This is a genomic window from Mycobacterium sp. DL, assembly GCF_039729195.1.
Lineage (GTDB): Bacteria > Actinomycetota > Actinomycetes > Mycobacteriales > Mycobacteriaceae > Mycobacterium > Mycobacterium hippocampi_A.
This window is the reverse complement of sequence record NZ_CP155796.1, coordinates 1,258,371-1,313,877: the sequence shown is the minus strand read 5'-3', so window position 1 is coordinate 1,313,877 and position 55,507 is coordinate 1,258,371. Positions and strand designations below refer to the sequence as shown.

59 protein-coding genes (1 of these 59 running past the window's edge) are annotated in these 55,507 nt (G+C 67.4%); 25 read left to right on the top strand and 34 right to left on the bottom strand.

The features are described from left to right. On the bottom strand, positions 1-600 hold the beginning of the coding sequence (locus ABDC78_RS06405) for a GMC family oxidoreductase (RefSeq protein WP_178358891.1). It extends 1,137 nt beyond the left edge of the window; the window shows 600 of its 1,737 coding nt (coding positions 1-600); it begins with the start codon at positions 598-600; its stop codon lies beyond the left edge, outside the window. Positions 601-747: 147 nt separating this feature from the next. Here ABDC78_RS06405 and ABDC78_RS06400 point away from each other — a divergent pair, with 147 nt between their 5' ends. Then, on the top strand, positions 748-1,281 hold the full coding sequence (locus ABDC78_RS06400) for a TetR family transcriptional regulator (RefSeq protein ID WP_178358994.1): 534 nt from the start codon (positions 748-750) through the stop codon (positions 1,279-1,281). Between the two features lie 6 nt (positions 1,282-1,287). Here ABDC78_RS06400 and ABDC78_RS06395 read toward each other — a convergent pair whose 3' ends face one another. Continuing rightward, positions 1,288-2,415: a GuaB3 family IMP dehydrogenase-related protein gene (locus ABDC78_RS06395; RefSeq protein ID WP_347133480.1), complete on the bottom strand. Its 1,128-nt coding sequence runs from the start codon at positions 2,413-2,415 to the stop codon at positions 1,288-1,290. Positions 2,416-2,453: 38 nt separating this feature from the next. Then, complete coding sequence (gene guaB / locus ABDC78_RS06390; RefSeq protein WP_178358889.1) at positions 2,454-4,019, bottom strand: IMP dehydrogenase; 1,566 nt, start codon at positions 4,017-4,019, stop codon at positions 2,454-2,456. 146 nt (positions 4,020-4,165) lie between these two features. Between guaB and ABDC78_RS06385 the strand changes: the two genes are divergently transcribed. Then, positions 4,166-4,570, top strand: a complete 405-nt coding sequence (locus ABDC78_RS06385) for a DUF5319 domain-containing protein (RefSeq protein ID WP_178358888.1) — start codon at positions 4,166-4,168, stop codon at positions 4,568-4,570. A gap of 22 nt (positions 4,571-4,592) precedes the next feature. Here the strand turns inward: ABDC78_RS06385 and ABDC78_RS06380 are convergent, their stop codons facing one another. The 3 genes from ABDC78_RS06380 to ABDC78_RS06370 all read right to left on the bottom strand — a co-directional run bounded on the left by ABDC78_RS06380 (position 4,593) and on the right by ABDC78_RS06370 (position 7,231). Next, entirely contained in the window at positions 4,593-5,756 is a 1,164-nt protein-coding gene (locus ABDC78_RS06380; RefSeq protein ID WP_178358887.1) for an anti-sigma-D factor RsdA, read from the bottom strand. Beyond that, positions 5,749-6,327 carry a sigma-70 family RNA polymerase sigma factor gene (locus ABDC78_RS06375; RefSeq protein ID WP_178358886.1) on the bottom strand — a complete coding sequence of 193 codons (579 nt, stop codon included), beginning with the start codon at positions 6,325-6,327 and terminating at the stop codon, positions 5,749-5,751. Before ABDC78_RS06375 ends, ABDC78_RS06380 begins: the two co-directional genes overlap by 8 nt. Positions 6,328-6,457: 130 nt before the next feature. Next, entirely contained in the window at positions 6,458-7,231 is a 774-nt protein-coding gene (locus ABDC78_RS06370; RefSeq protein WP_178358885.1) for a hypothetical protein, read from the bottom strand. 394 nt (positions 7,232-7,625) lie between these two features. On the opposite strand from ABDC78_RS06370, the gene ABDC78_RS06365 reads away from it, so the two are divergent. Both ABDC78_RS06365 and ABDC78_RS06360 read left to right on the top strand, forming a co-directional pair. Then, positions 7,626-7,916, top strand: a complete 291-nt coding sequence (locus tag ABDC78_RS06365; RefSeq protein ID WP_178358884.1) for a WhiB family transcriptional regulator — start codon at positions 7,626-7,628, stop codon at positions 7,914-7,916. 209 nt (positions 7,917-8,125) lie between these two features. Then, positions 8,126-9,268 (top strand): M23 family metallopeptidase, encoded by a 1,143-nt coding sequence (locus tag ABDC78_RS06360; protein WP_256736063.1) that lies wholly within the window; start codon positions 8,126-8,128, stop codon positions 9,266-9,268. Positions 9,269-9,303: 35 nt separating this feature from the next. On the opposite strand, the gene ABDC78_RS06355 is transcribed toward ABDC78_RS06360, so the two are convergent. The 3 genes from ABDC78_RS06355 to groES all read right to left on the bottom strand — a co-directional run bounded on the left by ABDC78_RS06355 (position 9,304) and on the right by groES (position 12,885). Next, entirely contained in the window at positions 9,304-10,812 is a 1,509-nt protein-coding gene (locus ABDC78_RS06355; RefSeq protein ID WP_178358882.1) for an adenylate/guanylate cyclase domain-containing protein, read from the bottom strand. A 53-nt stretch (positions 10,813-10,865) separates the two neighbouring features. Further along, positions 10,866-12,494: a chaperonin GroEL gene (gene groL / locus ABDC78_RS06350; protein WP_178358881.1), complete on the bottom strand. Its 1,629-nt coding sequence runs from the start codon at positions 12,492-12,494 to the stop codon at positions 10,866-10,868. A gap of 88 nt (positions 12,495-12,582) precedes the next feature. Continuing rightward, positions 12,583-12,885, bottom strand: a complete 303-nt coding sequence (gene groES, locus ABDC78_RS06345; RefSeq protein WP_048630140.1) for a co-chaperone GroES — start codon at positions 12,883-12,885, stop codon at positions 12,583-12,585. 271 nt (positions 12,886-13,156) lie between these two features. Between groES and ABDC78_RS06340 the strand changes: the two genes are divergently transcribed. Beyond that, complete coding sequence (locus tag ABDC78_RS06340; protein ID WP_178358880.1) at positions 13,157-14,794, top strand: HNH endonuclease signature motif containing protein; 1,638 nt, start codon at positions 13,157-13,159, stop codon at positions 14,792-14,794. Here ABDC78_RS06340 and ABDC78_RS06335 read toward each other — a convergent pair. From ABDC78_RS06335 to ABDC78_RS06295, 9 genes are read right to left on the bottom strand one after another with little or no spacing between them, the layout of a single operon-like run. Next, a complete protein-coding gene (locus tag ABDC78_RS06335) occupies positions 14,772-15,224 on the bottom strand; it encodes a hypothetical protein (protein ID WP_178358879.1) in 453 nt (150 codons plus the stop codon). The two genes, ABDC78_RS06340 and ABDC78_RS06335, sit on opposite strands and share 23 nt — an antisense overlap. Next, on the bottom strand, positions 15,221-16,243 hold the full coding sequence (gene tsaD, locus ABDC78_RS06330; RefSeq protein WP_178358878.1) for a tRNA (adenosine(37)-N6)-threonylcarbamoyltransferase complex transferase subunit TsaD: 1,023 nt from the start codon (positions 16,241-16,243) through the stop codon (positions 15,221-15,223). Before tsaD ends, ABDC78_RS06335 begins: the two co-directional genes overlap by 4 nt. Beyond that, a complete protein-coding gene (rimI, locus tag ABDC78_RS06325; protein ID WP_178358877.1) occupies positions 16,240-16,692 on the bottom strand; it encodes a ribosomal protein S18-alanine N-acetyltransferase in 453 nt (150 codons plus the stop codon). The genes tsaD and rimI overlap by 4 nt, the downstream gene beginning before the upstream one ends. Next, positions 16,689-17,318, bottom strand: a complete 630-nt coding sequence (gene tsaB, locus ABDC78_RS06320) for a tRNA (adenosine(37)-N6)-threonylcarbamoyltransferase complex dimerization subunit type 1 TsaB (RefSeq protein ID WP_178358876.1) — start codon at positions 17,316-17,318, stop codon at positions 16,689-16,691. Before tsaB ends, rimI begins: the two co-directional genes overlap by 4 nt. Continuing rightward, a complete protein-coding gene (gene tsaE / locus ABDC78_RS06315; RefSeq protein ID WP_178358875.1) occupies positions 17,315-17,779 on the bottom strand; it encodes a tRNA (adenosine(37)-N6)-threonylcarbamoyltransferase complex ATPase subunit type 1 TsaE in 465 nt (154 codons plus the stop codon). The genes tsaB and tsaE overlap by 4 nt, the downstream gene beginning before the upstream one ends. Continuing rightward, positions 17,772-18,857, bottom strand: a complete 1,086-nt coding sequence (locus tag ABDC78_RS06310) for an alpha/beta hydrolase (protein ID WP_178358874.1) — start codon at positions 18,855-18,857, stop codon at positions 17,772-17,774. Before ABDC78_RS06310 ends, tsaE begins: the two co-directional genes overlap by 8 nt. Then, positions 18,854-19,984, bottom strand: coding sequence for an alanine racemase (gene alr / locus ABDC78_RS06305; RefSeq protein WP_178358993.1), 1,131 nt, complete (start codon positions 19,982-19,984; stop codon positions 18,854-18,856). The genes ABDC78_RS06310 and alr overlap by 4 nt, the downstream gene beginning before the upstream one ends. 38 nt (positions 19,985-20,022) lie before the next feature. Next, complete coding sequence (locus ABDC78_RS06300) at positions 20,023-21,417, bottom strand: glutamate decarboxylase (RefSeq protein ID WP_178358873.1); 1,395 nt, start codon at positions 21,415-21,417, stop codon at positions 20,023-20,025. A 10-nt stretch (positions 21,418-21,427) separates the two neighbouring features. Then, positions 21,428-22,840, bottom strand: a complete 1,413-nt coding sequence (locus ABDC78_RS06295) for an NAD(P)H-hydrate dehydratase (protein ID WP_178358872.1) — start codon at positions 22,838-22,840, stop codon at positions 21,428-21,430. 85 nt (positions 22,841-22,925) lie between these two features. Between ABDC78_RS06295 and ABDC78_RS06290 the strand changes: the two genes are divergently transcribed. Next, entirely contained in the window at positions 22,926-23,726 is an 801-nt protein-coding gene (locus ABDC78_RS06290) for a DeoR/GlpR family DNA-binding transcription regulator (protein WP_178358871.1), read from the top strand. Positions 23,727-23,735: 9 nt separating this feature from the next. On the opposite strand, the gene ABDC78_RS06285 is transcribed toward ABDC78_RS06290, so the two are convergent. Both ABDC78_RS06285 and ABDC78_RS06280 read right to left on the bottom strand, forming a co-directional pair. Then, positions 23,736-24,485: an inositol monophosphatase family protein gene (locus ABDC78_RS06285; RefSeq protein ID WP_178358870.1), complete on the bottom strand. Its 750-nt coding sequence runs from the start codon at positions 24,483-24,485 to the stop codon at positions 23,736-23,738. Beyond that, positions 24,482-25,297, bottom strand: coding sequence for a BtpA/SgcQ family protein (locus ABDC78_RS06280; protein ID WP_178358869.1), 816 nt, complete (start codon positions 25,295-25,297; stop codon positions 24,482-24,484). Before ABDC78_RS06280 ends, ABDC78_RS06285 begins: the two co-directional genes overlap by 4 nt. A gap of 153 nt (positions 25,298-25,450) precedes the next feature. Here ABDC78_RS06280 and ABDC78_RS06275 point away from each other — a divergent pair, with 153 nt between their 5' ends. The 7 genes from ABDC78_RS06275 (at position 25,451) to ABDC78_RS06245 (ending at position 32,272) form a co-directional block, all read left to right on the top strand. Then, positions 25,451-26,938: an FGGY family carbohydrate kinase gene (locus tag ABDC78_RS06275; RefSeq protein ID WP_178358868.1), complete on the top strand. Its 1,488-nt coding sequence runs from the start codon at positions 25,451-25,453 to the stop codon at positions 26,936-26,938. After that, a complete protein-coding gene (locus ABDC78_RS06270) occupies positions 26,935-27,726 on the top strand; it encodes an SDR family NAD(P)-dependent oxidoreductase (RefSeq protein WP_178358867.1) in 792 nt (263 codons plus the stop codon). The genes ABDC78_RS06275 and ABDC78_RS06270 overlap by 4 nt, the downstream gene beginning before the upstream one ends. Before the next feature lie 61 nt (positions 27,727-27,787). Continuing rightward, a complete protein-coding gene (locus ABDC78_RS06265) occupies positions 27,788-29,080 on the top strand; it encodes a sugar ABC transporter substrate-binding protein (RefSeq protein WP_178358866.1) in 1,293 nt (430 codons plus the stop codon). A 40-nt stretch (positions 29,081-29,120) separates the two neighbouring features. Next, complete coding sequence (locus ABDC78_RS06260) at positions 29,121-29,972, top strand: sugar ABC transporter permease (RefSeq protein ID WP_178358865.1); 852 nt, start codon at positions 29,121-29,123, stop codon at positions 29,970-29,972. Continuing rightward, entirely contained in the window at positions 29,969-30,784 is an 816-nt protein-coding gene (locus ABDC78_RS06255; RefSeq protein WP_178358864.1) for a carbohydrate ABC transporter permease, read from the top strand. Before ABDC78_RS06260 ends, ABDC78_RS06255 begins: the two co-directional genes overlap by 4 nt. Before the next feature lie 19 nt (positions 30,785-30,803). Further along, entirely contained in the window at positions 30,804-31,856 is a 1,053-nt protein-coding gene (locus tag ABDC78_RS06250; RefSeq protein ID WP_178358863.1) for an ABC transporter ATP-binding protein, read from the top strand. Positions 31,857-31,897: 41 nt separating this feature from the next. After that, positions 31,898-32,272 carry a nuclear transport factor 2 family protein gene (locus tag ABDC78_RS06245; protein ID WP_178358992.1) on the top strand — a complete coding sequence of 125 codons (375 nt, stop codon included), beginning with the start codon at positions 31,898-31,900 and terminating at the stop codon, positions 32,270-32,272. A 2-nt stretch (positions 32,273-32,274) separates the two neighbouring features. Here the strand turns inward: ABDC78_RS06245 and ABDC78_RS06240 are convergent, their stop codons facing one another. Beyond that, the gene (locus tag ABDC78_RS06240) at positions 32,275-33,474 is read right to left on the bottom strand and encodes a thiolase family protein (RefSeq protein ID WP_178358862.1); all 1,200 of its coding nucleotides are present in this window, start codon (positions 33,472-33,474) and stop codon (positions 32,275-32,277) included. A gap of 19 nt (positions 33,475-33,493) precedes the next feature. Between ABDC78_RS06240 and ABDC78_RS06235 the strand changes: the two genes are divergently transcribed. After that, positions 33,494-33,805: an OB-fold domain-containing protein gene (locus ABDC78_RS06235; protein WP_178358861.1), complete on the top strand. Its 312-nt coding sequence runs from the start codon at positions 33,494-33,496 to the stop codon at positions 33,803-33,805. Here ABDC78_RS06235 and ABDC78_RS06230 read toward each other — a convergent pair. The 3 genes from ABDC78_RS06230 to glmS form a co-directional block, all read right to left on the bottom strand. Further along, positions 33,802-34,173 carry an STAS domain-containing protein gene (locus ABDC78_RS06230; protein WP_178358860.1) on the bottom strand — a complete coding sequence of 124 codons (372 nt, stop codon included), beginning with the start codon at positions 34,171-34,173 and terminating at the stop codon, positions 33,802-33,804. The genes ABDC78_RS06235 and ABDC78_RS06230 overlap by 4 nt on opposite strands. Before the next feature lie 178 nt (positions 34,174-34,351). Then, positions 34,352-35,260: an alpha/beta hydrolase gene (locus ABDC78_RS06225; protein WP_347133343.1), complete on the bottom strand. Its 909-nt coding sequence runs from the start codon at positions 35,258-35,260 to the stop codon at positions 34,352-34,354. 5 nt (positions 35,261-35,265) lie between these two features. Further along, a complete protein-coding gene (glmS, locus tag ABDC78_RS06220; protein ID WP_178358859.1) occupies positions 35,266-37,143 on the bottom strand; it encodes a glutamine--fructose-6-phosphate transaminase (isomerizing) in 1,878 nt (625 codons plus the stop codon). Positions 37,144-37,198: 55 nt separating this feature from the next. Between glmS and ABDC78_RS06215 the strand changes: the two genes are divergently transcribed. From ABDC78_RS06215 to ABDC78_RS06205, 3 genes are read left to right on the top strand one after another with little or no spacing between them, the layout of a single operon-like run. After that, entirely contained in the window at positions 37,199-38,044 is an 846-nt protein-coding gene (locus ABDC78_RS06215) for a hypothetical protein (RefSeq protein WP_178358858.1), read from the top strand. A gap of 42 nt (positions 38,045-38,086) precedes the next feature. Next, positions 38,087-39,124 carry an LLM class F420-dependent oxidoreductase gene (locus ABDC78_RS06210; RefSeq protein ID WP_178358857.1) on the top strand — a complete coding sequence of 346 codons (1,038 nt, stop codon included), beginning with the start codon at positions 38,087-38,089 and terminating at the stop codon, positions 39,122-39,124. Next, positions 39,121-39,543: a PPOX class F420-dependent oxidoreductase gene (locus ABDC78_RS06205; protein WP_178358856.1), complete on the top strand. Its 423-nt coding sequence runs from the start codon at positions 39,121-39,123 to the stop codon at positions 39,541-39,543. Before ABDC78_RS06210 ends, ABDC78_RS06205 begins: the two co-directional genes overlap by 4 nt. Here ABDC78_RS06205 and ABDC78_RS06200 read toward each other — a convergent pair. After that, a complete protein-coding gene (locus ABDC78_RS06200; protein WP_178358855.1) occupies positions 39,527-39,922 on the bottom strand; it encodes a DUF6632 domain-containing protein in 396 nt (131 codons plus the stop codon). The two genes, ABDC78_RS06205 and ABDC78_RS06200, sit on opposite strands and share 17 nt — an antisense overlap. Positions 39,923-40,085: 163 nt before the next feature. Here ABDC78_RS06200 and ABDC78_RS06195 point away from each other — a divergent pair, with 163 nt between their 5' ends. From ABDC78_RS06195 to ABDC78_RS06165, 7 genes are read left to right on the top strand one after another with little or no spacing between them, the layout of a single operon-like run. Continuing rightward, positions 40,086-40,826: a GntR family transcriptional regulator gene (locus tag ABDC78_RS06195; protein ID WP_178358854.1), complete on the top strand. Its 741-nt coding sequence runs from the start codon at positions 40,086-40,088 to the stop codon at positions 40,824-40,826. Beyond that, complete coding sequence (locus tag ABDC78_RS06190; protein ID WP_178358853.1) at positions 40,823-41,863, top strand: ABC transporter substrate-binding protein; 1,041 nt, start codon at positions 40,823-40,825, stop codon at positions 41,861-41,863. The genes ABDC78_RS06195 and ABDC78_RS06190 overlap by 4 nt, the downstream gene beginning before the upstream one ends. Then, positions 41,860-42,693, top strand: coding sequence for an ABC transporter permease (locus tag ABDC78_RS06185; protein WP_178358852.1), 834 nt, complete (start codon positions 41,860-41,862; stop codon positions 42,691-42,693). The genes ABDC78_RS06190 and ABDC78_RS06185 overlap by 4 nt, the downstream gene beginning before the upstream one ends. A 1-nt stretch (position 42,694) precedes the next feature. Then, positions 42,695-43,510 (top strand): ABC transporter permease, encoded by an 816-nt coding sequence (locus ABDC78_RS06180; RefSeq protein WP_178358851.1) that lies wholly within the window; start codon positions 42,695-42,697, stop codon positions 43,508-43,510. Positions 43,511-43,534: 24 nt separating this feature from the next. Further along, on the top strand, positions 43,535-44,299 hold the full coding sequence (locus ABDC78_RS06175; protein ID WP_178358850.1) for an ABC transporter ATP-binding protein: 765 nt from the start codon (positions 43,535-43,537) through the stop codon (positions 44,297-44,299). Positions 44,300-44,324: 25 nt separating this feature from the next. Then, entirely contained in the window at positions 44,325-45,866 is a 1,542-nt protein-coding gene (locus ABDC78_RS06170) for an aldehyde dehydrogenase (RefSeq protein WP_178358849.1), read from the top strand. After that, complete coding sequence (locus ABDC78_RS06165; protein WP_178358848.1) at positions 45,866-46,597, top strand: enoyl-CoA hydratase/isomerase family protein; 732 nt, start codon at positions 45,866-45,868, stop codon at positions 46,595-46,597. The genes ABDC78_RS06170 and ABDC78_RS06165 overlap by 1 nt, the downstream gene beginning before the upstream one ends. A gap of 4 nt (positions 46,598-46,601) precedes the next feature. Here the strand turns inward: ABDC78_RS06165 and ABDC78_RS06160 are convergent, their stop codons facing one another. Next, complete coding sequence (locus ABDC78_RS06160; protein ID WP_178358847.1) at positions 46,602-47,177, bottom strand: TetR/AcrR family transcriptional regulator; 576 nt, start codon at positions 47,175-47,177, stop codon at positions 46,602-46,604. Between the two features lie 44 nt (positions 47,178-47,221). Between ABDC78_RS06160 and ABDC78_RS06155 the strand changes: the two genes are divergently transcribed. Continuing rightward, positions 47,222-48,364 (top strand): acyl-CoA dehydrogenase family protein, encoded by a 1,143-nt coding sequence (locus tag ABDC78_RS06155; RefSeq protein ID WP_178358846.1) that lies wholly within the window; start codon positions 47,222-47,224, stop codon positions 48,362-48,364. Here the strand turns inward: ABDC78_RS06155 and ABDC78_RS06150 are convergent. From ABDC78_RS06150 to ABDC78_RS06115, 8 genes are all read right to left on the bottom strand, one after another. Continuing rightward, complete coding sequence (locus ABDC78_RS06150; protein WP_178358845.1) at positions 48,339-49,790, bottom strand: hypothetical protein; 1,452 nt, start codon at positions 49,788-49,790, stop codon at positions 48,339-48,341. The two genes, ABDC78_RS06155 and ABDC78_RS06150, sit on opposite strands and share 26 nt — an antisense overlap. Positions 49,791-49,799: 9 nt before the next feature. Further along, positions 49,800-50,105, bottom strand: a complete 306-nt coding sequence (locus tag ABDC78_RS06145; RefSeq protein WP_178358990.1) for a type VII secretion target — start codon at positions 50,103-50,105, stop codon at positions 49,800-49,802. 54 nt (positions 50,106-50,159) lie between these two features. Further along, the gene (gene glmM / locus ABDC78_RS06140) at positions 50,160-51,497 is read right to left on the bottom strand and encodes a phosphoglucosamine mutase (protein ID WP_178358844.1); all 1,338 of its coding nucleotides are present in this window, start codon (positions 51,495-51,497) and stop codon (positions 50,160-50,162) included. Between the two features lie 103 nt (positions 51,498-51,600). Then, entirely contained in the window at positions 51,601-52,062 is a 462-nt protein-coding gene (locus ABDC78_RS06135) for a hypothetical protein (RefSeq protein ID WP_178358843.1), read from the bottom strand. A gap of 104 nt (positions 52,063-52,166) precedes the next feature. Beyond that, positions 52,167-52,583 carry a hypothetical protein gene (locus tag ABDC78_RS06130; RefSeq protein ID WP_178358842.1) on the bottom strand — a complete coding sequence of 139 codons (417 nt, stop codon included), beginning with the start codon at positions 52,581-52,583 and terminating at the stop codon, positions 52,167-52,169. 328 nt (positions 52,584-52,911) lie between these two features. After that, positions 52,912-53,397, bottom strand: a complete 486-nt coding sequence (rpsI, locus tag ABDC78_RS06125; protein ID WP_306172915.1) for a 30S ribosomal protein S9 — start codon at positions 53,395-53,397, stop codon at positions 52,912-52,914. Positions 53,398-53,411: 14 nt separating this feature from the next. After that, the gene (rplM, locus tag ABDC78_RS06120) at positions 53,412-53,855 is read right to left on the bottom strand and encodes a 50S ribosomal protein L13 (RefSeq protein WP_178358841.1); all 444 of its coding nucleotides are present in this window, start codon (positions 53,853-53,855) and stop codon (positions 53,412-53,414) included. Positions 53,856-54,018: 163 nt separating this feature from the next. Next, positions 54,019-55,278, bottom strand: a complete 1,260-nt coding sequence (locus ABDC78_RS06115) for a GAF domain-containing protein (RefSeq protein WP_178358988.1) — start codon at positions 55,276-55,278, stop codon at positions 54,019-54,021. Positions 55,279-55,507: the final 229 nt, after the last annotated feature.

The following is a 55,507-nucleotide window of genomic DNA, read 5'->3' as shown; positions in this document are numbered from 1 at the left end:
CCCGGTCATACAGGATCCGCACTCGATGCACCCGGTGCGCGCCGGCCCGGCACCACCGAAGTAGGGATCTGCGACGCGCTTGCCCGGCGTCTTCTGCCCGTCGGCGCCGAAGAACACCCCGACCGGCGTGGCGACGAAGGTGTCGCCGACTCCCATGTCCTCGGCAACCTCCTTCATGATCCGGTCCGCGTCGGTGAAGGTCGGGTTGGTCACCACGCCGAGCATCCGTTGGGCCTGCTCGTAGTGCGGCATCAACTCGGCGCGCCAGTCGGTGATGTCCTTCCACTGGGGGTCGTTGAAGAACGGCTCCGGCGGCACGTACAGCGTGTTGGCGTAGTTCAGCGATCCCCCGCCGACGCCTGCGCCGGCCAGGATCATGACGTTGCGCAGCAGGTGGATGCGCTGGATGCCGTACATCCCGAGTTGCGGCATCCACAGGAACTTGCGCAGGTTCCACGAGGTCTTGGCGAATTCGTCGTCGGCAAACCGGCGGCCGGCTTCCAGCACGCCGACCCGGTAGCCCTTTTCGGTGAGCCGCAGTGCGCTGACACTGCCACCGAACCCCGAACCGATGATGACGACGTCGTAGTCAGGCTCCATCCAGACATTATGAACTTACCCACCGGTAACTTGCTAGAGAGGCGACCCTAACCGGTGCGGGCGATACTGTCGGTGGCTGTGGCGAACCGGACGACAGAGGGCATCACTGCCCGCGAGGCGAAACGCCTGCAGACCCGAGAGCGGCTGATGGGTGCGGCCATCGCGGAGTTCAAGCGGACCGGGATGGCCGATGCCGACGTCGGCGCCATCGTGGCAGCGGCCGGCGTCGCCCATGGCACGTTCTTCTTCCACTTCCCCACCAAGGAACACGTGCTACTCGAACTCGAGTTGCGCGAGGAGAGCCGGATCGCCAAGCGGTTCGCACAGTTCACCAAGTCGAAGGTGGACCTGGCGTCGTCACTGCGCGAAGCGGTGGATCTCGTGATGGGCCTCGAACGCCGCCTCGGGGTGCTGCTGTTCAAGGACTTCCTGGCGCTGCACTTCTCACCGACCCGACCGGCGACCGAGGAGGGCCACGACCACCCCCTGATCGTCCTGGTCGCCGACCAGATCGAGGCGGCCCGGCAGCGCGGCGACACCGGCTCCGACGTCACGCCGATGAACAGCGCGATCTATTTCCTGCTCGGGCTCTACGCACTGTTGATCACGACCGACGATTCGCCCGCGCGAACGAGCCTGATCGACGACTACCTGGTCCGCACGCTGCGCAGCATGGGATGAGCCGGATCAACTCCCGACGGTCAGCCCGACCTTCTGGAACTCCTTGAGGTCGCAGTAGCCGGCCTTGGCCATCGACCTACGCAGACCACCGACGAGGTTCAACGAGCCGAACGGGTCGTCCGAGGGTCCGTTGAGCACCTGCTCCAGCGACGGTCGCTCGTCGGCGGCCACCTCCAGCAGGGCGCCGCGCGGCAGTGACGGGTGCGCCGCTGCTGCGGGCCAGAACCAGCCTCCCCCAAGCGCTTCGGCGGCCGAGGCCAACGGGGTGCCGAGCACTGCGGCGTCCGCACCGCAGGCGATCGCCTTCGCGAGGTCTCCGGAGGTGTGGATGTCGCCGTCGGCGAGCACGTGCACGTACCGCCCGCCGGTCTCGTCGAGGTACTCGCGCCGTGCCGCCGCGGCGTCGGCGATGGCCGTGGCCATCGGCACGCTGATACCCAGAACCTCGTCCGAGGTCGTCACCCCGGAGGTCGAGCCGTAGCCGACGATGACGCCGGCGGCGCCGGTGCGCATCAGGTGCAGTGCGGTGCGGTGGTCGAGCACGCCTCCGGCGACCACGGGGACGTCCAACTCGGAGATGAAGGTCTTCAGATTGAGCGGTTCGGAGTCCTGCGCGACGCGCTCGGCGGAGATGATCGTGCCCTGGATGACCAACAGGTCGATGCCCGCCGCCACCAATGTGGGCGTCAGCGCCTGCGCGTTCTGCGGGCTGATGCGCACCGCGGTGGTCACCCCGGCCTCGCGGATTCGCGCGACGGCGGCCCCGAGGAGCTCGGGATCTATTGGCGCCGAATGTAATTGCTGAAGCAGCCGGATCGACTCCGACGGATAGGGCTCTTTGTGCGCGGCCTCGAGGACTTCGGTGATGCGCGCACCGACATCGGCGTGCCGCCCGATCAGTCCTTCCCCGTTGAGCACACCGAGGCCGCCGAGGCGTCCGAGCTCGATCGCGAACTCCACCGAGACCAGGGCGTCGGTGGGATGCGCGATGACCGGGATCTCGAACCGGTACGCATCCAGCTGCCAGGACGTCGAGACGTCCTTCGAGGAGCGGGTGCGCCGCGACGGGACGATGTTGATGTCACCGAGTTCGTAGGTTCGACGCGCGGTCCGGCCCATGCCGATTTCGACCATGTCTCGCATGTTGATCAGTCCTTGATCGGGCCGGGGCCCTAGCGGTTGGAGTAGTTCGGGGCTTCCACGGTCATGGTGATGTCGTGAGGGTGGCTCTCCTTGAGCCCGGCCGCGGTGATCTGGACGAACTGGGCCTGCTGCAGTTGCTCGATCGTCGCCGAGCCGGTGTAACCCATCGCCGCCCGCAGTCCACCTGTGAGCTGGTGGATGACGGTCGACAGCGGTCCCCGGTAGGGCACCCGCCCCTCGATGCCCTCGGGCACCAGCTTGTCCTCGGAGAGCACGTCGTCCTGGAAGTACCGGTCCTTGGAGTACGAGCCGCGAGACGGACCGGACGCATCCCCACCGCTGGCCCGGCCCTGCATGGCACCCAGTGAGCCCATCCCGCGATAGCCCTTGAACTGCTTGCCGTTGACCAGGATCAGATCGCCCGGGGACTCGGCGGTGCCGGCGAGCAGGGATCCCAGCATCGTGGTGGATGCGCCTGCGGCCAGCGCCTTGGCGATGTCGCCGGAGTACTGCAGCCCGCCATCGGCGATCACCGGCACTCCGTAGGGCTTGCAGGCCGCCACCGCCTCCATGATCGCGGTGATCTGCGGGGCACCGACACCGGCGACCACCCGGGTGGTGCAGATCGACCCGGGGCCGACACCGACCTTCACCGCGTCGGCGCCGGCGTCGACGAGTGCGGCGGCCGCGGCCCGGGTGGCGACGTTTCCGCCGACCACCTCCACGCGGTCACCGACAGCAGCCTTCAGCCGGTGCACCATGTCGAGCACGCCACGGTTGTGGGCGTGGGCGGTGTCCACGATCAGCACGTCGACGCCTGCGTCGGCGAGCGTCATCGCCCGCGTCCACGCGTCGTTGCCGACGCCCACCGCCGCGCCGACCAGCAGTCGGCCGTCGCTGTCCTTGGTGGCCAACGGGAACTGCTCGGTCTTGACGAAGTCCTTGACGGTGATCAGCCCGGTGAGCTTGCCGCTGCCGTCGACGATCGGAAGCTTCTCGATCTTGTACCGGCGCAACAGCCCGAGGGCCGCCTCAGCGGACACCCCCGCCTGCGCGGTGATCAGCGGCGACTTGGTCATCACCTCGGAGACCGGCTTGGACTGGTCGACCTCGAAGCGCATGTCGCGGTTGGTGATGATCCCGACCAGCGCGCCGGCCTCGTCGACCACCGGCAGGCCCGAGATGCGGAACCGCGCACACATGGCGTCGACCTCGGCCAGCGTGTTGTGGGGCGAGCAGGTCACGGGGTCGGTGACCATCCCGGCCTCGGAGCGCTTGACGGTCTCGACCTGCCCGGCCTGCTCGGCCATCGGGAGATTGCGGTGCAGCACCCCCATGCCCCCGGCCCGCGCCATCGCGATCGCCATGCGCGATTCGGTGACGGTGTCCATCGCAGAACTCACCAGCGGGACCTTCAGCCGGATCCGACGGGTCAGCTGGCTCGAGGTGTTGGCTGTGGCGGGAATCACATCGGAGGCGGCCGGCAGCAGCAGCACGTCGTCAAAAGTGAGCCCCAGCATCGCGACCTTGGTGGGGTCGTCACCGCCGGTGGGCACCGGAACGGCGATGGGGATGCTGCTTTCGGCGATCGACATGGGGTGGGCCTCCAGTAACAGTGCAGCCAGGCACAGACGCGACCTGAATGCCACATCTTATCGGCAACCAGCGTGCGGTTTCGGTTCCCTCGACGTGCCCCGGGAGTGCTGGCGCGATGCCTGGGGGGCTGCGTACTCTTGGTGTCGTGCGAGATCACTTGCCACCAGGACTGCCACCCGACCCGTTCGCCGACGACCCGTGCGACCCGTCGGCTGCGCTCGACGCCCTGGAGCCGGGCCAGCCGCTGGATCCGCAGGAGCGCACCGCGGTCGAAGCCGACCTCGCTGATCTGGCGGTATACGAGGCATTGCTGGCCCACAAGGGAATTCGCGGGCTCGTGGTCTGCTGTGACGAATGCCAGCAGGACCACTATCACGACTGGGACATGCTGCGCGCCAACCTGCTGCAGCTGCTCGTCGACGGCACCGTCCGTCCGCACGAACCTGCTTTTGATCCCGAGCCCGATGCCTACGTCACGTGGGACTACTGCCGCGGGTACGCCGACGCCTCCCTCAATGAAGCGGCGTCAGAGCCCGACGGCTATCGCTGAGGGCTGAATCCCCAGGCTCGCGTCAGCTCGGCCCCTCGGGCGTCTGCGCGGGTACGACCAGGGTCGTGGTGGGCAACGGCGCCGCCGGTGTCGGTGACGGTGACGGTTCGACCGTCGGCGTCGGAATCGGAGTCGCCGTCGTCCGCGGGCGTGGCGTCGGAATCGGCGTCGCTGTCGTCTGCGGGCTCGGCGTCGGAATCGGCGTCGCTGTCGTCTGCTGAGTCGCCGTGGATGACGGCGCCGAGCTCGGTGCCGTCTCTGCGGCCGTCGACGACGTCGCCGACGCGGACGACTGGGAGATCACCGACGACGACGTGGTGGTCGGCGCCGAAGTCGACGGACTCGTCGTCGAACTCGGTGCCGTCGTCTCAGTCGTGGTCGAGGTCGTCGGCGAAGCGCTCGTCTCCGACGTCGACGGCGTGGTCGTCTCCGAGGATGACGGCGTCGTCGTCTCCGAGGACGTCGTGGAGGGCGACGACGTGGCCGGCTCCGAGGTCACCGACGTATCGGTGATCAGCGTGCCCGGGTCCAGGTTCACCACCGGAACCTCCGGGAAGGTGGGCAGCGGAGCCCCCGGCGGCGGCGTCGCAGCTGCATCCTGAGCCTCGACCTTGACCGTCAGCTCCTGCCACTGCGTGACCAGTTCCTGTTTGCTCGCAACGTCATCCACCGTCGCGACGGTGGTCGTGATCGTTTCCAGCTTGGCCTGCGCGGCCTGCCAGTCGCCCTGATCGATGAGCTGCTGGACCTCGGCCATCTCGGTCTGAGCGGCCAGGATCACCGCGTCGTCCCGCAGCGTCGCCTCCTCACCGAAGAGCATCGAGCGCAGCCCGTACAGCGCATCCCCGGGGCCCGCCCCCGCCACCACCGCGCCGAAGCCGCCCAGGCACAGCACCGCGGCGGCCGCCGAACCCACCACCGCGAGGGACAGCCGTCGCCGGCGTCCCGGCGACGTGGCGCCGTCCAGTACCCGCGCGGCCTCATTGACCGTCACCAACTCGGCCATCGGGGTCTCGCGAACGTCGTCGCGCCAGCCCGCCAGCAGGTTCGCCAGCTCAGCCTCGCCATGGTCGGTCGAGTACACCGGTTGCTGCGAGGCCAACGCGTCGAGGAACTGATCGCTGCGATTGATCTCGTTGATCGAGGGGTCGCCGCCGTTGGCGGTCCACCGTCCGAAGTCAGGCATAGTCACGACCCGTCGACACGATCTCGGTCTTGAGCCGCGCCAGAGCGCGGTGCTGCGCCACCCGCACCGCACCCGCGGTGCTGCCGACGGCCTCCGCGGTCTCCTCGGCGCTCATTCCGACGACAACCCGCAGGATCAGGATCTCGCGTTGCTTCTCGGGGAGGATCTGCAGCAGTTCGTTCATCCGGGCAGACTGCGCGGAGTCGATCGCCAGCTGCTCGGGCCCCGGCTCATGCGAGAGACGTTCCGGGACGACATCCATCGGATCGGCCCGGTTGCGCCCGGCTGCCCGGTGCGCGTCAGCAACCTTGTGTGCAGCGATGCCGTAGACAAAGGCCAGGAACGGTCGTCCCTGATCCCTGTAACGCGGCAGCGCCGTGATGGCAGCCAAGCACACCTCCTGAGCAACGTCGTCTGCTGAGAGACCACTGCGTTCCGTGGTCCCCACCCTGGCCCGGCAATACCGGACGATGATGGGGCGGATGGTCGCCAGCACGTCCCGGAGTGCATCTCGATCGCCTGCCACTGCCTCAGCAACGACAGCGTCGAGATGTTCTCCCGAAATTGTCATCGTGGGCGATATCTCCAGCGTTACGTCGAGGACACATCCCGTTGGGGAGGTGATGCTGCCGGCAGGCAGGCGGCCCCACCACGCGGTGCGGCTCAGCTAAACAATAACGACCGGATAGGCCACAACCCGGTTACCACGAGCGCCACACGCCGCCCCGTCGGATCACGGTTTGGGCAGACTCGTCGCGGATGGTGGTGACCTCGGCGTGTGAATGGTCGTCGCTGCCGATGTCGGCGAGCAGACACGACACCGCCCACCGCAGCGGCACGAGGCCGAACGATCCCGCCTCCCGGAGCGCTCGGTCCGCCTCCCGCCGCGACGACTCGATGTCACCACTGCTGCACCGGGCGGCGGCCAGAACCACGCGGGACTTCACGGTGTGCCGTGCCGACGTCAGGCTCGCTGCGAGCCGCAGACCACGCTCAGCGTGGTCGACCGCGGCCGCGCCGTCACCGCTGACCATCGCGAGTTCGGCCGACACCCAGGCCAACCGCACGGGTAGGCGCGACGCCGTCGACTCATCGATCAGATCCGCGGCTCGTCGAAGAGCCCGTGCCGATGCGGCGAACCGACCGACGCCCAGCGCGTCGGCGGCCAGCCCGATGAGCGCGTCGGCGGCCGGCGTCGCTGCGCCGTCGGCGCGGGCCAGCGCCTGCCCGTCCAGGGAGCGGGCCCGGTCATGCCAGCCGAGCTGCCGCAGGAACGACGCCCGGGTGCTGAGGGCCAACGACGCGTAGGCGCCGCGCCCTGCCGGCCGGCACAGCGTGTCCAGGTCGGTCAGAGCGCTCGCGTAGCGGCCCTGTCCGCCCGCGGCCACCGCGCGCAGCCACAGGTCGTGTGGAGTCATCGCGAGCGGCATCGGCCAGTGGCCCGGATTTCCACCGAACGCAATGTCTTCCAGCATCGGAGGGCGAGGCTACCAATAAGGATAGGTTTCTGAAATCGCCCGAGTTAACAATTTGTGGTCGCCGTGTTAATTCCATGTCAACCGCCTCCTCGGCACGGCTAATTGATCAGCCGACACAGCGGGAACTGATCAGCCAAAACAGCCATTTGAGTCGCGCGGCGGCAAAAGCCTGTAGCACCGAACTCGTTGCCCGCAAGTCGGATCGATGAACGCGATGTAAATTCTCTGGCTGCGGTTATGCGGTTACGCACAGTGCCAGCCTATTGACGGCAATTCCAAAGCCCTTCTACGTTGTGTGCACGAGAGGTCACCGGCGACTGAGCTCGGATCTGTTTCAACACTCACGCATTCGATGCGTACGCGAATCGGATGTGCAGAGAGGGGTTTTCCAATGCCACAGCCGCAACAGTTGCCTGGTCCGAACGCCGATATCTGGGATTGGCAGATGGCAGGACTCTGCCGGGGAGTCGATTCCTCGATGTTCTTCCACCCCGACGGCGAGCGTGGCCGCGCTCGCGCACAGCGTGAGATGCGGGCCAAGGAGATGTGCCGCCGCTGCCCCGTCATCACCCAGTGCCGCACCCACGCGTTGGGTGTCGGCGAGCCCTACGGCATCTGGGGTGGACTCAGCGAGTCCGAACGCGAACTGCTCCTCAAGCGTGGGATCCGCCGCACGGCCTGAGGGATCAGCCAGCGACGAATCCGGCGGGGCGGATCAGCCGGAAGCGACCGCAGCCGAAACGCACCGGCTAGCATCGACCCACGCGGTCACCAACAGCGGTCGCATTGTGAAAGTGGGTGGTTCCCACTATGTCGACCCGGGGCACTCGCCGGCGTCTCATCATCACCCTGAGCATCGGACTGGTGTTGAGCGCATGCTCCCCGTCGCCCATGTCCGAGCCACCGCCGGACGAATGGGGCACCGACGGCGAGGTCACAGTGTTGCTGGCCGACACACTGTCCACCCCCCGCTGGTTTACCGGCACCGACGGTAAGACGCACCTGGTCTACGAGTTGGTGCTGACCAATGTCGCACCTGCGGCGGTCGATCTCAGCGCCGTCGAAGTGCACGATGCCATTTCGGGCGCTTCGCTGATCCGCCTGACAGACGATTCGTTGCGTGAAGCGACATCTTTGGCGGCATCCGTCGAGACGGCCACGGTGACGTTGCCTCCGTCGTCGGTCGGCGTGGTGTGGATGGACATTCCCCTCGACAGTCCCGCCGTCCCGTCAGCGATCACCCACCGAGTGGCCGTTCATCCCATTGCGGATACTCCGGATTCCGGCATCGCGTGGGCATTCACAACGCCTGCGATGGAGGTTGATCAAAAGGCACCTCTCGTCATCGGCCCGCCGCTGACCGGACCGAACTGGGCGGCCCTGGGCAGCTGTTGCGACGGTCCGCATCGCCGTGCCCCGTATCCCATCGGCGGCCGGTGGTATCTCGCTCAGCGGTTCGCCGTCGACTTCAATCAGTTGGACTCGCAGAACCGTCCTGGTATCGGCGACCCGTTGTCGCCCAGTAGTTTTCCGACTTTCGGCCAATCGGTGCTCGCAGTCGCCGACGGCACCGTGGTCGCCGCCGTAGACGGCAATCCGGACTTACGAGTCAACGAGGCTCGCGAGGAGCCCACCCCGGAGAATGCGGGCGGTAATCGAGTGATCATCGACATCGGTGAGGGGCGCTTCGCCGTCTATGCCCACCTACACATGGACAGCGTTTCCGTACAGGAGGGTGACGTCGTGTCACGCGGGCACCGAATCGCCGCTGTAGGCAGTTCAGGCACGACCGGCGGACCACACCTGCATTTTCAGATCAGCGACCGCCCCTCGGTCGTGCTCGCTGACGGCATGCCCTACGCCTTCGACGCCTTCGACCTCACCGGGCAGACTCCACCGCTGGCCGTAGTGCTGAAGCACTACGACACGCTGCAGCCAATTCCTCTCAGCACCAACAACACTGGAACCCGCCACGACCAATTGCCACTTGGGCGCGATGTCATGACATTTCCGGCGATCAACGGGGGCGGGTAGCCGATTGTCTTCTCGGTAGTGGCAAATATGAGCCACTAGTGACCCTCCGCTGGGTTGAGGCCGAAGACCACAGTGGGGGCTGACTTTCCCTTCAGAGCGTGTGCCCCTCGGTCAACGAGTCCCTGCGGTCGAGAAACCAGGGCGTCTACGGTGTGGCCAGAGAGAAGGATGGCGTCGCCGGTGGCCTTGGTGAGCTGCTCGACACGGGCGGCCACGTTCGTCGTGTCGCCGATGAGGCCGAACTCGAGATGAGGTCCGCTGCCGATGGTGCCGGCGATCACCACACCGGTGTTGATCCCGATGCCGATCCGAAGCTCATCCTCGAATCGCTCGGCGACCAAGCGGTGAATCAGCACGGCAGCGCTCACCGCGGCGTCGGCGTGATCCGCAAGATCGTTGGGGGCGCCGAAGACGGCCATCGCGCCGTCGCCGAGAAACTTGTTGATGTGCCCTCGGGCGTCGACGACGGTGGGCACCACGATGTCGAACAGCGCGTTGAGCCGGGCGACGGCCTCCTCCGCGGTGTGCGCCTCGGCGTACGGGGTGAAGTCGCGGATGTCGACGAACATCACCGTTACCTCGCGGCGCTCACCGGTGAACACGTCATCACCCTGTGCAAGTAGCCGAGCCGCGAGCGCTGGATCGACGTAGGCGCCGAATGCTGCCTGAAGTCGTTGCCGCTCAGCCAATCCCGCCTGCATGCGGTTGAACGAGGCAGCCAGCGCGCCCAGGTCGTCGTCCTGCACCACCGGCAGTCGACGACTGTAATGACCGAGCGCGACACGTTCTGTTCCTTCAGCGAGGTCGCGGATGGGCTGCAAATACGGTGAGGTCGTCACGACTGCCAACTGCCCGGAGACGAGCATCAACGCGCCCCCGATCACGACGGAAATGGCCGGATCCTCTGGGGCGCGGTCGATCAGCGCTGCCACGATCGCACCCGCGGTGCCGAAAGCGAACGCCACGGCGAGTGTGTACACCTTGGACCACATGGCAAAGGTCGGGCGAGAGCGGGGTAGAGAGTCGCCGATTCCGGTGTTGCCGGCGATGGCGCCCCTTGCCGGTCGCAGCGCTCCTTCGACGAAACTGTGCACACTGATGACCGCGATGGCCCCGCCGTACGCGGCACCGACGATCCCGTATTGGACCAGGCGCGATCCGGTCGCCCCTGCCATCGCACCGACAACAACCCCAAGCAGAGCAGCCCAGACGACATCGGTCGCAATCGCTCGGGCAGTCAGCCTGCGTGTGTACGTGAAGGTGGCGATCAGTGCCGTCATCGGATCGATCTGGTCGCCCGCTGCCCACCGTTGGAACGGGCTCACTCCTTTCGAGCCGGGAAGAACCCACACGAAGACGCGTACCACGAGGGCGACAGCGGTGATGACGACCGCTTCGACGTAGCGGCCAGACCCTTCGAACGCGACGATGATCAAGGTGTAGCTGAGATAGACCACCAGACCCGGTGGATAAACGAGGACGCAGATCGCCCACGAATAACTCGGCCCGTACCGATCCCACACCCACTGGAAAATGCGGTCCATGCAGAAACAAAACACCCCCGGCCAGATGGCCGGGGGTGTTTCGTTGGCACTACCTAGTGCGAGTGACCGTGGCCGTGCGAATGGCCGTGGCCGTCGTCCTCAGCCTCCGCCGGCTTGTCGACGATTGCCGTTTCGGTGGTCAGGATCATCCGGGCAACAGACGCCGCGTTGACAACCGCAGAGCGGGTGACCTTCACGGGGTCGATGACACCGTCGGCGAGAAGGTCGCCGTATTCCAGCGTGGCGGCGTTGAAGCCATGCCCGGCCGGAAGCTCCGAGACCTTGTTCACCACGACCGAGCCGTCGAGCCCGGCGTTGGTGGCGATCCAGTACAGCGGCGACGACAACGCCGAGGAGAACACGTCGACACCGAGCGCTTCGTCACCGGACAGTGATTCGCGCAGCTTCGCGAGACCGGCGCGAGCCTGGACCAGCGCCGCACCGCCACCGACGACGATGCCCTCCTCCACAGCGGCCTTCGCTGCGGAGACGGCGTCCTCGACGGCTTCCTTACGCTTCTTCAGATCGGTCTCGGTGGCCGCGCCGACCTTGATGACGGCGACGCCGCCGGCCAACTTGGCCAGCCGCTCTTCGAGCTTCTCGCGATCCCAATCGGAGTCGCTCGCCTCGATCTCGGCCCGCAGCTGCGCCGCACGGCCGTCGATGGCTTCCTTGGTGCCGCCACCGTCGACGAGCGTGGTGCTGTCCTTGTCGACGACGACGCGCCGCGCCGTACCCAGGACTTCGAGGCCGGCCTCACGCAGCACCAGACCCACGTCGGGGTTGACGACCTGGCCACCGGTCACGACCGCGAGGTCATCGAGGAACGCCTTGCGGCGATCACCGAAGAACGGCGCCTTGACCGCAACGGCCTTCAGCGTCTTGCGGATTGCGTTGACCACCAGAGTGGACAGCGCCTCACCCTCGACGTCCTCGGCGACGATGAGCAGCGGCTTGCCACTCTCGGCGACCTTCTCCAGCAGTGGCAGCAGGTCCGGCAGCGAGCTGATCTTCTCGCGGTGCAGCAGCACCAGCGCGTCCTCGAGGATGGCCTGCTGGGCGTCGAAGTCGGTGACGAAGTACGCCGACAGGTAACCCTTGTCGAACCCGACGCCGTCGGTGATCTCCAGCTCGGTCAGCAGTGTCGAGGATTCCTCGACGGAGACCACGCCGTCGTGGCCGACCTTGGTCATCGCCTCGCCGACGAGCTCGCCGACCTCGGCGTCGCGCGAGGACACCGTGGCGACCTGGGCGATCGACTTCTTGTCGGTGACGGGGGTGGCACCGGCCAGCAGCGCCTCGGAAACCGCATCGGCGGCCTTCGCGATGCCGGCACCGAGTGCGATCGGGTTGGCGCCGGCGGCGACGTTGCGCAGACCGGCCTTGACCAGTGCCTGAGCCAGTACGGTCGCGGTGGTGGTGCCGTCACCGGCGACGTCGTTGGTCTTGGTGGCCACCGACTTCACCAGCTGTGCGCCGAGGTTCTCGAACGGATCCTCGAGGTCGATCTCCCGGGCGATGGTCACGCCGTCGTTGGTGACGGTCGGCCCACCGAATGCCTTGGCGAGCACCACGTGCCGGCCACGCGGGCCGAGGGTCACCTTGACCGCGTCGGCGAGCTTGTCGACGCCGGCCTCCATGGCGCGACGCGCTGTTTCGTTGAATTCAATCTGCTTGCTCATAAGTTTCTTTCCCTAAAGGCGGGTATGACGCGCACCGCCCCGGACATCACCCGTATGCGGGAACGTCCGGGGCGGAGCACGATATTGCTTACTTGGAAACGACAGCCAGCACGTCGCGCGCCGACAGGATCAGGTACTCCTCGTTGTTGTACTTGATCTCGGTGCCGCCGTACTTGCTGTAGATCACCACGTCGCCCTCAGACACGTCCAGGGGAATCCGCTTCTCGCCATCCTCATCCCAGCGGCCGGGGCCTACTGCGACGACGGTGCCTTCCTGCGGCTTCTCCTTGGCGGTGTCGGGGATGACCAGACCGGATGCGGTCGTGGTCTCGGCCTCGTTGGCCTGAACGAGGATCTTGTCCTCGAGTGGCTTGATGTTCACGCTCGCCACGATGGAGCCCCTTCACTCATGTTGGTGTATGTATTCGGCGGCCGGTGACCGCCCTCGCGCCGTCGTCGCGGGTGCCGACACAGGGGTTGAACCGACTGCCGCCTAGCACTCTATACACGCGAGTGCTAACACTCAAGGGTCGGGTCTGCTGCCACGGGCGTCGGTCGCGACCGAGCCGTATCCACAACCTCTCACCAGAGGGCCGCGGTTATCCACAAGCGGCGACCCTGACAGAAAGTTTGAGTCAGTGGAGCCGGGTAGAATCGAACACATGTTCGAGTCGATGTTCGCCGGCGTGGCTGAGGATGCGTTGGTGGGTGTGATCGAGGCTGCCGCGCGGGAGGAGGCGGCGGCCGGCGCGCGGCGGTTGGCGGCGATCGCGGAGTTGGTGGACCGCTGTGTCGATGAGGACGATGAGCGTGGTGGGTGGGCTGTTGATCCGTGGGATCACACCGCGGCGCGGGTGGCGGCGGCGTTGACGGTAGGCCATCGCCGCGCGTCGGGTCAGATGCGGATCGCGGTGGCGTTGCGGTACCGATTGCCGAAGGTGGCGGCACTGTTCAGTGCGGGGGCGCTCAGTGCGCGGGTGATTTCGGAGTTGACGTGGCGCACCCAGTTGGTGCAGGACCCTGCGTTGATCACCCTCATCGATGCCGAACTGGCGGACAAAGCGGTGCGGTGGGGGCCGTTGTCGGTGGTGGTGTTGGGTCGGGCGATCGACGCGGTGATCGAGCGGTATGACCCCGAGGCGGTGCGCCGTGCCCGGGAGGTGATCCGGACCCGGGATTTCCATATCGGGGCGTGTGAGGACACCAATGAGTTCACCGTGGTGTGGGGGCGGTTGTCACCCACGGATGCGGCGGCGTTGCGGGCGCGGATCACCGCGATGGTGGCCGGGGTGTGTCCGGATGATCCGCGCACCGCCGGTGAGCGCTGGGCCGATGCGGTGGGCGCGTTGGGCCACGGCAACACCGTGCTGGACTGCCGGTGCGGCGGCGAACACTGCCCAGCCACACCAGCGCCGTCCTCGTCGGTGGTGATCCGGGTGATCGCCGACCAGGCCGCCGTGGACGCGGCCCGCAAACTGATCGCCGCCCAGAACGCCGAACACGCCCGCACCACGACCACGGAAACGACACCCGCCGAGACTGAGCCCGCTGAGCCGACGCCGGCCGAGAACGCCCGGCCCGCCGAGCCGACGCCAGCCGAGAACGCCCAGCCCGCTGAGTCGATGCCCACAGAGGAGCCCGAGGCGACGCCCCCGGAGGAGCCCGAGCCGACGCCACCAGACGATGTTGAGTCCGAGTGCGCGCCGTCGCGGTTGACCGATTCGGGGCTGGCGGTGTTGCCCGGGCGTGGGGTGATCCCCACCGCGGTGCTGGCCGAAGCGCTGCGCGGCGGGGCGAAAGTCGCCCCGCTGTGGCTGCCCGGCCCCGATCCCGAACCGCACTACCGGCCCTCAGCACGGCTGGCGGAGTTCATCCGCGTCCGCGACATGTTCTGCCGCTTCCCGGGCTGCGACGTGCCCGCTGATCGCTGCGACATCGACCACGTCGAGCCGTGGCCGCTGGGTCTGACTCATCCGTCGAACCTGAACTGCAAGTGCAGAAGTCATCATTTGATGAAGACTTTCTGGGGCGGACCCGACGGCTGGCGCGACGCCCAGCTACCCGATGCCACAGTCATCTGGACCGCCCCCGACGGACGGACCTACACCACCAAACCCGGCAGCCGACTGTTCTTCCCGTCCTACACCCTGGCCACCGCCGAGCTGCCCCCACCGGCCTGCGGCCCACCAATCAATCCGGCCCGCACCGCAATGATGCCGCGCCGACGACGCACCCGCGCCGCCGACAACGCCGCACGCATCAAAGCCGAACGCGCACTCAACAGCCGCGGCGACTTCTGAAGTACCTGTTCGCCGCAGGTCGATACATCAGCACCAGTGCGACGAGCACCGCGACAACATGGGCGACGCGCAACACGATCACGGCGATCGTCGGAGCGTCTGCCTCGGCGACGAACGCCCCCGCTGATCCGCCGGCAACCAACCATGAAATCGGCTCTGCGACAAGCGAGAAAAGCCCCAGACCACCGAGCGCCACGGTCAGGAAGATCCGAGCCCAACCACGACCACGCCTCAGCTGCACGATCACCACCGTGACAAGCCCGTAAATCACAACCCGAACCGGCAACTGCACAGCCGCGTCGTACTGCTCGCTCGTCAGCGCGTGGATCGCCGTCTCGACCACACCGGCGGCAACCGCGATCAACCAACTACACACCGACCACCGCACCGCCGACGGCAACACTGTGGTGTCCGCTGGCACCACTGTCACGCAACCTGGCCCTGCACCACCGGTAGTCCCGGGTCGCTGGCCACGTCCAACGGCGACGCCGAGGCTCCGGCCGCGATCAAGTGCGCGGCGAACGACGCGATCATCGCGCCGTTGTCGGTGCACAGCCGCGGCCTCGGAATACGCAGGATCAGTCCCGCATCGGCGCACCGCTGCGCCGCCAGCTCGCGCAGCCGCGAATTCGCCGCCACTCCCCCGGCGATCAGCAACGTCGACACCTCGAGTTCCTGCGCTGCGCGAACAGCTTTCGCAGTCAGCACATCGGCGACGGCCTCCTGGAACCCCGCAGCCACGTCGGCCTGCGACGCCTCGGGATGACGCTCGACATAGCGCGCCACCGCAGTTTTCAACCCCGAGAAGCTGAACGAATACGCCGCGTCACGCGGACCGGTCATGCCGCGGGGAAAGGTGATCGCGTTCGGATCGCCGGTGCGGGCAAGCTCGTCGAGGACCCTGCCCCCGGGATAGCCCAGACCGAGCAGACGGGCGATCTTGTCGTAGGCCTCACCGGCGGCATCGTCGACTGTGGAGCCCAATTCCACGATCGGCTCCCCCAGCGACCGCACGTGCAGCAGATTGGTGTGACCCCCGGACACCAGCAGGCCGATGCTCTCCGGCAGCGGACCGTGGTCGAAGACATCGGCGGCCAAGTGTCCACCGAGATGGTTGACGGCGTAGAACGGAACCTGCCACGCAGCCGAATACGCCTTGGCCGCAGCCACTCCCACCAACAGTGCGCCGGCCAATCCCGGTCCGATGGTGGCGGCGACGACGTCGGGCCTGCCGATGCCCGCGGCCTGGAGGGCCCGACGCATGGTCGGGCCCAACGCCTCCAGATGCGCGCGCGACGCGATCTCGGGGACCACACCGCCGAAGCGGGCGTGCTCGTCGACGCTGGACGCCACCTCGTCGGCGAGCAGCGTGACCGTGCCGTCGTCGCCGAGTTCGGCGATGCCCACACCGGTTTCGTCACAGGAACTCTCGATGGCCAGGACGATCATTGCCGCTCCCGTTTCATGGTGTAGGCATCGGCTCCACTGACGCGGTAGTAGCGCTTACGCACACCCACCCGCGTGAAGCCGTGGTTCTCGTACAGTGCGATCGCCGCCACATTGTCGGTTCGGACCTCAAGGAAAATCGTTGCCCCCTCGGCGTATTCGAACAACCGAAGCAGCAGTTCCCTGCCGATGCCCTGCCCCTGGTAGGCGGGATCAACACCGATGGTGTGAATCTCGTACTCGAACGGCCGGGTCCGGCCGAGTCGGGCGATGCCCGCATAGCCGACCAGTTTGTCATCGATCCGGGCCGCCTCGTAGTGGTTGTGTTTGGCCGCGAGCTCGGCCAGGAACGCGCGTTCGGGCCACGGGTCGTCGCCGTCGAACAGCTGGGCTTCCAGTTCGGCACATCGGACAGCGTCAGCGGGCGTCAGTGGGCCGTAGATCGCGGTCATCGCGGCGCCGCCTGCGGCTTGGCGTCGGGTCTACGCAGATACATCGGGATCAGCGGCTCGGGCTCTGAGTCCCAATCCGCGACGGCAGCAACCAATCCCGCCGCAGTCGGGTAGACCGGCGCCAGCAGCGGGAGGTCGAACATGGCCGCGTGCTCGGGCGACCCGGCGACCGCCTCGGCCCCACCGGGCACGTCGGCGGCCGCGTTCACGGCCGGTCCGTCCACCCGCACCCCGTCGCGGTAGCGCGCCCAGTACACCTCACGGCGCCTCGCGTCGGTGACCACCAGCACCTCACCGACGGTGCCGACGGCGATCGCGTCCAGACTGCACACTCCACGCACCGGGGCGCCGAGAGCGTGGCCGAACGCGGCCGCAGTGGCCATCCCCACCCGAAGCCCCGTGAACGGGCCCGGGCCGCACCCGACGACGACGGCATCGAGCTGATCGACAACGACCTCGGCGTCTCTCAGCGCGCCGACGATGTTGGGGGTCAACCGTTCCGCGTGTGCGCGCGCATCAACGGTCACCTGCTCGGCGAGCACTTCGACGACGTCACCGTCGAGTCGGACGACGCCCGCCGTGACCGCGGGCGTCGCGGTGTCGACTGCCAGCACCAGCCTGCTCACGGCCGACTCCACTGCCACATCGCGGTGCGCACATCGGTCTCGGGGGCACGCTCCAGCCGGATGTCGAGGTGGCTGTCCGACAGCCGCTCGGCGACGCCTTCACCCCATTCGACCACCACCACCGCGTCGTCGAGGTCGGTGTCGAGGTCCAGTGAATCCAGTTCCGCGAGCAGGTCGACCGATGCCTCGTCGAGCAGTCGATACAGGTCGACGTGCACCATCGCCGGGGCACCCGCGCGGCGCGGCCGGTGCACCCGCGCCAGCACGAATGTCGGCGAGACCACGGGTCCGTCGACGTCCATCGCCTGCGCAATCCCCTTGGCGAACACTGTTTTCCCGGCACCCAGCGGTCCGGACAGCACCACCACGTCTCCTGCGCGGAGGTCCCGACCGAGCCTGGCCCCCAGCGCAATGGTGTCGTCTGCGGTGAGCAGTTCGCAGGTACCCGACCGCTCATCCATGGGAGCGCACCCGCTCACGCATCCGTCGGGTCAGTGCCACGAGCTTTGACGGGGTGGCCCGTTCGACCAGCCGAATCAGCGCATCGTTGATGACGTCCGGACGTTCGAGCTGCACCAGATGCCCTGCGTCACAGATGATCACGAGCTCCGACTTCGCCAGTTCGCCGGCCATCTCCTGGGAGTACTCCATCGGCGTGAGCAGGTCGCGGTCACCGCACGCCACCAGCGTCGGCACCTTGCTCAGCGTCTTGAGCCCGTCGGTCTCGTCGTGCACCTCGAGGGCGTGCAAGAACTCCACCAGCGTGGCGATCGGCGTGTCGTGCATCATCCGTTCGGAGAACGCGACGACGCTGGGGCTGATCTTCTCGTCGCCGAACGACGCTGCGCGCAGGATCGGACCGATCACCTTGCGCGCGGCACCTCGACCCCGATGCACCAGCTTGGGCGCGTAGCGCGCGGTGAAACGCACCGCCTCCAGCGCCGGGTTCCTGAGGATCTCGCCCAGCGGGGAGCGTGAAACTCCCTCTGCGGCAGAGGCGATCAGCGCAGCGCCGACGATGCGGGTCGGATAGCGCTGCGGGTACTGGCGGGCGTGCGACAACACCGTCATGCCGCCCATGGAGTGACCGACCAGGACCACGGGCCCGCGCGGCGCCATGACCGCCAGCACGCTCTCCAGGTCCTGGCCCAACTGTTCGACCGTGTAGGTGTCCGGCGACGATTCCCCGGACTGCCCGTGCCCGCGCTGGTCGTAGAACACCATGCGGACCTGCGGTCCCCACTGCTCCGAGAGCCGGGCGCGCTGGAAGTGGAACGAACCCATGCGCAGACAGAAGCCGTGGGCGAACACGACGGTCAGAGGCGCGTCCTGGGGACCTACCTCGCGTACCGCGAGCGGCACCCCGTCGGGGGTGGTGACCACACAGCTGCGGTCGGCGTCGAGCAGTTCGAAGTCCTCGTCGAGGTGCGGGTCTTCGCCTTTGAAGCGACGTCGCAGCGACCGTGCTGCCGTCACGCCAGCAGCCGTGCCGACGGCGGAGATCCCGGCCGCACCGGCCAACCAGCCACGTCCGCTCACTGCGACTCACCCCCGCGGTAGCTCCTGACGATCCGGCCCCGGGGACTGGTGACGACCTCGTAGTTGATGGTGCCCAGCAGGTCCGCCCAATCCTGGGCGGTCGGTTCGCCGTCGACGCCGGGTCCGAAGAGGATCGCGTCGTCGCCGACCGCGACCCCGGTCGGATCCGGGCCGAGATCCACCACGAACTGGTCCATGCAGATCCGGCCGACGCCCGGATACCGTCGCCCGTTGATGGACACCTCGAGGCGATTGCTCAGCGTTCGGAAGACGCCGTCGGCGTATCCGGCAGGGATCAGCGCGACGGTGGTGTCCCGCGGGGTGACCCAGGTGTGTCCGTAGGACACGCCGTCACCGGCCTTCAACGAGCGGATCAGCACAACCGGACAGGTCACGGTCATCGCCGGGTGCAGTCCCATGTCGCCACGCTCCGGGACCGGGCTCAGGCCGTACACCGCGATGCCGGGGCGCACCATGTCGAACGCCAGGTCGGGGCGGGTCAACGCCGCCGGCGAGTTGCTCAGGTGCACGACGTCGAAGCGCAACCCGTGGTCGCGAGCCGTCGTCGCCATGTCGGTGAGCCGTCGCGCCTGCAGATCGTTGATCGGGTTGTCCGGGTCGTCCCCGTGCGCCAGGTGCGACATGAGGCCGCGCATCCGCACCGCGTCGTCGGTCTGCGCCCGGTGCAGCGCGGCCAGCACTCCCGGATAGTCGGCCGGTGCGACGCCGTTGCGGCTCAGCCCGGTGTCCACCTTCACGGTGACCGTGGCCGTACGGCCGGTGCGCCGGACGGCGTCGACGACGTCGTCGACCTGCCGTTGCGAGGACACCGCCACCTGGACATCGGCCACCAGCGCGGGCGCGAAGTCGGTGCCCGGGGTGTGCAGCCAGGCCAGGACGGGTGCGGTGATGCCGTCACGGCGCAGTGCCAGCGCCTCGTCGATCGTCGCGACGCCCAGCTCGGCGGCCCCCGCGGCCAACGCGGCGCGGGCCACCGGCGCGGCGCCGTGGCCGTAGCCGTCGGCTTTGACCACCGCCATCACCGCAGCCGAACCTGCGTGTTGGCGCAGGGTGGCCACGTTGTGGGCGATGGCGTCGAGGTCGACGACGGCGCGGGGACTGTTCATGGTTGCGATCACTGCGCCCGATTGTCCCAGGCGCGGTTTCAGTGGGCGAAGTGCGCCTCGTCGGCGAAGCCGCCGATGTTGACCTTGTTCAGCTTGGCCAGCACCTCGACCAGGTCGTCACGAAGGGCGCGGGCCAGGTTCGCCGAGAAGCCTTCGCGCACGACCACCCGAAGCACCGCGATGTCGCTGGCGTCGTCGGGCATCGTGTACGCGGGAACCTGCCAGCCGTAGCTGCGCAGCAGCGCCGATACGTCGAACACGGTGTAGGTCGTGCCCTCGACGAGCTTGAACGCCACCACCGGGATCGCCGACCCGTCGGAGATCACGTCGAACACCCGTTTGTTGCCGGGGCCGGTCATGGCGTTGAGTTCGCGGGCGAACCACTGCGCGTTGTCGGACAACGCCCTCATCACCTGCGTGTAGCCCTCGCGGCCGAGCCGCAGGAAGTTGTAGTACTGACCCACCACCTGGTTGCCGGGCCGAGAGAAGTTCAATGTGAACGTCGGCATGTTGCCGCCGAGGTAGTTGACCCGGAACACCAGGTCCTCCGGAAGGTGCGCGGCGTTGCGCCACACCACGAAGCCGATGCCGGGATAGGTCAGCCCGTACTTGTGTCCGCTGACGTTGATCGACACCACCCGGGGCAGCCGGAAGTCCCACACCACGTCGGGATGCAGGAACGGCACCACGAACCCACCGGAGGCGGCGTCGACGTGCACCGGGATGTCGGGCTTGCCGTCGGCGGCCAGCTTGTCCAGCGCCGCACAGATCTCGCCGACGGGCTCGAGCTCACCGGTGAACGTGGTGCCCAGGATCGCCACGACGCCGATCGTGTCCTCGTCGACCGCGTCGATCACCTGCTCGGGAGTGATGACATAACGGCCCTCCTCCATCGGCAGGTAGCGCGCCTCGACGTCGAAGTACCGGCAGAACTTCTCCCACACCACCTGCACGTTCGAGCCCATCACCAGATTCGGGGTTCGTCCCTTCCATCCGTCACCCACCCGCTCGCGCCACTGCCATTTCAGCGCCAGACCCGCCAGCATCACGGCCTCGCTGGAACCCACGGTGGACACGCCGATCGCGGTGGACGGGTCGTCGTCGCGCAGGTCCTCGGCGTGGAAGAGATCGGCGACCATGCACACGCAACGCTGCTCGATCGCCGCGGTGACCGGGTATTCGTCCTTGTCGATCATGTTCTTGTCGAACGTCTCCGACATCAACAGTCCGGCCTCGGGATCCATCCACGTCGTCACGAACGTGGCCAGGTTGAGCCGCGAGCTGCCGTCGAGCATCAGCTCGTCGTGGATGAAGCGGTACGTCTGATCCGGATCCATCGACTCGTCCGGGAGACGCAGGGCCGGAATCGGGTTGGTGGACAACCTTCCGGTGTAGGCGGGCGACAACGACGAATGATGAGAAACGTTGGGCATGAGGTTCTTTCTAGAGCATGGAGCCCAGTGCTGTTCGCAGATGGGCAAGTATTCGCGAGGCCGATGTCGGCACCGGCGCCGGTCCGGGGTCCCGCGCCGCCATGTCGGCGGCGCGCGCGTGGACGAATGCTGCCGCAGCCGCCGCCTCACCCGGCGGCAGACCCGACGCCAGAAGTGCACCCACGATCCCGGAGAGCACGTCACCGGATCCGGCGGTGGCCGCCCAGGATTGACCGGCGACATTGAGATATGCCGTGCCGTGGGGCTCGGCGATGACGGTGACGTTGCCCTTGAGCAGGACGGTGACACCCAGTTGATCGGCGAGCCGCCGGGTGGCTCCCACACGGTCCTCACCGGGCGCTGACCCGGCCAGTCGGGCGTACTCGCCGGCATGCGGGGTCAGAACGGTCGGGGCGCTGCGGCCTGCGACGAGCTCGGGATGGGCGGCCAGGATCGTCAGCCCGTCGGCGTCGACGATGACCGGCACGTCGGATTCCAGCGCAAAACACAATGCTGCCGCCGCTGTCTCGTCGGTGCCCAGACCGGGACCGACGACCCAGGCCTGCACTCGGCCCGCTGACGCGTGACCGGGTGTCGCGATCACCTCCGGCCAGTGCGAAACCACCTCTGCCGCAGCAGTTCCCGCGTACCGAACCATGCCGGACGTGGCGGCCACCGCAGCGCCGGTGCACAGGATCGCCGCGCCGGGGTAGGTTTCCGAACCGGCCATCACACCGGTGACGCCCTGGGTGTACTTGTCGTCGTGGGGTCCGGGGACCGGCCAGCGGGCGGCCACGTCGTCGGCCTCGAAACCCACCATGGCACTCGCCGGCAGATCCAGCCCGATGTCGATGAGTTCGACACGCCCGCAGTCCCGCAGTGCGTGGACCGGCTTGAGCCCGCCGAACGTGACCGTCACCGCGGGTGTGACGTGCGGGCCGTCGGCCGCACCGGTGTGGACGTCGACGCCGCTGGGCATGTCGACGGCGACGACCGGGACGCCGGCTGCCTGTACGGCGTCGAACACCGCCGCCGCATTCGGTCGAAGCGGTCCGGAGCCGGAGATGCCGACGACGCCGTCGATCACCAGATCCGTTGACAGAGGCAACTTCTGGACGATCCGACCGCCCGCCCTTGTGAACGCCGCGAGGGCTTTGGGGTGGGCCTTCTCCGGGTTGAGCAGGATCGCTGTCGCGCGGGCGCCGCGGCGGCGAAGATAGGTCGCAGCCCAGAGGGCGTCGCCGCCGTTGTCGCCGGAGCCGACGACCGCGCAGACGCAGCGGCCGCTGACGGTGCCGAGTTCACCGGCGATCGAGGTGGCCAATCCGTAAGCGGCCCGGCGCATCAGTGCGCCGTCGGGAAGGGATGCCAACAGCGGTGCTTCGGCCTCACGGATCTCGTCGGCCGAGTAGTAGTACCGCATGACTCCACGCTAGTCGCCGCACCTCTGTGGCGGGCTCACATGATTAATGTGAATTACTCACAGGTCCAGCGATAGGCTGTCTGTCGTGCCCACGCTGGATGCCCACACGCGTCGCGCCGCGATCGCCGCGCGCATCCAGTCCGACCGCGAAGTGGACTTCACCTCACTGGCCAAGGAGTACGACGTCTCGGCGATGACGATCCGCCGCGATATCGAGCGGCTCGAAGAGCAGGGCATTGCGCGACGAGTCCTCGGCGGCGCAATCGCGTTCGGCGGGAAGGCCACCGAGCCGTCGTTCGACGCCCGCGCGGCGGTCGCGGCCGGCGGGAAGACCCACATCGCCCAAGCCGTGGCCGATCTGCTGGCTCCCGAGGAAACCGTGATTCTGGACAGCGGCAGCACGGTGCTCGCGGTCGCGCGCGCGCTGAAGGGCCGAGCGCTCGGCCTGACCGTGATCACCCCGAGCGTCCTGGTCGCGGTGGAACTCGCCGGCGAACCGGACACCACGGTCCTGCTCACCGGCGGCAAGGTCCGCCCCGGCGAGCTGAGCCTGATCGGCGCCGAGGCCGAGGACTTCTATCTGCGCTACAACAGCGACACCTACGTGATGGGCATCGCCGGGGTGCACGGGCGCCGCGGAGCATCGGAGTACCACCGCGAGGAAGGCAACGTCAAGCAGGCGGCGATGCGCTCGGCGGACCGGGTGATCGTGGCAGCCGACGCGTCCAAACTCGGTCGGGTGCAACTGATCAACGTCGCGCCGGTGTCCTCGATCGCGGTGTTGGTGACCGATGGGTCGCCGCACCATCCCACCGTGGCGCAGCTACGCGCAGCAGGCGTGGATGTGCGCTGCGTGGCCGCCGATCCCGAGTCGGCGACGCGGTGAGATCCCGACTCAACGCCACCGGGCCGACATCGTGGCGTCACGAGCGGTCGGGCGGCGGACCTGCGCGCCGGCCTCCTCCGCGATGAGCGCACCGGCCGCCCAGTCGTGCACGGCCAGATCATCTTCGACAAAGGCATCCAGGCTTCCCTGCGCCACCAGGCACAGGTCGATGGCCGCTGCCCCGAATCGACGCATATCGGTGTAGTCGACCAGCAGCCCGCTCAGTTCGCGGACCTGGCGGCGCCGGTGATGGGCGTCGTAGGACAGCCCCGTGCCCAGCAACCGAGCCGAGGACGCCGGCAGGTGGACCGGTAATTCCTCACGGCCCGAGTCGGTTTCGACATGTGCTCCAGCTCCACGCGCCGCGCTCCAGGTGGTTCTCAGTACCGGTGCGCTGACCGCCGCCGCGAGCCAGGTCCCGTCGTCGCGGCGCACCGCGATCGACGTCGCGTAGAACGGGATGCGGCGGGTGAAGTTGGTGGTGCCGTCGAGCGGGTCGATCACCCACTGCAGGCCCGAGCTACCCGTGTGCGACGGAAGTTCCTCACCGAGAAGCGAATCGTCCGGCCGCGCACTCAGCACCACCTGGCGCACCGCCTCCTCGGCGGCGCGGTCCACCGCGGTGACGAGGTCTCCGACCGCACCTTTGGTGACCACGTCGTCGTGTTCGCTCAACGGCCGCAGACAGACGCCGGCTCCGCGCTGAGCCGCAGCCACGGCGAGCGTGCGCAGCTCATCAGAGTCGGCGTCGGCGCTCACAGCGTGCTGCGGAACTCTTTGACCGCGCCCATCAGTTCGGTGACGCGCGATGCGACAGCGCGGTTCTCGAATACCCCGTCCTGCTTGAAATAGGTCCCGACGATGGCGCCGTCGGCGACCGCGAGCTGTTCGGCCGCGTTGTGCGCACGCACCCCGGTGTTGACGAACACCGGCACCACACCGGCCGAGTCCTTGACCACCTTCAGCGCTTGGGCGTCGGTGGACGCTCCGGCGGTCAGGCCGGAGACGCAGATGGCGTCGGGTTTGGTGGCGAACACCGTCGTGGCGGTGACCGAGGCCAGATCGCGGTCGGCCAGGTAGACCGCTGATTCGGGCACGATGTTGAACAGCAGCTTGACGTCGGACCCACCGACGCGCTGGCGGTGGCGTGCCGCCTCGCCGACGTTGGTGTTCCACAGCCCGAAATCGCTGGCGTACACCCCGGTGAAGATCTCGCGCACCCACTGCGCGCCGGTTGCGACGGCGAGGTCGATGGAGGCCCGACCGTCCCACAGCACATTGACCCCGTAGGGCAGCGTCAGTTCCGGCAGCAGCTCTCCGATCACCCGTGCCATCGTGATGGCCGTGATCGGCTCGGTCTGGGTCAGGTACGGCAGGCTGAACTCATTCGAGATCATCACGCCGTCCACGCCGCCTTCGCGCAGCTCGGCGAGTTCGGCCCTGGCCCGGTCGACGACCGCCCGAACGCCGCCGGCGGAGTCGAAGCCCGGATCGCCCGGTAGGGCAAGAAGGTGCAGCATCGCAATCACGGGTTTGCGAACGCCGAATACGTCGTCCAGCCAGGTGGTCATCGGAGCCTCTCGGATTGTCGTCGCGTCCTCTGGTGTTATTTGATAACAGCATGCGGGGCAGAATCCGCCCCTCTAACGTGATTGTTACACAGAACGTGTGAGAATCTAACAGCATGGTTGGTATCGTCTAGACAACCGAGCGGAGGAGACGGCATGCCGGAGTTCACGATCGGTGTCGATGTCGGCACCACGGGAACCAAGACGGTGCTCGTCGACGTCACCGCGGGCCGCATCGTGGCCCAGGCCTCACGCGACAGCAGACTTTTCGCCGACAGATCTGGTCAGGCCGAGGCCGATCCCGCGCAGTGGATCGACAACGTGCACAGCACTGTTCGCGAAGTGTTGACCGAATCGAGGGTTTCCGCAGCCGATGTCGGCGCACTGGCGACCACCGGGATGGTTCCCGCCGTGGTGGTGCTCGATCAGGCCGGAGCCCCGGTGCGCCGCGCCATCCTGCAGAACGACTCCCGCGCCACCGCCGAGATCGACTCCATGCGCGAACTGCTGCCGCCCGGTGATGTGCTGGCCGCGACCGGGTCGGCGATCACCCAGCAGTCGGTGGCCCCGACGGCGATGTGGCTGCGCGCCAACGAACCCGACACGTGGCGACGCACCGCGCGCCTGGTGGGGTCCTACGACTGGGTCCTGATGGCGCTGGGCGCCGCTCCCCACGTCGAGTTGAACTGGTCCATCGAATCCGGGCTGGGCACCCTCGCAGGCAAGCCCTACCAACCGATGTTCGCCGCGGCCGACCTGCTCGACGACATCCAGCCTGACATCCTCGCACCCGGCCAGCAGGCCGGGGTGCTGAGTTCGGCCGCGGCGGCAGCCACAGGTCTGCGCGCCGGTCTGCCCCTGATCGTCGGCGGCGCCGACCACGTGCTGTCCGCCTACGCGGCCGGGGTCGACACCGCGGGCGACTGGCTGGTCAAGCTCGGCGGCGCGGGCGATGTGCTGGTGGCCAGCGACGAACCGGTGCCCGACGCCAGGCTCTACCTCGACGCGCACCCGGTACCGGGTCGCTGGCTGCCCAACGGCTGCATGGCCACCAGCGGCAGCCTGATCCGCTGGTTCCAGACACTGGCGGGCGGCATCGACCTGCTCGACCTCGACGCGGAGGCAGAGCATCGGGATCCCGCTGAAATCCTCTGTCTACCTTACTTCCTCGGCGAGAAGAGCCCCCTTCACGATCCGGATCTGCGCGGCGCCTTCGTGGGCCTGGACCTCGCGCACACCCGCGCGGACATGTACCGGTCGGTTCTCGAAGCCGTGGCGTTCGGCTTCAAGCACCACACCGAGGTGTTCGCCGACCTCGGTGTGCCGCTGGGGCGCGCGATGGTCACCAACGGCGGCAGCAAGTCGACGCTGTGGAAGCAGATTCTCGCCGACGTCCTCGACACCGAACTGTGGCCGATCATCGGGCACCCCGGCGCGTCACTGGGCGCGGCGGTCATCGCCGGGGTCGGTGTCGGCATGATCGACGACTGGGGCCACACGGACCGCTTCCGCACGCTGGGCGAGCCCGTCGTCCCTGAGCAACGCCACGTCGAGCGGTACGCCGAGGCCTACCCCGAATGGCGCGCGGTCGGCGACACGCTCGCCCCCGTTTCACACCGACTCGCACGAAGGGACCGGCCATGACCGCAGACAACACCTCCATCCGTACCGCCGTCGTCACCGGCGCCGGCTCCGGCATCGGCCGCTCGATCGCCGTCACCCTGGCCGAGCGCGGCTGGCGCGTCATCGTCACCGACATCAACCCCGAGGGCGCAACACAGACCGCTGCCGGCCTGGCCGGTGGTGACGAGCGGGGACATGAGCACCTGCGGTTCGACGTCACCGACCGGGAGGCGGCGGTCGCGCTGGCCGACGACGTCGCTGACCGACTGGGCCTCGACGCCTGGATCAACAACGCCGGGATCTCGGCGATGCAGAGGTTCGTCGACGTCTCCCCCGAACAGTACGACCGGTCACTGGAGATCAACCTCAAGGCGGTGTTCTTCTGCGGGCAGGCCGCCGCACGCGCCATGATCCGCACCGGCACGCAGGGCAGCATCGTCAACACCGCGTCGATGGCGGCCAAACAGGGCAGGGTGCCGTTTCTCGCCGACTATGTCGCATCGAAGTTCGGCGTGCTGGGCCTGACCCAGGCGATGGCCTTCGAACTGGCAGAGCACCGCATCACCGTCAACTGCGTGTGCCCCGGATTCGTTGCAACCCCCATGCAATCCCGCGAATTGGAATGGGAGGCCTCGCTTTCCGGCTCGACCCCGGAAGCGGTCCGGCAGTCGTGGATCGACGCCACGCCGCTCGCGCGACTGCAGACTCCCGAGGACGTCGCCCGCGCAGTGGCATTCCTGGTCTCAGATGATGCCGGGTTCATCACCGGCGAAGCCCTGTCGATCAACGGTGGTGCCTACATGGATTGAGCTCTCCACCACTGCACCGACGGTCCTGAAATCATCACCAGAACAACGGAAGTGAGAACGCATGAAGATCCCCAAGGCGTGGCCGGCGCTGCTGCTGGCAGCGGGCCTGACCCTCTCCGGGTGTGCCGGCAGTGGCGGTTCGGGCGAACAGGAGTCCTCCGGGCTCGGCGACGTCCCCACCGATACCTCGGGCACCGTCCGAGTGCTGATGGAGAACGTGCCCGACACCGATATCGTCCAGGGTCTGGTCGGCAAGTTCAACGAGACCTACCCGGACATCGAGATCAACATCGAGACGATGACTTTCGACCAGATGCGTGATCGCCTGGTGTCGTCGTTCCAGTCGGCGGAGCCGGCCTACGACCTGATCGTGGTGGACAACCCCTGGATGGACGACTTCGCCGACGCCGGCTTCCTCGAGCCGCTCAACGAACGGATCGACTCGACACCCGATTACGATCCCGGCGACTTCTTCTCGTCTCTCACCGACATCACCGATGTCGACGGCACCACCTACGGCGTTCCGTTCTACAACTATGCGCTGGGCTACATCTACAACACCGTCGACATGACGGGGTCCGGCCAGACGGTGCCCACCGACCTCGATGCGCTGGTGCGCACGTCACAACAGCTCAGGACCGACACCCGCGCCGGCATCGCGATGCAGCCGCAGCGTGGCTACAAGATCTTCGAAGAATGGGCCAACTGGCTGTTCGCCGCAGGCGGATCGATCTATGACTCCGACGGCCGGCCGACTCTGAACACCGAGCAGGCGGCCCGCGCCCTGGATGCCTACATCGAGACCTACAACACGGCCGCACCGCCCAACAGCCTCAACTGGGCCTTCGACGAGGCGTTCCGTTCGGTGTCGAGCGGCCAGGCCGCCTCGATGGTCGGCTACAACTGGAACCTGCCCGCCCTCAACGACCCGGCGGGCGCCTCCGGTGACCGCGCCGGACAGTTCGCGCTGGCACCCATCCCCGGCGGTAAATCCGCACTGGGGTCGTGGAGTTGGGCCATTCCGGCCAACTCCGCCACATCCGACGCTGCATGGGCGTTCATCTCCTGGGTCACCTCCCCCGAGATCGACGTTCAGCGTGTTGCCGAAGGTGGCGCGGTGATCCGCGAGAGTTCGCTGACCAATGAGACGGTGCTGGCCGACGGCTTCGGAGCCGACTACTACCAGGCGGTCGGAGAGATCCTGGCCGACGCCTCGCCGCTGTCCCAGGGGCGCGGCGGTGAAGAGATGATCCAGGCCGTGGGAACCGAACTCAACGAGGCGGTGGCCGGCAGCAAGAGCGTCGCCGACGCGTTGCGGGACGCCCAGGCGGCGGTGGAGCGGATCCAGCAGTGAGCAAGGGGAATCCGGCGGCCATGCCGCAAGGTAGCCACATATGAGGTTCAAGTACGGCATGCTGACGCCGTTGCTGACCCTGTTCGGCGTGGCCGTCGGATTCCCGCTCTGTTATGCGCTGTATCTGTCGGTCACCGACTACCGGCTGACCGACCGGGGTGCGCCGAATTTCGTCGGTGGCGCGAACTTCGCTTCGGCGCTGTCCAATTCGGCGTTCTGGGACGCCTTCGCAACCACCGCGATCTACGTCGTCATCGCGGTCAGCCTGGAACTGGTCCTGGGCTTCGCGGTGGCGCTGGCACTGTACCGGCAACGCTGGGCCAAAGATCTGGCGCGGGCAATCGTGTTGGCGCCCATGTTCATCACGCCGATCGCGGTCGGACTGATCTTCAGGTTCCTGCTCAACGACCAGATCGGCGCCGTCCCGGCCCTGTTGCACGCCGTCGGCGCCGACTACGACTTCTTCGGTCCCGGCCGGGCACTGCTGACCTTGGCGTTCATCGACGTCTGGCAGTGGACGCCGTTCATGGTGCTGCTGATCCTCGCCGGCCTCGAGTCGATGCCCAAACAACCTCTGGAAGCGGCGCGGGTGGACGGCGCCGGACCGGTCTACCAACTGCGTCGGGTGCTCATCCCGATGTTGGCGCCGGTGCTGACCGTCGCCGTGCTGCTGCGCGGCCTGGATGCACTGCGGGTGTTCGAGTACGTGTACGCCACCACCCGCGGCGGACCCGGCACCGAAACCGAGACCCTGCAGTACTTCATGTACCTGGAGGGCATCCAGTTCTTCCGGCTCGCGGCGGCCAGTGCGATGGCGTTCATCGTGCTGGTCCTGGTTCTGGCCGTGATCGTGGTGGCCTTCCGCACGATGGAGAGAAGCAAGGCCCGATGACCCGACCGCGCTGGCTGGAGATCATCCGGATCGCCGTGCTGACGGCGACCTTCCTGTTTGTGCTGTTCCCGATCATCTGGGTGGCCCTGGCGAGTTTCAAGACGTCGGGCCAGATGGCCGAACCGTTCCTGGTGGCGTTCAGTCCGACGCTGGAGAACTGGCGGTCGGTGCTGGATTCGGGGATCTTCGCCGCCGCGGGACGCAGCCTCATCGTCGGTGTCATCACGGTGTCGGTGAGTCTGGTCGTCGGGTGCATGGGCGCCTACGTGATCGCCAAGTACCGCGCCGGTGGCTCGCTGACCCGCTTCGGGATGCTCGCCGCCCAGGTCGTGCCACCGGCGGTCATGGTGTTTCCGTTCCTGACGATGGCGCAGGCGTTGCGGATGACCGACACGCTGCTGCCGGTGATCTTCGCGCATCTGAGTTTTGTTCTGCCGCTGGTGACGTGGTTCCTGATCGGCTTCTTCGAGGCCGTGCCGTCCTCTCTCGAGGAGCAGGCCCGCGTCGACGGGTTCACCCGCTGGCAGGCGTTCAGGCTGGTGGTGCTTCCGCAGGTGTTCCCCGGCATCGGTGCGGCCGGGATCTTCGGCTTCACGCTGTCGTGGAACGACATGTTCTACGGACTGATCCTCGCCCCCGGCAACGCGGCGATTCTGCCCGTGGCGATCTCGAGCTTCAACACGTTCCGCGGCGTGCAGATCGGTGCGATGAGCGCCGCGATCATGATCGCCATCATCCCGGTGGTGGTGGCCAGCTTCTTCATTCAGCGACGCTTGGTGCAGGGCATCAGCGGCGGCGCGGTCAAGTACTAGCAAGCGAGGTTTTGCTCAGATGGCAGCAGTCAGCTTCTCCGGGGTCAGCAAGTCCTACGGTGACATGGCAGTGGTGTCCGACCTGGACCTGGAACTCACCGACGGCAGCATGACGGTGCTCGTCGGCCCCTCGGGCTGCGGCAAGACCACCTCGCTGCGCATGCTGGCGGGCCTGGAGGAGGTCACCTCAGGCACCATCCGCATCGACGGCCGCGACGTCACCCGTCTCGAACCCAAGCAGCGCGACATCGCGATGGTGTTCCAGAACTACGCCCTCTACCCCCATCTGACGGTTCGGGAGAACATCGCTTTCCCATTGCGCGCCAAGCGGATTCCGCGTTCGGACGCACTGCGTCAGGCCGACGACATCGCCGACTCGCTGGGGCTCGGCCACCTGGTGGCCCGCAAGCCCAAGGACCTCTCGGGCGGTCAGCAGCAGCGGGTCGCGATCGGCCGCGCGATCATCCGCGAGCCGGCGGTGTTCCTGTTCGACGAGCCACTGAGCAATCTCGACGCCAAACTGCGGGTGGAGACCCGGACCGAGCTGCTCAGACTGCAGCGTCGGCTGGGCGTGACGTCTCTGTACGTCACCCACGATCAGGAAGAGGCGATGACGCTGTCGGACCGTATCGTGGTGATGCGTGACGGGCGCATCGCACAGGCCGGCCCGCCCGAAGAGGTATACCGTTGCCCGGCTGACACATTCGTCGCGGCCTTTGTCGGCAGCCCGAAGATGAACCTGATCGACGGCGCGGTGACCGGAGGCGAACTACGCACCCCGTCAGGACTTGTGGTCACGGTAGGTGGCCCTGAGGCTTCGTCGGTGACGATCGGCATCCGCCCGGACGACCTCACCCTCGCGCCTGATCCCGAGGGCCCGGCGACCGTGGAGCTCATCGAGCTGCTGGGACCGCGCGCGATCGTCACCGTTCGCGCCGGGGAACACGTCCTCACCAGCGTCGTCACCGCCGGGTCCCTGCCCGAGATCCCGGTCGGCGCCCAGGTGGCTCTGTCCGCCGCCCCATCTGAAGTGCACCGCTTCGACGTCGCAAGTGGTGTGCGCCTTCGGTAGTGACCGATTCGACCTCCCTGCCGGTGGGTAACCACGCGGCCATGGCGAATCGTGAACTCACTGACGAGCTGCTCGAACTCGAACACGCAGGCTGGAAGTCACTGTGCGAGGGCACCGGCGACCAGTTCTACGGCGGCGTGATGGCCGACGACGCCGTGATGGTGTTGGCCAACGGCATGGTGATGGATCGTGCCACGGTCACCGCGGCGCTCGGCGAGTCACCGCCCTGGGCGCGCTACGAGATCAGCGACGTCCGGTTGATCGAGGTCACGCCCGACACCGCCGCGCTCGTCTACACCGGCACCGGGTTTCGGGACGGGCAGGACGAGCCGTTTGTCGGCGCGATGTCCTCGGTGTACCACCGCGCCGGCGACGGCTGGAAGCTCGTTCTCTACCAGCAGTCCGCCAAGAACTGACCTCACCTGCAGGTCAGCACCATGCAGCCGGCGATGGGCCCGCCGCCCGCGGCTGCCAGCGCCACCTGCGGCCGTTGCATCACCTGGCGGTCGCCGGCCTGACCACGCAGCTGCAGACAGGCCTCGTGCAGCAGCCAGTAGCCGTGCAGGCGCCCTGCCGACAGTTGGCCGCCATAGGTGTTCAGTGGCAGTTCGCCGTCGAGCGCGATGCGCCGGCCTCCTTCGACGAACGGCCCGGCCTCACCGTCGCCGCAGAGCCCGAGCGCCTCCAGCCACGCGAACGTCAGAAACGTGAAGCCGTCGTACAATTCGGCGATCTGCACGTCCGCGGGTGTCAGATCGGTCCGCGACCACAGCTGCGCGGCCGCCTCGACAGAGGCCATCTTCGGATAATCGGCGCGGTGCACCCAGCCCCCGGACCCGTAGGCGCCGCCGATCGCCTCGACCGCCACCGGCGGTTGCGGGCAATCCGCCGCGTGATCGGCGCGTGAGATCACCAGCGCCACCGACCCGTCGATAGGGGCGTCACAGTCGAACAACCCCAGCGGGGTCGACACGGGCCGCGCCGACAGGTAGTCCTCCATCGTCATCGGGTCCCGGTAGACCGCCCTGGGATTCAGCGCCGCATTGCGACGGCTGTTGATCGCCAGCCAGCCCAACTGCTCGTTGGTGGTTCCGTAGAGCTCCATGTGACGACGGCAGTGCATCGCGGTCCAGTTGGCCGCCGAGTAGGCGTGCGCGCCCAGCAGTTCGCCGATGTCGTCGATCGCACCGATCTGGCGACGGGTCCCGGGGGTTCTCGGCTCGACCGGCGGCGACGTCAGCACGTTCGGTCGCGAGGGGGCGGTGGGGTTGCCGGTGAGTGCACCGCCGAGCATCTGCACGGTGCGATACACCAACACGTGCCGGGCGCCACCTTCCCCGACGGCGCGCATCGCCGCGATCACCGGGTTGATCACCCCGCCGGTGAGGAAGTCCGACCCACGGTCGATCGCATCGATTCCCAGCGCAGGCAGCAACTCCCCCGCCGTGACGTCTCCCAGCGTGGCGACTCCGTCGATGTCCGACGGGGCCAGCCCGGCATCGGCGATCGCTTCGCGGCCGGCCTCCAGAGTCAGCTCCAACCCGGGAATGCCGGTGCGGCGCCCGATCCTCGAGATGCCGATGCCGCTGATGATCGCGTTCTTCTCGAAGTGCGTCACCCGAGGTACGTTAGCCGTCATGCGCGTGCCGAGGTGCGTCCGATGTTCGCTGTGGGTGTCGCCGCCCGCCCCCGACTGCCCGGACTGCGGCGGTGAGTTGACACCTGAGCCCGTCAGCGGCCGCGGCAGCGTGTTCACCTACACCGTGAACCACCATGCGTTCGACCCGACGATTCCGGTCCCGTACATCATCGCGGTCATCGGGCTCGACGAACAGCACGACCTACGGATCGTGGCGAATATCGTTGACTGTCAAACTGATTCGGTCTCCATCGGCATGCGGGTCGCGGCGAGGGGTACCGCTGATACCCCAGTCTTCGTACCGGCCTAGGGATTTTGCCCGCGGATGGCCGCCGTCAACGTCGGATACAGATCGATGACCTCGTCGATGCGCATCATCCGAATGGGTCGGCTGGTCGCGGGCCCGTCCGCCACCACGCGCAGCGACATATGGGCGCGCTCCGTGAGCCGGTGAGTCTCGACGAGCACACTGATGCCGGCTGAGGACAGGAACTCCACGTCGGTGATGTCGACGATCAGAACAGACGGACAGTCCGCCAGCGCAATGTCGAGGTGCGTCCCGAGGGTGGGTGCGGTGAGGACGTCCAAGTCGCCTTTCACGTGCAGCACCACCGTCTCGCCGTCACGTCGCGGGCTGATGCTGAACCTGCCACTTCGATTGTGCTCGCTCACATTCATTCATCGCCCCCGGGGCCTCGGCAGACACCACCGCCGCACTCGGTGTCTGCTGCAGCTCACGCGGCCGTAAAAAGGGCGGCGACCATCGCTGCACTACGAATCGTTAACAGGTATATCGGCGGGAGGGTGCCCGGCGTTAACCGATTCGGCGAACTTTTTCCCAATTCTGGGAGAGCCGTCACGAAAACGCAGTTCGGCCGGCAGTTTCACCGTCCACCCTGTTCCAAAAACGGTGTGCCCGTCCACCGATCTCGTCGGCATACTCGCCGCTGATCGCGTGTGACGCATGGGGCCAGAGTTCAACCTCTGCGCGCGGCAACAACTTCGCCGCTGTTTCAGTGGCCCGACGACCATCGTGGATCACACTGCGCCCTGCGATCAACGCGAGCACCGGGACGTCAAGCGCTTTTAGCTGGTCAGCGGTGAATCGTGTCGGAAGAGGTTGCCGCAGCACAAAATCGCGCGCGCCCGCTGCGATCAGCGATGCCACCGCAACGGATTCGTCGAGATCAGCGCCTCCCGAGATCCACTTCAGTACCTTCTTCCGGAGGAACCCGGGCGCACCGGGCATACCCATCGGCATCACGGCGAGCATCGTTCGAATGGGAATGCGCGCAAACGTCATCGCCGGATCCAGCAGCGTCAACGACGTCACACGCCCGCGTCTGCGGACCGCATGGTTGGCAGACGACCACCCGCCGAAGGACACCCCCATCAGATGCGGGGATCTCAGACCCAGGCCTGTCAGCAGCTCGTCGAACCATGACGCCTGATCCTCGGATCCGGTGATCGGTCGCTTTTGGATCGACATCCCAGGCTCGCCGAGGAGGTCGACGGAGTACACCGTGCGATGCGCCAGCAGGCCGGCCAGATTCGCCCCCCACATCGGCGTCGAGGCGTTGCGGCCCGGCAGCAGCACGACCGGACGTCCGGGACCTCCCGCGAATCGGTAGACCCGCACCTGGCCGAAACGTGTTGGCACGTCCAGCGACTCGTCGTATGGCGGAAGCTCGGCCATCGCGGCGCGGTAGGCGGCGACGAAGTGGTCGTGAGCGGCGTCGCTGCGGAAGTGCCCGACCGTGCTCACGCGGGCTACTCGACGGTGACGGACTTCGCCAGGTTCCGCGGCTTGTCGACGTCGTACCCCCGCGCCTGAGCCACGCCCGCGGCGAACACCTGGAGCGGAATCGAGGACAGCAGAGGCTGCAGAAGTGTTGGTACCGCGGGCATCTCGATGAGATGATCGGCGTAGGGCCGCACCGTGTCATCACCTTCCTCGGCGATCACGATCGTCACGGCACCCCGGGCCTGGATCTCCCGGATGTTCGACAGCAGCTTCGAGTGCAACGTGGCCGCGTTCTTCGGCGACGGCATCACGATGATGACGGGCAGGTCGTCCTCGATGAGGGCGATCGGGCCGTGCTTGAGCTCACCCGCGGCGAACCCCTCGGCGTGCATGTACGCCAATTCCTTGAGCTTGAGCGCGCCTTCGAGCGCCACCGGATATCCCACGTGGCGGCCCAGGAACAGCACCGTCTGCGACGACGCGAAGCGGGTGGCGAGTTTCGCGACGGGATCGGCGGCGGTGGCCAGCACACGCGCGATCAGGTCGGGCATCGCTTCGAGATCGTGGTACTCGCGGGCCACCTCGTCGGGGTACTTGGTGCCGCGGGCCTGCGCAAGTGCCAGTCCGACAAGGTAACTCGCGGCGATCTGGGCCAGGAACGTCTTGGTCGACGCGACCCCGATCTCGGGTCCGGCGCGGGTGTAGAGCACCGCATCACATTCCCGGGGGATCTGGCTGCCGTTGGTGTTGCAGATGGCCAGCACCTTGGCCTTCTGCTCCTTGGCGTGCCGCACCGCCTCCAGCGTGTCGGCGGTCTCACCGGACTGCGAGATCGCCACCACCAGGGTGTGGCTGTCGAGAACCGGGTCGCGGTACCGGAATTCGCTGGCCAGTTCGACCTCGACGGGCAGCCGGGTCCAGTGCTCGATCGCATACTTGGCCAGCAGCCCGGAGTGGAACGCGGTCCCGCAGGCGACGATGAAGACCTTGTCGATATCGCGTAGTTCCTGGTCGGCGAGGCGTTGCTCGTCGAGCACGATGCGGTTGTCGATGAAGTGACCCAGCAGGGTGTCGGAGACGGCGGCAGGCTGCTCGGCGATCTCCTTGAGCATGAAGTACTCGTAGCCGCCCTTTTCGGCGGCCGAGGTGTCCCAGTCGATGTGGAACACGCGGTAGTCCGTCGTGGGATCTGCGAGATTTCCCGCGAAGTCGGTGATGCGATAACCGTCGGCGGTGACCACCACCGCCTGGTCCTGACCGAGTTCGACGGCCTCGCGGGTGTGCTCGATGAATGCGGAGACGTCGGAGCCGACGAACATCTCACCGTCACCGATGCCGAGCACCAGCGGAGTGGAGCGGCGGGCGGCGACGATCATGTCCGGCTGGTCGGCGTGCGCGAAGACCAGCGTGAAGTGACCCTCGAGCCGCCGCAGAACCGCCAGCACCGCGGCAGAGAAGTCGCCGGCGTTCGTACCGTGCGCGTACTCGCGCGCCACCAGGTGGACTGCCACCTCGGTGTCGGTGTCGCTGGCGAACTCGACCCCGGCGACCTCGAGTTCGGCGCGCAGCGCGGCGAAGTTCTCGATGATGCCGTTGTGGACGACCGCGACCTTGCCGGTGGCGTCCTGATGCGGGTGGGCGTTGCGGTCGGTGGGCCTGCCGTGTGTCGCCCACCGGGTGTGTCCGAGACCTGTCGCTCCGACGAGATGGTCTGCTCCGGTCTCCCCCAGAGCGGCTTCGAGATTGGCCAACCGACCTGCCTTACGGCGAACGGTCAGCCCGCCCTGGCCGTCGAGCAGCACCACACCCGCCGAGTCATAGCCTCGGTACTCCATCCGGCGCAGCGCGTCGACGACGATCCCGCAGGCAGGACGCTGCCCGACGTAGCCGACGATTCCGCACATAGCCATACAGGGTAGTGCAGGAACGCGTCTGCTCCGGGTGGGCTACGGTCATCGGGTGGCCAGCACGAAGAAGCTCTTCAACGCGTTGACCCGCCGTGGCCCACACCGTGTGATGCGCGGTGACCTGGCCTTTGCCGGGCTCCCAGGCGTCGTCTACACCCCCGCTGCGGGTAAGAATCTGCCGGGCGTCGCCTTCGCTCACGACTGGATCACATCGGCCGATCGCTACCACGGAACGCTGGAGCATCTGGCGTCCTGGGGCATCGTCGCGGCCGCCCCCAACACCGAGACCGGACTGGCCCCGTCGGCGCTCACTCTGGCCTACGACCTCGGCACGACGCTGGACATCATCGCGGGCGTGCGACTGGGCACCGGGGACATCAGCGTGCACCCGGGCAAGCTGGGCCTGGCAGGGCATGGATTCGGTGCGTCGACGACGGTCTTCGCAGCGGCGGGGATGGCGGTGAAGCCGAAGGCGGTGTTCGCGGCGTACCCGACGATCACCAAGCCGTCCGCCGAGCAGCCTGCGGCAACACTGCGCGTTCCCGGCCTGGTGCTTGCCGACCCCGGTGATCCGATGACGCTGAGGTCCAACACCGTCGAGCTGGCTCGCGCGTGGAAGACGGCCACGCTGCGCGCCACGTCGAACACCAAGTCCGGAGGTCTGGTCGAGGGGCGCAGACTGGCTCCGGTCGTCGGGCTTCCGGGCGCCGACAAGAGCACCCAGAAGATCGTGCGGGCCCTGATGACCGGGTACTTCTTGCACATGCTGACCGGCGACAAGGTCTACAAGGACTTCGCCGACGCCGAGGTCGAACTCCCGAAGGCGCCGGTGATGGACCCCTTCGCCGACGACCCGGTGGACCTGGAGAACAAGGTCGTCGCGCTCCTCAAGCCCTAGCCGGAGCTAGCCCAACCAACTGGTTGGGTGTATATCTTGCTGATGCGAACAGGCATCTTCCTCAGCTACGCCGGCGGGTTCCTCGATGCGGTCGAGGAGGTGGTCGAACTCGAGAAGATCGGTGTCGACATCGCACTGGTCGCCGAGGCCTACTCCTACGACGCGATCAGCCAACTCGGTTTTCTGGCGGCCCGGACGTCGCGGATCGAGTTGGGCACCGGCGTCGTCCCGATCTACACCCGCACACCCGCACTGATGGCGATGACGGCCGCGGGCCTCGACTACGTCTCCGACGGCCGGTTCCGACTCGGCCTGGGCACCTCGGGTCCGCAGGTGGTCGAGGGCTTCCACGGTGTGCCCTTCGACGCGCCCCTGGGGCGCACCCGCGAGGTCGTCGAGATCTGCCGTCAGGTGTGGCGGCGCGAACGGCTCAGCCATGACGGCAAGCACTACCAGGTGCCACTGCCGGCCGACCGCGGCACCGGACTGGGAAAACCTCTCAAGCTGATCAATCACCCTGTGCGGGAACAGATTCCGATCACCATCGCCGCGCTCGGCCCGAAGAACGTCGAGCTGACCGCCGAGATCGCCGAAGGCTGGCAGCCGGTGTTCTTCTACCCGGAGAAAGCCGACGAGGTCTGGGGCGATGCGCTGCGCGCGGGCGCCGCCAAACGCGATCCGGCCCTCGGTCCTCTCGACGTCATGGTGAGCGCCAGCCTGGCGATCGGCGACGACGTCGATGAGCGATTGTCCTGGGCCAAGCCGCAATTGGCGCTCTACATCGGCGGCATGGGTGCCCGGGGGCGCAATTTCTACCACAACCTGGCAACGCGCTACGGCTTCGGCGAGGTCGCCGACCACATCCAGGATCTCTACCTGGCCGGCAAGAAGGCCGAAGCCATCGACGCAGTGCCCGATGAACTCGTGCGCCAGGTGTCCCTGGTGGGTTCGCGCGGCTTCGTCAAGGAACGGGTGGCAGCCTTCGCCGAGGCCGGCGTGACGACACTGCTCGTGCATCCGCTGACTAGTGACCGACGCGAAACCGTGGCGTTCGTGGAGGAATTACAGTCACTGTTGTGACCGAACTCCCCGACGACGTGATCAGCTTCCTCTCCGAAGGCACCCGCACCGCAAAACTCGGATTCGTCGCGGCGGACGGCCGACCGTTGGTGGCGCCCGTCTGGTTCATCGTCGACGGACAACAGTTGGTGTTCAACACCGGAAAGACCACCGCCAAGGGGCGGGCGCTCTATCGCGACCCCCGCGTGGTGCTGTGCATCGACGACGACCGACCTCCCTTCTCGTTCGTGCAGGTTCAGGGAACGGCAGCCATCGGTGAGGACCCTGCCGAGGTTCTGGCCACTGCAACCCGCATCGGCGGTCGCTACATGGGCGAGGATCGGGCCGAGGAGTTCGGGCGCCGCAACGGCGTCCCGGGCGAGTTGGTGGTGCGGGTCACGCCCACCAAGGTCCTCAAGGCGTTCAACCTCGCCGACTGAGGGCAGAAGACCGAGCGAGCACCGCCAGCACAACAGCCACCAGGAGCAGCGCCGGAACGTCCCCCCACAGGTGTCCCCTGTGGTGGCCGCTGCCGACAGACTGAACAGCCATGATCGCTGCGTGCACGACACTTGACCACACGGTGAACCAGATCAGGCTGACGTTGGCCTCCGGACGGCGGGCAGCCATCGCGAGGAATACCCCCAGCGTGGCATACAGTCCGACGATCATGATGAAGTAATCGGACTGATGCGGGGCACCGGTATGCCACGCCCATCCCGACGGCCAGACGACCGCCAGCGGATAGAGCAGGATCATCACCGCGCCGAAGGCGACGAGCGCGATCTGCAGAAGTCTGTAGCTGTGAGGGATTGCCATCGCGTGCTCCCGCGTCCTCGCATCGATCGTGGGGTCACAGTACGCCCGGCGCACCCCTGGGGGCCGCTCGATATGTGACCGCCACCTCCCCGGTTCGGCCATGTGATTGACGCCACAGCTTTAGCTGTATACAGTTTAGTCATTCGGTAGACAAGGAGAGAAGATGGCATACCAAAATGCCGCGGGTCGAGTCGCCTCTGAACTGCGCAGCGGGATCCTTCACGGTGAGATCGCTCCCGGTTCGCGGCTGTCCCAGTTGCGTCTCGCGGAGCGCTTCGGTGTCAGCCGGATCCCCGTCCGCGATGCCCTTCAGTTGCTCGCGGGCGAAGGGCTGGTGCACCCGGCGTCGAATGCCACCGCGGTCGTCACCGGCATGTCGGTGCCCGAACTGCAGGAACTCTACGAACTGCGGGAAGCCGTCGAACCGATCGCCACCCAGATCGCAGTGCCCAATGTCGGCCGCGCCGACATCCTCACCATGCGCAAGCAACTCGTCATCATGGAAGAGAACGTCGACGCCCGCGCCTGGCTGGCGGCCAACGCGGACTTCCACGCCGCGGTGTACATGCGGGCGAACCGACCACGGATGGTCGAGTTGGTAGAGCAGCTCCGCCGGCTCACCGACCGCTACCTGTACGTGCACCTCGAGGTCATCGGCCGGACCGAGCACCTCCATGCCGAGCACCTGGCCATCATGGCCGCCGTCGAGAGTGGCGACGCCGCACTCGCTGCCCGGCTCACCCGCGAACACCTCGCGACCTCGCACGACTACATCCTCACCTATCTTCTCGAAAACCCCACTGCCACAGGCGGAGACGATCTCGTCAGCCTGCATGAGGCAGCACCAGTAGCCGCGTCAGAGGCATCGTCGCCTCACGCTCAGTTGAAGGGAACAAACAAGTGAACGGTCTCGCACGACGCATCACAGCCGCAGTCCTGGCGGCGACCACCGCGGTGGCCCTCTCGGCCTGTGTATCCAGGCCCGAACAGAACGCCGGTGGCGACGGCGGCACCATTCGATTCACCTTCGCGCCGGATCCGGTGTGGGACTACATCACCGACCAGGGAATCCTCGAAGAGATGGAGGCCGAGTCGGGCATCAACATCGAGGCGTCTTCCACCTGGGACGAGTTCGGCGTGTTCGCCGGCGGTCACGCCGACATCGTGTCGTCGGCAAGCTACGAGGTGCCCGTCATCGAGGAGGAGACCGGGCGTAACACCGTGGTGATCGGCAAGTACAACATGGACCGCAGCGTGATCATCGCGCGCGCCGACAATCCTGCCAACACGTTGGCCGACCTGAAGGGCCAGGACATCTCCGCCTTCACCGCGGTGTCGGCGACGCTGGTATGGGGTGCCTACGCGAAGAAACTCCATGACGTCGACTTCCGTTCCGGCGGAGGGGATTACAACATCATCGTGGCCGACCCGCAGCAGCAGGCGGACCTCGTCGAACGGGGTGAGGTCGCAGCGTGTGTGTGCCTCCCCGAGTTCGCCACCCCGGGCCTGCGTTCCGGGGAGCTCAAGGTGCTCTATGACGGCAAGGCCTCCAAGGACATGTATGCCGACCTGGTCGTCGAGGGCCACGAGGGCCCGATGATCAACGTGTTCCTCGCCGGGGCCGAATGGGCCGAGGAGAATCCCGAGCAGGTCGAGTTCTTCCTCGACGTCTGGCAGCGCGGACTGCAGGAGTGGGAGCAGAACAAGACCGAGATCATCGAGACCTACCCGCAGCACTTCGCGGTCGAGGCACCCGAGGACGTCGCCTTCGTCCAGGAGTACGTCAACGACAACGACTGGTTCGTCCGCGACGTACGCTTCGACCAGCAGTGGGCCGACGGCGAATCCCAGGTCTTCCCACTGCTGAAGGAGACCGGTTTCATGGATGAATCCCAGGCCCTGCCCAACTTCCGGGTCTCCGAGGGTGGCAACGGGTCATGACGGCCACCACCGCCGAGCGCACCGAGGGAGGTGCACCCCCGGCCCCCGGGGACGCACCCCCCGGCGCGATAGGCAGAAACCTGCGACGTACCGGTCTGGCACTGACCGGATACCTCACCCTGTTCGCCGTGTGGTCGGCGTGCTCGCTGTTCTTCTTCACCCCCTACGTGCTGCCTGCGCCCTGGACGGTCGGTGCCGAGATGTGGCACCTCGCCGCCGACGGCACCGCGTTCGTCCAGTTCGGCTCCAGCATCGTCAAGATCGCTGTGGGCTTCGCGATCGGCACTGTGGTGGGCGTCCCGCTGGGACTGCTGATGGGACGGATGCGGTACTGGAACTACTTCTTCCAGCAGCCACTGCTCGTCCTGGGCAACGTGCCCGGTCTGGCGTTCGCGGTGTTCGCCCTGATCCTGTTCGGGATCGGCGCCATCGGTCCGATCGTCGTGGTGGCCTTCGTCGCGCTCCCCTACGTGGCGCTCAACGTGGCGCAGGGCGTCGAGGAGGTCGATCGGAATCTGATCGACATGAGCACGGTGTACGGCCTGAACCGCAGCGCCATCCTCCGGTCGGTGTTCCTGCCGTCGATCATGCCGTTCCTGTTCGCCGCGTTGCGGTACGGCTTCGCGATGGCCTGGAAGGTGGAGGCCCTCACCGAGGTGTTCGGCGGGCGAAGTGGCATCGGCTTCATGATTCGCCAGTCCTACCAGGAGTTCTCGGTCGCCGGCGTGCTGGCGTGGACCGGATTCTTCGTGCTGTTCATCCTGCTGATCGAGCGGGTTTTCCTTGCCGGACTCGAACGCCGGTTCTTCGCATGGAGAGGAGGTCGCTGACATGACCACAACCGCACCAACAACGAAACCGTCCTGGCTCACCGGACCGTTCGGCGCCAGCGCGGCCGCCGCAGTCGTCTTCCTGCTGCTGTGGCAGGCGGCCGGCATGTTCAGCGAACGCATCCCAGGACCGGCGCCCGTCATCCAGGCCGCGATGAGGGAGGTCGAGCGCGGGGAGTTCTTCTTCAACTTCGCCATCAGCATGCAGCGCTTCGGGATCGGCATGGCCATCTCCATCGCCGTCGGAATCGCCATCGGCCTCGCCATCGGGTCATCACGGCTGTTCGACGACATGTTCGGCGACGTCAACCTGGTCGGCCTGGCCATCCCGGCGGTGATCTGGGCGCTGCTGTGCGCCATGTGGTTCGGATTCTCCGACACCGCGCCGATCGTCACCGTGGTGCTCTCGGCAGTACCGTTCGTGGTCGTCAACGTGGCAGCAGGGGCACGCTCCATACCGCCTGCGCTGCTGGACATGTCGGACTCCTACGGCGTGACGCCGGCCCGACGGTTGCGCCACGTGATCCTTCCCTCGGTCACCGGATACACCGTCGCCGGGATCCGATTCGGCGTCATGTCCGGCTGGAACGGACTGCTGCTGTCGGAGTGGTTCGGATCGGCCGACGGTGTCGGCCATCAGGCCCGGTACTGGTACGACGCCAACCAGATGCCAGGGTTCGTCGCCTGGATCGCGTTCTTCATCCTCTTCATGGTCCTGACCGACCGGGTAGTTCTGGAGCGCCTGTCGCGCCGCGCATTCCGTTGGCGCGACGGCGAATCCACGAGTGCCACCCCTGCCGCGGCTCCGGCCGCCTGACATCCGAACAGAAGGAATCCCGTCATGGCCACTGTCCACGTGAAAAAACTGGTCAAGGTGTTCACCACACCGACCGGACCCCAGACCGTCATCGACGGTATCGACTTCGAGATCGCCGACCGTTCGTTCGTGTCTCTTGTCGGCCCGTCGGGGTGCGGGAAGACCACGCTACTCAACATCATCGCGGGAATCGAGACCGCGACCTCAGGTTCGGTGTCCATCGGTTCGGCCGACCGGCCGGGCAAGCTGGCCTACGTCTTCCAGGAGCCCCGACTGCTCCCCTGGCGCTCGATCTTCGACAACCTGATGTACGTCCAGCGAACCCACGACGATGCGGCGAAAGAGCGGGTGCACGAAGCACTTCGGCGTGTCGGCCTGGGCCATGCCGAGAAGAAGTGGCCGGGTCAGCTCTCCGGCGGCCAGCAGCAGCGGGTCGGCATCGCCCGGGCGCTCTCGGTCGAACCCGACGTGCTGCTGATGGACGAGCCGTTCAGCCACCTCGACGCCATCACCGCCCGGGGGCTGCGCGAGCACCTGCAGGAACTCTGGGCAGCGACGCGCAAGACGGTCGTGTTCGTGACCCACGACGTCAGCGAGGCCGCCGAACTGTCCGACCGCATCCTGATGCTCGCTCCCGGCGGGACCATCCACGAGGACATCCCGGTCGATCTGCCGCGGCCGCGCAAGGCGTCCAACGAGAAGGTCGCCGTCCTGGAGTCATCGATCCTGCGCCGATTCGAGGACCTCGAGGCCGCCACGACACCGGCCCCCGCTCCCGCACATGCCTGACTCACAAAGAAAAAGAGGCCACTTCATGCCTGAACAGTCCACGTCCTCGGCAGCACCAACGCTTCTGGGCACCAACGGTGAATCGGCGCACGCGCTGTTGATCAACGGCGAACACCGGCCCGGTGGAGGTGACCTGCTCGAACTGGTCAACCCGGCCACCGCCAAGGTGTTCGCACGTTGCCACAGTGCCAGCATGGCGGACACCGACGACGCGGTGTCCTCGGCACGGGCAGCCTTCGACGCCGGCGTCTGGTCCCAGTTGTCGATTCAGGAACGGTCGCGGATCCTGCACCGCTTCGGTGACCTGCTCGAGCGCGACATGAACGAGCTGTACCGGCTGGAGACGGTCAACAACGGGCGGCCGATCACCGAGACGAAAGCTCAGATCACCCGGTTGCCGGAGTGGTACCGGTACAACGCCGCCCTGCTCCTCGCCTCGCGCAATGCCGTGGTGCCGATGTCCGGCGAATATCATTCGTACACATCACGATTCCCGCTGGGCGTCGTCGCCACGCTGTCCTCGTTCAACCATCCCCTGATGATCGCGTCCAAGAGCGTGGCACCGGCTCTGGCCACCGGCAACAGCGTCGTTCTCAAGCCGTCGGAGCAGACACCGCTGACCGCCCTGCTCGTCGGCGCGCTGGCCCTGGAAGCCGGTATCCCACCCGGTGTGCTCAACGTGGTGCCGGGCCTGGGCCCGGTCACCGGTGCGAGGCTGGCCGAGCACCCCCTGGTCGACAAGGTGGTCTTCACAGGGGGCACCGAGGTCGGCAGATCGATTTCGATGGCAACCGCCCGGCGCTTCGCCAAGTCGACCGTCGAATTGGGCGGCAAGACACCGGTTCTGGTGTTCGACGACGTCCCCGTCGAGGTGGCTGCGCGGGGTGCGGCGTTCGGTGGTTTCATCGGAGCCGGCCAGACGTGCATCGCCGGCACCCGCATCCTGGTCCAGGAGACGATCTACGACGAGTTCGTCGCCGCGCTCGTCGCGCAGGCCGAGAGCATCCGCATCGGTGACCCGAGCCAGCCCGGAACTCAACTCGGGCCGGTGATCTCGGAGCGGGCACGCACCCGCATCCTCGACTATGTCGAGGTCGGTCGCTCCGAGGGGGCCACTGTGGCCACCGGAGGGTATGCGCCCGAGATCGCAGGCCTCGACGGGTATTTTGTCGCCCCGACGGTTCTCTCCGGCGTCAACAACCAGATGCGGGTGGCCCGTGAGGAGATCTTCGGACCGGTACTCGTTGTGATCCCCTTCAGCGACGAGTCAGATGCGGTGGGCATCGCGAACGACTCACCGTACGGACTCGGCTCCTCGATCTGGACGCGCGACGTGGCCAGAGCGCACCGAGTGGCCGCCAAACTCGAGCAGGGCATCGTGTGGGTCAACGACCACCACCGCCTGGATCCGTGCTCTCCGTGGGGAGGTGTGCGGGAAAGCGGACACGGCCGGGAAGGTGGCTGGGAGTCCTTCGACGATTTCACCCATGTGCGGGCGGTGACGATCCGCACCGCCGACACCGACGTGGACTGGTATGGCGACGTGGCATTGGAGCGGTTGAACTGATGACGATTTCACTGGCGGATCTGCCCGTCACCGACGGACTGTCCTTCCAACACGACGGGGCCGTGCTGACCGCGGTGCTCGACGCACCCGACGGCAACCTGATGACCATGGCCATGTGCGACGCGCTCGCAGCGGTGTTGGCCGACCCACCTGCGGAAGTACACGTGCTGGTGTTGAGTGCTGCCGGCGAGCACTTCTGCCTCGGCCGCGAGCGCACCGCCGCCACCCCGGACGACCTCCCGGTTGAGGTACAGCGGCTGATCGCGCTCAACGAGGCACTCGCCGCGACCAGGCTGGTGACGGTGGCGCGTGTGCACGGTGACGCAGCCGGTTTCGGTGTCGGCCTGGCGGCGCTGTGCGATGTGGCGGTGGCTACGCGCACGGCCCGGCTGAACTTTCCGGAGGTCCGGATCGACCTGGCACCCGCACTGGTGCTGGCCTGGCTGCCCGCGATGGTGGGGCGACGGGAAGCGTTCTGGCTCACCGCGACCGGCGAGCCGGTGTCGGGCGACGAAGCGGTTCGCCTCGGGCTGCTCAACGAGGTGACCGACGACGTCGCAGCATTGGACGAGGCGGTCGGGCGGCGGGTGCAGTCGCTGGTGCGAGCACAACCGCGCGTCCACACCGAGATCCGGAAGATGTTGCGGTCGGTGGAGTCGCTGACCCCGGGGCAGGCCTACGAGTTGGCCGCCGACCGCCTGGTGCTGGGATCGATGCGCAGGTCCCGCTAGCCCCTCACGCCTCGATCCCGCCGGTGAGGATCGCGGCGAGCTCGCGGTAGGCGTCGGCATCGTCGAGTCCGGTGTTCTCTCGCACCACGCGCTGCTGGATCCGCACCATGACCGTGGCCACCAGGTCGGCGGCGAATGCGGCGTGCACGTCGCGGAAATCCCCTGCCGCCACACCTTCGGCGATCAACTCCTGCACCCTGCGCGCGGCGATACGGGTGTTCTGCTCGTAGACCGCGCGTGCGGGGGCGAAGGCATCGAGGTCGACCATGAACTGGTCCGACGCGGGATCCAGCGCGGTCCCGACCGCGGCCAGGTAGGCGGCGATGCGATTACGCGCGCCCCGCGCGCTCGCGACCCGGGATTCCACGAATTCCGTTGCCGAACGGAAGAAGTGCACGGTGGCCGCCTGCACCAACTGCTCCTTGCTGCCGGCCAGTGTGTAGAGCGTCGACTTCGAACACCGCAGTCTCGCGGCGATGTCCTCGAGCGTGAGGTGAGCGAAGCCCTCGGACAGCAGCAGGTCGGTGAGCGAGTCGAACAACTCGGTACGCCGCCTGGTGGCGAACGCGGGCCTGGCCATGGCGGCAATAGTACTGTAGATGGTCCTGTAGTACTGTTCCCGGTATGGCTGTGGACCGTCTGCTCCCCACCGACGAAGCACACGAGCTGATCGAGCTCGCCCGACAGATCTCCGACAAGGCCCTCGACCCGATCGTCGATCAACACGAGCGGGACGAGACCTACCCGTCGGGGGTGTTCGCGACGCTCGGCGACGCGGGCCTGTTGAGCCTGCCCTACCCCGAACAATGGGGCGGCGGCAGTCAGCCCTACGAGGTGTATCTGCAGGTGCTCGAAGAGATCGCTGCCCGCTGGGCGGCGGTTGCTGTCGCGGTCAGCGTCCACAGCCTGTCGTGTCATCCGCTGTTCGCCTTCGGCACCCCCGAGCAACAGCAACGCTGGCTGCCGGAGATGCTCGGCGGGTCCACGGTCGGCGCCTACAGTCTTTCCGAACCACAGGCCGGTTCCGATGCCGCCGCCCTGACCTGCAAGGCCACCGCGGTCGACGACGGTTACACGATCAACGGCGCGAAGGCCTGGATCACCCACGGCGGCATCGCAGACTTCTACAACCTGTTCGCCCGCACCGGCGAAGGCTCGCAGGGCATCTCCTGTTTCCTCGTCGCGAAGGACACCCCCGGCCTGACATTCGGCAGGCCAGAGGAGAAGATGGGCCTGCACGCGGTGCCCACCACCGCTGCGCACTACGACGACGCATTCGTCGACGCCGACCGTCGCATCGGCACCGAAGGCCAAGGTCTGCAGATCGCTTTCAGCTCACTGGACTCCGGGCGCCTCGGCATCGCCGCGGTGGCCACCGGCCTGGCCCAGGCGGCACTCGACGATGCGGTGAACTACAGCCAGGAGCGAACCACGTTCGGCCGCAGCATCATCGACCATCAGGGACTGGCTTTTGTTCTCGCCGACATGGCGGCAGCCGTCGACTCCGCACGGGCCACCTATCTCGACGCCGCCCGTCGGCGCGATGCCGGCCTGCCGTACTCACGCCAGGCGTCGGTCGCCAAACTGGTCGCCACCGACGCGGCGATGAAGGTGACGACCGACGCGGTCCAGGTGTTCGGTGGGGCGGGCTACACCCGCGACTACCGCGTCGAGCGCTACATGCGGGAGGCCAAGATCATGCAGATCTTCGAGGGCACCAACCAGATTCAGCGTCTGGTGATCAGCCGGCACCTGGCTCGCCGCTGAGTGGGTCGCCGACCTGAGGCAGTTCGTCAGCGGCGATCGCACACGGTGTCTGCTCGGCCACCACAGGATCCGCCGGTGCCGCGTCGGCCGGTGGCAGCGGTTCGGCGGGCGGTGGCACCGGGGTCGGTGCCGGCGCCGGTTCGGTCGCCACCCCGGCCGGCTCGACACATTCCTCCGGTTCGGATTCGCCTGCGGCAACATACTCCTCGACGGGTTCTTCGGCGGGCTCGTCATCGGCGGGCTCGTCATCGGCGGGCTCCTCGTCGGCGGGCTTCTCGTCAGCGGGCTCGTCGTCGGCTTCCAGCGGATCGTCGAGTTCGGGGACGTCGAGATCGGGCGGCTCCGGGAGTGACCCGTCCGATCCACCCAGCAACCCGCCGAGCGTATCGGCGAACTGCTGGCCGAGCCCCGACAGGCCGCCGCCGACGTCGGGCATCCCGGAACCCATGCCGCCCATCGGCGACATCGGCGGGGACATCGGCGGCCCCGGTGGCACCAGCGGGGCCGGTTGTGCTGCAGGGACTTCCGATGTGACGGGCGGCGGAGCGACCGGCGGCGGCGCGGATGGTGGAGCTGCGGGCGGTGGAGCTGCGGCCCAGGCCGAAGGAATCGTCGGTGCTGCAGCCGCCGGACCTGCGAGCTGTGCGGGCGGCGGGCGGTCCTCGCAGTGCATCCGATCCTCGCAGTGGATCCGGTCTTCCCCGGCGCGCACAGCCGGGGCCACCCACCGCGGCCCCAGGTCGCCCGGGACCTCGAATGTGGGCTGGTGTTCGGCCGCGATCTCAGCGGTTGCGCGCTGATAGGCCTCGGCGACCGAGGACATCGCGGCGCGCATCACGGCCAGGCCGTCGGTGCCGATGCTGCTGTCCACGAACGGTGTCACCGCCTGGTCGATGATCTCATCGGCGGTCGCCCGGTCCCCCGCGCCTGTTGTGACCGTGCCCGCAGCCGACAGCCACTCAGCTCGGTGCGCCTCCGTCCGGCCTTCGATCGCGATAACGGCATCAACTTTTGTCTCGACCGCCTGCCACAGGCTCTCCCGCAGTGCGCCGAACGCCTCGGCTGCGGTACGCACCGCAGCAGCGGCCGCCGCGGCGGCGTCACCATGTCGGCGCAGCACACCGAGGGCGGCGTCGGCGCCCGCACCCTGCCACGCCGCCGGGAGTGCCGACAGCTGCCGTTCGGTCACCGCAAGCGCATCCTGGGTCGCGCGGGCCGCCGCGTCGAGTGCTGCCCAGTCACCCTGCAGCGCAGCCAGATCCATGCCTCTCTCGGTGCCGTACCAGTCGTGCAGTTGCGCGTCGTGCAATGTCAGGTCCGGGTGCCGGTAACCGAGACGATGGCAGGCCGAGACATACCGCTGCAGGTTGTCGACCGCGGGCACACCGTCGGCCAGGCGTGCGGAGACGTTGAAATTCCCAGCCATCGACGGCGACTATCCCACCCGCGCGGCGGCGCGCGCATCGGCATCCTGATAGCGGTCCGCGGAAGCCCGCAGCGCGGCGGCGATGTCGTCGGCCGCACGCGACCAGCGTCGCAGTGCCGCAACAACATCGTCGACAGCAGTGCGCAGCGTGTCGCCGTGCGTCGCGTAGGCGCGGCCCGCACGGGCGCCCCCGAAGGCCAGATCACCCAGGTGCGTTCGCACGGCGGCGTCGACGATCAGCGCCTCGGTCTCGTATTCGCGCGCGATCTCGCGCACTGCCCCCACATCGACGTGCGCGGCGCCTGCTTGTCCCATATGAGGTTGGACGGCCGACACGCGCTGTCGGTTCCCACCGGTTTTCCGCCGCGCTCAGCCCTCGGCGCTGACCGACTCCGCGACCCGCACCGCCAGTTGCCGCGCGGTGTCCTCGTCGGCAGCTTCCACCATCACACGCACCAGCTGTTCGGTTCCGGAGGGCCGCAACAGAATTCGGCCGGTGTCTCCGAGTTCGGCCTCAGCTTGGGCGACCGCGTCGCGCACCGCCGCCGAGTCGGCGACAGTGGCCTTGTCGGCAACCTGGACGTTGATCAGTACCTGCGGCAATGTCTGCATCGGTGCGGCGAGGTCGGCGAGGCTGCGACGCGTCTGCGCCATCCGGGACATCAATCGGAGCCCGGTGACGATGCCGTCACCGGTGGTGCCGAACGCCGGCATCACCAGGTGCCCGGACTGCTCACCGCCGATCGAGTACGGACCGGCCCGGAGTTCCTCGAGAACGTAGCGGTCCCCCACGCCGGTGGTGCGGACCTCGATGCCGGCGGAGCGCATCGCCAGATGCAACCCGAGGTTGCTCATGACGGTGGCCACCAGGGTGTCCGCAGCCAACTCCCCGGCCTCGTGCATGGCCAGCGCCAACACCACCATGATCGCGTCACCGTCGATGACACGACCGTGACCGTCGACGGCAAGACAGCGGTCGGCATCACCGTCGTGCGCCAGACCCAGGTCGGCACCGTAGGACACCACCGCCGAACGCAGCGTCTCCATGTGCGTGGATCCGCAGCCGTCGTTGATGTTCAGCCCGTCGGGATCGGCATGGATGGCGATGACGTTGGCGCCTGCCGCCCGGTAGGCACGCGGCGCCGCGACCGACGCGGCCCCGTGGGCGCAGTCGACGACGACGGTCAGATCGTCGAGGCGGGTGCCTGCGGCCTTGCCGGCGTGGCGCAGGTACCGCTCCAGCGCGTCATCGGCCGTGACGACACGACCGATACCCGCTCCGACAGGACGGGCACCGGGGCCCTGGCGGACCAGTTCCTCGATGCGATCCTCGGTGTCGTCGTCGAGCTTGTGCCCGCCCGGACCGAAGATCTTGATGCCGTTGTCGGGCATCGGGTTGTGCGAAGCGGAGATCATCACCCCGAAGTCGGCGTCGTAGGCGCTGGTCAGATAGGCCACCGCGGGTGTGGGCAGTACCCCCACCCGCAACGCGTCCACACCCTCGCTGGCCACACCGGCGATCACGGCCGCCTCGAGCATCTCTCCGCTGGCGCGCGGATCGCGTCCGACCACGGCAACCCGCCGACGGGTCTCGCCGCTTCTCAGCAGCCGACGGGCCGCCGCCGCACCAAGCGACATCGCGAGTTCCGCGGTGAGCTCCTGGTTGGCGACTCCGCGCACCCCGTCGGTGCCGAACAGTCGAGCCATGCTGACAACCTCTCACACATAGTGGTTTGAGGGCCAACCGCAGCTCATGGCGTTCGTGCCGCTGCCGAATCGATACGCGGGCGAGACCGGCACAGACGGCTCGTCAGCCGCCTTCGGTGTTGAACGGCTCGTCGGCTGCGCCCTCACCCGGAACGGCCGGAACCGGCGCGCCCTCGTCACCCGCGGGAGCTTCCTCCGCGCCGGGAACAGCCGGGGTCTCTGCTTCCACCGTCGACTCGGCCGGCAACGACGCCGTCGGCGTGCTCGCGTTCTGGATGATCGACACGTTTGCACACACCTCTTGCGACGCGCCGTCGGTATCGGCCAGCTGCGCAAGCCCGAGGATCGCCGCCGGATCGCCTGCACAGGCCTCGGCAGCGGCTGCGGCGGCAGCCTCGAGGGCCACGCTGTCCTGCGTGGTCGCACCGTCGACAAGCACCGTCACCAGACCGTCCGGCCCGGGCGGCGGCTCATCGGGTTGCGACATCGCGGTACCCAGGCCTGCCGTCATCAGTAGCGTTCCGCCCAGGAATACGGCCGATGCGGTGTTCTTGACCAAACTCATCGATTTCTCCCTTCGGTTACTCGGGTCGGGTACCCACCTGAAGCGCCCCTTCAACGCCTCACCGCCCGCACCCTGGATCGGATGCGGGCGGTGAGGGGTTGTGTTTATCCGCCGTCGGTGGGCGCGGTGGTGGTCTCCGGCGCGCCGGCACCCTCGGTCGCGGTGGCACCGTCATCGGTGCTCTCGGCCGCCTCCGGCTGAGTCTCCGGCGAGCTCACGTTCTGGGTGAGCAGCAGATCGCCGCCCGGCAGGCCCTCGCACACCGTCTGGTTGACGCCCTCGGTGTCCACCTGCAGCGCGAGCGCGTTGACGTCCTCGGGCGCGCTGGCACAGAGGGTGCCTGCGATGGTGGCCGCCGCATCAACGGGCACGGCCTCGAGGATCGTCACATCGCTGACGGTGATACCGACCAGGCCGTCGGGATCCGCGGTCTCCATCGGCTGTGCGTTGGCGACTCCCGCGGTGAAGAACAGCGCGCCACCGAAAGCGGCACCTGCTGCAATGCTCTTGATGAAGTTCATGAATCACTCCTCTCAGTCACAGAGCCACGGCCGGTTGTCTGGGCGAGCTGACTGACTCGCACCGGAGGCAGAAGGGTCTGCCGACGCCACGTGGGACGCCCGGGCTCTCGTTTCGACGGTGTCGCACAGGCCGCACAGAACTCAAGTCGCTGCGGTCAGATCCAGCTGGTGCTTGCCGATGACTAAGTAACTGGCTGCGCATCACCCCAGAGCACGGGGCCGCCGGTCTTTACCGGATTTGTGGTGTGTGACAGCCCACAGTGGGCCGAAACGACAGACGCCCGGCCACTCGCGATGCGAGCAGGCCGGGCGCCGTGACGTGTTTCGATCAGCGCTTGCTGTACTGCGGTGCCTTGCGGGCCTTCTTCAGCCCGTACTTCTTGCGCTCGATGGCGCGCGGGTCGCGGGTGAGGAACCCGGCCTTCTTGAGGGCGGGCCGATCCTCGGGCTGCACGATGATGAGCGCCCGGGCGATGGCCAGACGCAGTGCGCCGGCCTGGCCGGACGGACCGCCGCCGTTGAGGTGGGCGTGCACATCGAAGCTGTCGAGCCGATCAACGGTCACGAACGGGGCCTTGATGAGCTGCTGGTGCACCTTGTTGGGGAAGTAGGCCTCCAGCGAGCGGCCGTCGAGATGGAACTGGCCGGTGCCGGGCACCAGGCGCACGCGCACCACGGCCTCCTTGCGGCGGCCGACGGTCTGGATCGGACGATCCATGATGATCGGCTCACGCACGGGGGCTTCGGCTTCGGCGGCGACCTCGGTGGCAGCCGTCTCGGCGGGCGCGACGCTCTCGCCGATCTCAGCGGTCATTTCGGAAGACTCGGTCACTGGGCCACCTGCTTGATCTCGAACGGAACCGGCTGCTGAGCGGTGTGCGGATGCTCTGCACCGACGTACACCTTCAGCTTCTTCTGGATCTGACGGCCGAGCTTGGTGTGCGGGATCATGCCGACGATCGCGTTCTCGACGACGCGGTCCGCGTGCTTGCCCATCTCGTCACCGAGCGCGCGCTTGCGCAGCCCGCCGGGAAAACCCGAGTGCCGGTAGAGGAACTTCTTCTTGAGCTTGTCGCCACTGATGGAGACCTTTTCCGCGTTGATGACGATGACGAAGTCACCGCCGTCGACGTTGGGCGTGTATGTCGGCTTGTGCTTGCCGCGTAGCAGCTTGGCTGCTTCGACGGCGAGCCGGCCGAGCACCACGTCGGTGGCGTCGATGACGTACCACGTACGCGTGGTGTCACCCGCCTTCGGCGTGTATGTGGGCACAGCGTTACCTTCTTCTCTTCTCGGGTTGATCCCCGGTGTCCCGGGTGCCGGTCAAGCGTGGGCTGCGAACTGCCTCGGCGACCGACGGAGACCCGAGGTTCCGGCAAGCCAGCACACGCCAACGAGCGAGCTTACCCGCGGGCGTCGCCGCAGGTCAAAACGCTCAGCCGAGATCCAGGTCCAGCCCCAGCAGATGTCCGCTGGCCTGCGCCCTGCCCACCGACCCGGCCTGGGCGAGATCGTGCAGAACCCGCCAGCCCTCACGGTCGTCACGTCCTTCGGGCAACTCCAGCCACCGTCGTAACAGGCCGGCATCACACGTCGCCAGCACGGCACCCCGCATGCTGGCGCTCAACTCCGCGCGGATCCGGCCGATCGCGGGCGACATCGACTGCGGCAGCAGCGCACCGGCGTACCTGTTCAGCGCCGATTCCACGTCCCCGGCCTTCAGATGACCGAACACCGCGCCCAGGTCGCTGTCGACAGGCTGCATCAGCCGGTACGGCCGGGAGACCACCACCGCCGGGTTGATGACCCGCCGTAGCCGCGACATCTCCGCACGCACTGTCACCACGTCCAGATCCTTGTCGTCGAGCAGCAAGGCGAGGTGATCGGCGGTCAGCCCCTCGGGATGCTGGTGCAGCAGCACCAGGATGTCGGCATGGCGCGGCGTGAGCGACGCGGTGCGCAGGCAGCCGTTCTGGTCGGTGAACTGCCAGCGGGGCCGCTGCGCGCCGAGCACTCGCAGTTGCGCCTGCCCCGCCGAGGTCGCACTGGCGTCGGGGGCGGTAACCCTCAGCAGGGCGAGGTGATTCTCGACTGCAACCGCCGTGGCGCGCACCAGGGCAAGGGTCTGCGGAGTGGCCACGTCGGCGCCACCGGTGAGGTCGATCGCGCCGAGAAGGACCCCGGTCGTCGGATCGTGAACAGGTACGGCACTGCAACTCCACGGCTGCACGATCCGGGAGAAGTGCTCTGAGCTGCGGATCTGAAGCTCACGGTCGAGTGCCAGCGCGGTGCCGGGCGCATTGGTGCCCGCACTGCCCTCACTCCAGTCGGCGCCGGGAACGAAGTCCATCGCCTCGGCTTTACGGACCGCCCTGGGATCACCCTCGACCCACAGCACGGTGCCGTCCGCGGCGGTGACGGCGACGAGAACGCCGGCGTCGATCGCATCGTCGACGAGCAGCCGCCGGATCACCGGAAGGGCCGCGGCCAACGGGTGTGTCTCCCGCATCCGCGCCAGACTGAGCGTCATCGCCGACGACAATGCACCGTCGCGATCCGGGTCCACACCGGTGGCGAGGCTGCGCCGCCAACTCTCGGCCACCACGGGCCTGATCGGAGCGGAGTCGAGATAGGACGCGTCGACCTGCCCGGCTATGAAGAGTTCGTGCAACGCGCGCACAGCCGACGTACCCATACGGGTCGACGCCCGACTGGTGACAGGCTTCGACGAACCCACCGGCGATCACACTCCTCGCGCAGCCGATCTTGGCTTCAGGACAACCGGGCCACTGCGTGTTCTACGCCACACTAGCCGAAGAAACTGAGTGTTCGGCCCCGCAAACCCGCGGCCGCCGGTGCCCGCCCAACCTAGTCAACGGATGGGGATTCCGGTGGGGATCGGGCTTCGTCGCGCGAGGCGCCCG

Bases quoted from the DNA above. Each gene is read 5' to 3' on its own strand.
- tsaD (WP_178358878.1), bottom strand. From the start codon at position 16,243: ATGATCGTCCTGGCCATCGAGAGTTCCTGTGACGAAACCGGTGTGGGC.
- ABDC78_RS06115 (WP_178358988.1), bottom strand. From the start codon at position 55,278: ATGGGTACGTCGGCTGTGCGCGCGTTGCACGAACTCTTCATAGCCGGG.
- ABDC78_RS06230 (WP_178358860.1), bottom strand. From the start codon at position 34,173: ATGAATGTGAGCGAGCACAATCGAAGTGGCAGGTTCAGCATCAGCCCG.
- ABDC78_RS06235 (WP_178358861.1), top strand. From the start codon at position 33,494: ATGCGCGTGCCGAGGTGCGTCCGATGTTCGCTGTGGGTGTCGCCGCCC.
- ABDC78_RS06300 (WP_178358873.1), bottom strand. From the start codon at position 21,417: ATGCCCAACGTTTCTCATCATTCGTCGTTGTCGCCCGCCTACACCGGA.
- ABDC78_RS06255 (WP_178358864.1), top strand. From the start codon at position 29,969: ATGACCCGACCGCGCTGGCTGGAGATCATCCGGATCGCCGTGCTGACG.
- ABDC78_RS06170 (WP_178358849.1), top strand. From the start codon at position 44,325: ATGCCTGAACAGTCCACGTCCTCGGCAGCACCAACGCTTCTGGGCACC.
- ABDC78_RS06380 (WP_178358887.1), bottom strand. From the start codon at position 5,756: ATGCCTGACTTCGGACGGTGGACCGCCAACGGCGGCGACCCCTCGATC.
- ABDC78_RS06135 (WP_178358843.1), bottom strand. From the start codon at position 52,062: ATGAGTTTGGTCAAGAACACCGCATCGGCCGTATTCCTGGGCGGAACG.
- ABDC78_RS06175 (WP_178358850.1), top strand. From the start codon at position 43,535: ATGGCCACTGTCCACGTGAAAAAACTGGTCAAGGTGTTCACCACACCG.
- ABDC78_RS06160 (WP_178358847.1), bottom strand. From the start codon at position 47,177: ATGGCCAGGCCCGCGTTCGCCACCAGGCGGCGTACCGAGTTGTTCGAC.
- ABDC78_RS06355 (WP_178358882.1), bottom strand. From the start codon at position 10,812: ATGGACCGCATTTTCCAGTGGGTGTGGGATCGGTACGGGCCGAGTTAT.
- ABDC78_RS06395 (WP_347133480.1), bottom strand. From the start codon at position 2,415: ATGGTCGAAATCGGCATGGGCCGGACCGCGCGTCGAACCTACGAACTC.
- ABDC78_RS06155 (WP_178358846.1), top strand. From the start codon at position 47,222: ATGGCTGTGGACCGTCTGCTCCCCACCGACGAAGCACACGAGCTGATC.
- ABDC78_RS06145 (WP_178358990.1), bottom strand. From the start codon at position 50,105: ATGGGACAAGCAGGCGCCGCGCACGTCGATGTGGGGGCAGTGCGCGAG.
- ABDC78_RS06370 (WP_178358885.1), bottom strand. From the start codon at position 7,231: ATGCTGGAAGACATTGCGTTCGGTGGAAATCCGGGCCACTGGCCGATG.
- groL (WP_178358881.1), bottom strand. From the start codon at position 12,494: ATGAGCAAGCAGATTGAATTCAACGAAACAGCGCGTCGCGCCATGGAG.
- ABDC78_RS06365 (WP_178358884.1), top strand. From the start codon at position 7,626: ATGCCACAGCCGCAACAGTTGCCTGGTCCGAACGCCGATATCTGGGAT.
- ABDC78_RS06270 (WP_178358867.1), top strand. From the start codon at position 26,935: ATGACCGCAGACAACACCTCCATCCGTACCGCCGTCGTCACCGGCGCC.
- ABDC78_RS06260 (WP_178358865.1), top strand. From the start codon at position 29,121: ATGAGGTTCAAGTACGGCATGCTGACGCCGTTGCTGACCCTGTTCGGC.
- ABDC78_RS06375 (WP_178358886.1), bottom strand. From the start codon at position 6,327: ATGACAATTTCGGGAGAACATCTCGACGCTGTCGTTGCTGAGGCAGTG.
- ABDC78_RS06165 (WP_178358848.1), top strand. From the start codon at position 45,866: ATGACGATTTCACTGGCGGATCTGCCCGTCACCGACGGACTGTCCTTC.
- rpsI (WP_306172915.1), bottom strand. From the start codon at position 53,397: ATGACCGCTGAGATCGGCGAGAGCGTCGCGCCCGCCGAGACGGCTGCC.
- ABDC78_RS06150 (WP_178358845.1), bottom strand. From the start codon at position 49,790: ATGGCTGGGAATTTCAACGTCTCCGCACGCCTGGCCGACGGTGTGCCC.
- ABDC78_RS06250 (WP_178358863.1), top strand. From the start codon at position 30,804: ATGGCAGCAGTCAGCTTCTCCGGGGTCAGCAAGTCCTACGGTGACATG.
- ABDC78_RS06200 (WP_178358855.1), bottom strand. From the start codon at position 39,922: ATGGCAATCCCTCACAGCTACAGACTTCTGCAGATCGCGCTCGTCGCC.
- glmS (WP_178358859.1), bottom strand. From the start codon at position 37,143: ATGTGCGGAATCGTCGGCTACGTCGGGCAGCGTCCTGCCTGCGGGATC.
- ABDC78_RS06295 (WP_178358872.1), bottom strand. From the start codon at position 22,840: ATGCGGTACTACTACTCGGCCGACGAGATCCGTGAGGCCGAAGCACCG.
- ABDC78_RS06340 (WP_178358880.1), top strand. From the start codon at position 13,157: ATGTTCGAGTCGATGTTCGCCGGCGTGGCTGAGGATGCGTTGGTGGGT.
- alr (WP_178358993.1), bottom strand. From the start codon at position 19,984: ATGAACAGTCCCCGCGCCGTCGTCGACCTCGACGCCATCGCCCACAAC.
- ABDC78_RS06275 (WP_178358868.1), top strand. From the start codon at position 25,451: ATGCCGGAGTTCACGATCGGTGTCGATGTCGGCACCACGGGAACCAAG.
- ABDC78_RS06400 (WP_178358994.1), top strand. From the start codon at position 748: ATGGGTGCGGCCATCGCGGAGTTCAAGCGGACCGGGATGGCCGATGCC.
- ABDC78_RS06185 (WP_178358852.1), top strand. From the start codon at position 41,860: ATGACGGCCACCACCGCCGAGCGCACCGAGGGAGGTGCACCCCCGGCC.
- ABDC78_RS06195 (WP_178358854.1), top strand. From the start codon at position 40,086: ATGGCATACCAAAATGCCGCGGGTCGAGTCGCCTCTGAACTGCGCAGC.
- ABDC78_RS06360 (WP_256736063.1), top strand. From the start codon at position 8,126: ATGTCCGAGCCACCGCCGGACGAATGGGGCACCGACGGCGAGGTCACA.
- glmM (WP_178358844.1), bottom strand. From the start codon at position 51,497: ATGGCTCGACTGTTCGGCACCGACGGGGTGCGCGGAGTCGCCAACCAG.
- ABDC78_RS06210 (WP_178358857.1), top strand. From the start codon at position 38,087: ATGCGAACAGGCATCTTCCTCAGCTACGCCGGCGGGTTCCTCGATGCG.
- guaB (WP_178358889.1), bottom strand. From the start codon at position 4,019: ATGTCGATCGCCGAAAGCAGCATCCCCATCGCCGTTCCGGTGCCCACC.
- rimI (WP_178358877.1), bottom strand. From the start codon at position 16,692: ATGACCGCGATCTACGGCCCACTGACGCCCGCTGACGCTGTCCGATGT.
- ABDC78_RS06245 (WP_178358992.1), top strand. From the start codon at position 31,898: ATGGCGAATCGTGAACTCACTGACGAGCTGCTCGAACTCGAACACGCA.
- ABDC78_RS06180 (WP_178358851.1), top strand. From the start codon at position 42,695: ATGACCACAACCGCACCAACAACGAAACCGTCCTGGCTCACCGGACCG.
- ABDC78_RS06280 (WP_178358869.1), bottom strand. From the start codon at position 25,297: ATGACCACCTGGCTGGACGACGTATTCGGCGTTCGCAAACCCGTGATT.
- tsaE (WP_178358875.1), bottom strand. From the start codon at position 17,779: ATGGATGAGCGGTCGGGTACCTGCGAACTGCTCACCGCAGACGACACC.
- ABDC78_RS06130 (WP_178358842.1), bottom strand. From the start codon at position 52,583: ATGAACTTCATCAAGAGCATTGCAGCAGGTGCCGCTTTCGGTGGCGCG.
- ABDC78_RS06265 (WP_178358866.1), top strand. From the start codon at position 27,788: ATGAAGATCCCCAAGGCGTGGCCGGCGCTGCTGCTGGCAGCGGGCCTG.